This is a genomic window from Flavobacterium sp. ENC (assembly GCF_020991415.1).
Lineage (GTDB): Bacteria > Bacteroidota > Bacteroidia > Flavobacteriales > Flavobacteriaceae > Flavobacterium.
This window is the reverse complement of record NZ_JAJMOY010000004.1, coordinates 519,043-562,299: the sequence shown is the minus strand read 5'-3', so window position 1 is coordinate 562,299 and position 43,257 is coordinate 519,043. Positions and strand designations below refer to the sequence as shown.

35 protein-coding genes (1 of these 35 only partly in view) are annotated in these 43,257 nt (G+C 35.5%); 26 read left to right on the top strand and 9 right to left on the bottom strand.

Annotation, left to right across the window (positions count from 1 at the left end):
- Window positions 1-194: 194 nt before the first annotated feature.
- Both LPB89_RS13935 and LPB89_RS13930 read left to right on the top strand, forming a co-directional pair.
- A complete protein-coding gene (locus tag LPB89_RS13935; RefSeq protein WP_127337240.1) occupies window positions 195-587 on the top strand; it encodes an SRPBCC family protein in 393 nt (130 codons plus the stop codon).
- A 299-nt stretch (window positions 588-886) separates the two neighbouring features.
- Window positions 887-1,543 carry a hypothetical protein gene (locus tag LPB89_RS13930; RefSeq protein ID WP_230702368.1) on the top strand — a complete coding sequence of 219 codons (657 nt, stop codon included), beginning with the start codon at window positions 887-889 and terminating at the stop codon, window positions 1,541-1,543.
- A gap of 138 nt (window positions 1,544-1,681) precedes the next feature.
- Here LPB89_RS13930 and LPB89_RS13925 read toward each other — a convergent pair whose 3' ends face one another.
- Window positions 1,682-2,422, bottom strand: a complete 741-nt coding sequence (locus LPB89_RS13925) for a biotin--[acetyl-CoA-carboxylase] ligase (protein ID WP_230702367.1) — start codon at window positions 2,420-2,422, stop codon at window positions 1,682-1,684.
- A gap of 94 nt (window positions 2,423-2,516) precedes the next feature.
- On the opposite strand from LPB89_RS13925, the gene rsfS reads away from it, so the two are divergent.
- The 7 genes from rsfS to LPB89_RS13890 all read left to right on the top strand — a co-directional run bounded on the left by rsfS (window position 2,517) and on the right by LPB89_RS13890 (window position 8,144).
- A complete protein-coding gene (gene rsfS, locus LPB89_RS13920; protein WP_007809313.1) occupies window positions 2,517-2,888 on the top strand; it encodes a ribosome silencing factor in 372 nt (123 codons plus the stop codon).
- 15 nt (window positions 2,889-2,903) lie between these two features.
- On the top strand, window positions 2,904-4,829 hold the full coding sequence (ftsH, locus tag LPB89_RS13915; protein WP_230702366.1) for an ATP-dependent zinc metalloprotease FtsH: 1,926 nt from the start codon (window positions 2,904-2,906) through the stop codon (window positions 4,827-4,829).
- A 113-nt stretch (window positions 4,830-4,942) separates the two neighbouring features.
- On the top strand, window positions 4,943-5,551 hold the full coding sequence (locus LPB89_RS13910) for a lactate utilization protein B/C (RefSeq protein ID WP_127337237.1): 609 nt from the start codon (window positions 4,943-4,945) through the stop codon (window positions 5,549-5,551).
- Between the two features lies 1 nt (window position 5,552).
- Complete coding sequence (locus LPB89_RS13905) at window positions 5,553-6,443, top strand: phosphatidate cytidylyltransferase (RefSeq protein WP_230702365.1); 891 nt, start codon at window positions 5,553-5,555, stop codon at window positions 6,441-6,443.
- Window positions 6,433-7,086, top strand: coding sequence for a phosphatidylserine decarboxylase family protein (locus tag LPB89_RS13900; protein ID WP_230702364.1), 654 nt, complete (start codon window positions 6,433-6,435; stop codon window positions 7,084-7,086). Before LPB89_RS13905 ends, LPB89_RS13900 begins: the two co-directional genes overlap by 11 nt.
- Entirely contained in the window at window positions 7,087-7,356 is a 270-nt protein-coding gene (locus LPB89_RS13895; protein WP_127337234.1) for an acyl-CoA-binding protein, read from the top strand.
- Window positions 7,357-7,364: 8 nt separating this feature from the next.
- The gene (locus tag LPB89_RS13890; protein ID WP_230702363.1) at window positions 7,365-8,144 is read left to right on the top strand and encodes a superoxide dismutase; all 780 of its coding nucleotides are present in this window, start codon (window positions 7,365-7,367) and stop codon (window positions 8,142-8,144) included.
- A 61-nt stretch (window positions 8,145-8,205) separates the two neighbouring features.
- Here LPB89_RS13890 and LPB89_RS13885 read toward each other — a convergent pair whose 3' ends face one another.
- Complete coding sequence (locus LPB89_RS13885) at window positions 8,206-10,074, bottom strand: alpha-amylase family glycosyl hydrolase (RefSeq protein ID WP_230702362.1); 1,869 nt, start codon at window positions 10,072-10,074, stop codon at window positions 8,206-8,208.
- Window positions 10,075-10,536: 462 nt separating this feature from the next.
- Here LPB89_RS13885 and LPB89_RS13880 point away from each other — a divergent pair, with 462 nt between their 5' ends.
- The 6 genes from LPB89_RS13880 to LPB89_RS13855 all read left to right on the top strand — a co-directional run bounded on the left by LPB89_RS13880 (window position 10,537) and on the right by LPB89_RS13855 (window position 19,210).
- Complete coding sequence (locus tag LPB89_RS13880) at window positions 10,537-12,216, top strand: OstA-like protein (RefSeq protein WP_230702361.1); 1,680 nt, start codon at window positions 10,537-10,539, stop codon at window positions 12,214-12,216.
- Between the two features lie 308 nt (window positions 12,217-12,524).
- On the top strand, window positions 12,525-13,715 hold the full coding sequence (locus LPB89_RS13875) for an aspartate aminotransferase family protein (protein ID WP_230702360.1): 1,191 nt from the start codon (window positions 12,525-12,527) through the stop codon (window positions 13,713-13,715).
- A 161-nt stretch (window positions 13,716-13,876) separates the two neighbouring features.
- On the top strand, window positions 13,877-15,274 hold the full coding sequence (locus tag LPB89_RS13870) for a tetratricopeptide repeat protein (protein ID WP_230702359.1): 1,398 nt from the start codon (window positions 13,877-13,879) through the stop codon (window positions 15,272-15,274).
- Window positions 15,274-16,023 carry a shikimate dehydrogenase gene (locus LPB89_RS13865; RefSeq protein WP_230702358.1) on the top strand — a complete coding sequence of 250 codons (750 nt, stop codon included), beginning with the start codon at window positions 15,274-15,276 and terminating at the stop codon, window positions 16,021-16,023. The genes LPB89_RS13870 and LPB89_RS13865 overlap by 1 nt, the downstream gene beginning before the upstream one ends.
- Window positions 16,024-16,453: 430 nt before the next feature.
- The gene (locus LPB89_RS13860) at window positions 16,454-18,445 is read left to right on the top strand and encodes a DUF349 domain-containing protein (protein ID WP_230702357.1); all 1,992 of its coding nucleotides are present in this window, start codon (window positions 16,454-16,456) and stop codon (window positions 18,443-18,445) included.
- Window positions 18,446-18,790: 345 nt separating this feature from the next.
- Window positions 18,791-19,210, top strand: coding sequence for an OsmC family protein (locus LPB89_RS13855; RefSeq protein ID WP_230702356.1), 420 nt, complete (start codon window positions 18,791-18,793; stop codon window positions 19,208-19,210).
- Window positions 19,211-19,457: 247 nt separating this feature from the next.
- On the opposite strand, the gene LPB89_RS13850 is transcribed toward LPB89_RS13855, so the two are convergent.
- Complete coding sequence (locus LPB89_RS13850) at window positions 19,458-20,726, bottom strand: lipopolysaccharide assembly protein LapB (protein WP_230702355.1); 1,269 nt, start codon at window positions 20,724-20,726, stop codon at window positions 19,458-19,460.
- 45 nt (window positions 20,727-20,771) lie between these two features.
- On the bottom strand, window positions 20,772-23,411 hold the full coding sequence (gene gyrA, locus LPB89_RS13845; RefSeq protein ID WP_230702354.1) for a DNA gyrase subunit A: 2,640 nt from the start codon (window positions 23,409-23,411) through the stop codon (window positions 20,772-20,774).
- Window positions 23,412-23,668: 257 nt separating this feature from the next.
- Between gyrA and LPB89_RS13840 the strand changes: the two genes are divergently transcribed.
- The 3 genes from LPB89_RS13840 (at window position 23,669) to LPB89_RS13830 (ending at window position 28,249) form a co-directional block, all read left to right on the top strand.
- A complete protein-coding gene (locus LPB89_RS13840; protein WP_230702353.1) occupies window positions 23,669-26,215 on the top strand; it encodes an ATP-dependent Clp protease ATP-binding subunit in 2,547 nt (848 codons plus the stop codon).
- 143 nt (window positions 26,216-26,358) lie between these two features.
- Window positions 26,359-27,726, top strand: a complete 1,368-nt coding sequence (gene rimK / locus LPB89_RS13835; protein WP_127337223.1) for a 30S ribosomal protein S6--L-glutamate ligase — start codon at window positions 26,359-26,361, stop codon at window positions 27,724-27,726.
- A 4-nt stretch (window positions 27,727-27,730) separates the two neighbouring features.
- Complete coding sequence (locus LPB89_RS13830) at window positions 27,731-28,249, top strand: DUF421 domain-containing protein (protein ID WP_230702352.1); 519 nt, start codon at window positions 27,731-27,733, stop codon at window positions 28,247-28,249.
- Between the two features lie 74 nt (window positions 28,250-28,323).
- Here the strand turns inward: LPB89_RS13830 and LPB89_RS13825 are convergent, their stop codons facing one another.
- From LPB89_RS13825 to hutH, 4 genes are all read right to left on the bottom strand, one after another.
- Entirely contained in the window at window positions 28,324-29,718 is a 1,395-nt protein-coding gene (locus tag LPB89_RS13825; protein ID WP_230702351.1) for an SMI1/KNR4 family protein, read from the bottom strand.
- A gap of 152 nt (window positions 29,719-29,870) precedes the next feature.
- Window positions 29,871-31,214: an inorganic phosphate transporter gene (locus LPB89_RS13820; RefSeq protein ID WP_230702350.1), complete on the bottom strand. Its 1,344-nt coding sequence runs from the start codon at window positions 31,212-31,214 to the stop codon at window positions 29,871-29,873.
- Window positions 31,215-31,246: 32 nt separating this feature from the next.
- Window positions 31,247-31,891 carry a DUF47 domain-containing protein gene (locus LPB89_RS13815; protein WP_056250900.1) on the bottom strand — a complete coding sequence of 215 codons (645 nt, stop codon included), beginning with the start codon at window positions 31,889-31,891 and terminating at the stop codon, window positions 31,247-31,249.
- Between the two features lie 48 nt (window positions 31,892-31,939).
- Entirely contained in the window at window positions 31,940-33,454 is a 1,515-nt protein-coding gene (gene hutH / locus LPB89_RS13810) for a histidine ammonia-lyase (RefSeq protein WP_230702349.1), read from the bottom strand.
- A gap of 631 nt (window positions 33,455-34,085) precedes the next feature.
- Between hutH and thrA the strand changes: the two genes are divergently transcribed.
- From thrA to LPB89_RS13785, 5 genes are all read left to right on the top strand, one after another.
- Window positions 34,086-36,533 (top strand): bifunctional aspartate kinase/homoserine dehydrogenase I, encoded by a 2,448-nt coding sequence (gene thrA / locus LPB89_RS13805; protein ID WP_230702348.1) that lies wholly within the window; start codon window positions 34,086-34,088, stop codon window positions 36,531-36,533.
- A 140-nt stretch (window positions 36,534-36,673) separates the two neighbouring features.
- Window positions 36,674-37,609 carry a homoserine kinase gene (locus tag LPB89_RS13800; protein WP_230702347.1) on the top strand — a complete coding sequence of 312 codons (936 nt, stop codon included), beginning with the start codon at window positions 36,674-36,676 and terminating at the stop codon, window positions 37,607-37,609.
- Window positions 37,610-37,896: 287 nt separating this feature from the next.
- Window positions 37,897-39,186, top strand: a complete 1,290-nt coding sequence (gene thrC / locus LPB89_RS13795) for a threonine synthase (protein ID WP_230702346.1) — start codon at window positions 37,897-37,899, stop codon at window positions 39,184-39,186.
- A gap of 131 nt (window positions 39,187-39,317) precedes the next feature.
- Complete coding sequence (locus tag LPB89_RS13790; RefSeq protein WP_230702345.1) at window positions 39,318-40,322, top strand: SIR2 family protein; 1,005 nt, start codon at window positions 39,318-39,320, stop codon at window positions 40,320-40,322.
- Window position 40,323: 1 nt separating this feature from the next.
- Window positions 40,324-41,376 (top strand): DUF262 domain-containing protein, encoded by a 1,053-nt coding sequence (locus tag LPB89_RS13785; protein WP_230702344.1) that lies wholly within the window; start codon window positions 40,324-40,326, stop codon window positions 41,374-41,376.
- A 387-nt stretch (window positions 41,377-41,763) separates the two neighbouring features.
- Here LPB89_RS13785 and LPB89_RS13780 read toward each other — a convergent pair whose 3' ends face one another.
- Entirely contained in the window at window positions 41,764-41,964 is a 201-nt protein-coding gene (locus LPB89_RS13780) for a hypothetical protein (RefSeq protein ID WP_230702343.1), read from the bottom strand.
- A gap of 146 nt (window positions 41,965-42,110) precedes the next feature.
- Between LPB89_RS13780 and LPB89_RS13775 the strand changes: the two genes are divergently transcribed.
- The 3 genes from LPB89_RS13775 to LPB89_RS13765 form a co-directional block, all read left to right on the top strand.
- Window positions 42,111-42,317 (top strand): helix-turn-helix transcriptional regulator, encoded by a 207-nt coding sequence (locus LPB89_RS13775; protein ID WP_370455648.1) that lies wholly within the window; start codon window positions 42,111-42,113, stop codon window positions 42,315-42,317.
- 100 nt (window positions 42,318-42,417) lie between these two features.
- Complete coding sequence (locus LPB89_RS13770) at window positions 42,418-42,675, top strand: HutD family protein (protein ID WP_230702342.1); 258 nt, start codon at window positions 42,418-42,420, stop codon at window positions 42,673-42,675.
- Window positions 42,676-43,068: 393 nt separating this feature from the next.
- A protein-coding gene (locus LPB89_RS13765) for a GNAT family N-acetyltransferase (RefSeq protein ID WP_230702341.1) crosses the window boundary here: on the top strand, window positions 43,069-43,257 show its beginning. The gene runs 318 nt beyond the window's last position; 189 of the gene's 507 nt are visible here — the first part of the coding sequence; its start codon is at window positions 43,069-43,071; its stop codon lies beyond the right edge, outside the window.

Here is a 43,257-nt window from a genome sequence, read left to right as displayed (position 1 = left end):
TTTTAGATTTTAGATTTTAGATTTTAGATTTTAGATTTTAGATTTTAGATTTTATACAAAAAATCGCTTCGCTCTTTTTTGTAATTGTGATTTAATTTACATCTAGCTTTGCGAACATAGCTTTTAGTGTCGTTTTACAATAAAAAAAACCTTGCGCCCTTTGCGGTGAAAAAAAATTATAAAAAAAGAAAAATATGAACTTAGAAAGTCCAAAAGTTACTGTTCAGAAATCAGCACAGGATTTATTCGATTTGTTGACTGATGTTAAGAATTTCGAAAAATTGATGCCGGATAATATTGCTAAATTTGAAGTAACAGGCGAAGATGCTTTTATTTTTGGATTGAAAGGGATGCCGGAAATAAAACTTAAAATGAAGGAAAAAGTAGCTCCAAACAAAATTGTTCTGGGTGCTGCAAGCGATAAACTTCCGTTTACACTGGTTTCTAACATTGATAGTATTTCTGCTACCGAAAGTGCCGTACAATTGCAATTTGAAGGAGAATTTAATGCTATGATGGCCATGATGATCAAAGGCCCTATCAGCAAGTTTATCGAAACTCTGGCAAACAATATGACAAAGCTTTAAGTATCAATACGCTTAAAATTTAAAGTCCGATTTTACGATCGGGCTTTTTTTTTGTTTCAGGTTCAGGTTTAAATTCCAAGTTTGAAAAATTTCAAATTCCACGTTTCAAGTTTCAGGTTTCAAGTTTCAGGTTTCAGGTTTCAGATTTCAGGTTCAAAACCTCAGAACCTTAGTCCCTCAACGCCTCAGCACCTCAAAAAAACCCAATTCATCCTCAAAATACAACAGTTCAGAATTATAAATTATAACAAACTAAATTATTGATCGAAGTTTGGACAATTAAACTAAAACAAACCAAAATGGAACCAGCTATTAAGATTTTAATTTACATTCATGCCTTCTTCGGAGGAATCGGGCTAATTACAGGAATTGGAAGTATTGTCGTTAAAAAAGGCGGAAAACTGCACAAAAGAATGGGGAAATTATTCTCTGTTGGAATGATCACCAGTTCCCTTATTTCGATTCCGGTTTGCTGGATGCCCAATCATCAGAATATCTTTTTATTTTTAATTGGTTTGTTTACCATTTATCTTGTCGTTGCAGGAAACAGAGCCTTAAATTTTAAAACCAAAACAAAAGCTGATTTAACCGATTATATAATTTCAGGAAGCATGCTTTTCTTCTCGGTAATCATGATTTCCATTGGAATTTATTGTCAACTGCTGCATATCGCAAATGGTATATTGTTCACCTTCTTTGGTGGTTTTGGACTTTATATGACGGTTAAAGATTTTATATTCTACAAAAACGTTTCGGAAATAAAGAAAGAATGGCTGTCCAAACACATCGGAAAAATGATTGGGGCTTTAATCGCTTCCATCACCGCTTTTATAGTAGCCGGAATCGGACTGGGAAATATAATCGCGTGGATGACACCTTCTATTCTCGGAACACTTTACATCATCTACTGGAATAGAAAAATAGCTCCAAAAGCTGTGAAACTAGTAGAGATTTGATTTGAATCAATGGCAACAGGACACAGATTTGACGGATTAAACAGATTAACACAGATTTTTTTAACCTCTGTACCTTTGCAACTTTGCAACTTTGAGCCTAAAACCTTAGCAGCTCAGAACCTCAGTCCCTCAGAACCTTTAATAAAGCATCTGAACTTCTTTAATATCAAATTCAGAAACCGAATCATCTTCAAGCAATATCCTGATTTTTCCAACAGGGGAAACGCCCTGAATGATCCCCATGAAGTTTTGCCCCGAAGTTTCGGGATGTAGATTTTTAAAAGGCATTGGAACCCCTTTTCTAAACAGCGAATTAAAATAGTCCTCCCAAAAAACTGCTGAATTTGTCTGCCAGGATTCGATTTTTTGGCCAATTTTTTCGGTAATTAAAAAGGGCAAAACATCCTTGTCAAAAGTTTTTCCTGAAAGCACTGCCAAAGACGACGCATTGGGGAGTTCATCAAAATTCGTCTGGTTGACATTGAGGCCTAATCCGACAACTGACACGATTCTGCCATCACTTTTGAGGGTATTTTCGATTAGTATGCCACCAATCTTTTTATTGTATGACATAATGTCGTTTGGCCATTTTATACTTAAATTCGAAATATCCAACGATTTTAACGTCTCGATAACCGCCAATGAAACTATTAGGCTTAAATTAAATACCTGTTCATTATCAAACAAAAAATCCTTCACCAAGACACTCATAATTAAGTTTTTACCGGATTCAGACTGCCATTTGGCCCCCATCTGCCCCTTGCCTTTTGTCTGATTTTCAGCTGTTACCACCGTAAAATTATCAAGCTCTTCCTTACTGGCCAGCGCCTTGAGAAAATCGTTTGTAGAATCTATGGCATCGAGTTTGATTAGTTTCATTCAAATAATTTATTTATACTTAATTTAATATTTTGTTAAGGTTCAAAATTAATCACAAAAATTGGTAACTTTACAAAATCATATAAAATAATTCATGGCGAAAAAGACTATTAATAACGATGTTCTGTTGGCGAACATAATCAAAGGGATCGAAGAAGTAAAAGGAAATGATATAGATATTCTTGACTTAAGAGAAATAGACACGGCTGTTTGTGACTATTTTGTAATTTGTAACGGAAGTTCAAATACTCAGGTTAATGCCATTGTAAACTCAATTCAAAAAACAGTATCAAAAGACTTAAAAGACAAACCTTGGCACGTAGAAGGAACCGATAATGCAGAATGGGTCCTGATGGATTATGTGCATATCGTAGTACATGTTTTCCAGAAACACATTCGTGAATACTATAATATCGAAAGCCTTTGGGGTGACGCCAAAATAACTACAATCGAAAACAAATACTAAAGAAAATTTTTTCTAATGGCTAAAGATAATAATCCAAACCCGAGTAAATTTAAAATAAGTCCCTGGTTAATATATACTGCAATACTTCTAGTTTTTTTATTTATAAGTTTTGCAACCGGTGGATCTAACTTAAGCGAACCTGCTCAATTGACTTCTTCTAAATTCAATGTATTATTAGAAAAAGGACAAATTGAAAAAGTGATCGTATACAATAAAGCAGAAGCTGAAGTATATCTGACAGCTGCAGCATTAAAAGATGCAGCAAATAAAAAAGTAGCAAAAGATATTTTTGAAAGACCTAACAAAGGTCCTCACTATACTTTGGAAATTGGTAACGACCAGATTTTTCAAACGAAATTAGAAAAAGCAGTGGGCGAAGGCAAACTGAAAGATTTTAATTTTTTACAGAAAAACAACTGGAGCGATATTCTGATCAGTCTCCTTCCTATCATCATCATTATTGGTGTATGGATTTTCATTATGCGTAAAATGTCAGGCGGAGCCGGTGGCGGTGGCGGACAAATTTTCAACATCGGAAAATCTAAAGCAAAATTATTTGATGAAAAAACAGATATCAAAACAACATTTAAGGATGTTGCCGGTTTAGAAGGTGCAAAAGAAGAAATACAGGAAATCGTTGAATTCCTGAAAAATCCGGAAAAATACACCAACCTGGGAGGTAAAATTCCAAAAGGAGCCTTATTGGTAGGACCTCCTGGAACGGGTAAAACCTTATTGGCTAAGGCTGTTGCAGGCGAAGCTCAGGTTCCCTTCTTCTCTTTATCAGGTTCTGATTTCGTAGAAATGTTTGTGGGTGTGGGTGCTTCACGTGTACGTGACTTATTCAAACAGGCAAAAGAAAAATCCCCTGCTATTATCTTCATCGATGAAATTGATGCTGTGGGTAGAGCAAGAGGAAAAAGCAATATGTCAGGCGGAAACGACGAAAGAGAAAATACACTGAACCAGTTATTGACAGAAATGGATGGTTTTGGTACAAACTCTAATGTAATCGTTCTGGCTGCTACAAACAGAGCTGATGTCCTTGATAAAGCTTTAATGCGTGCCGGTCGTTTTGACAGACAAATTTTTGTTGACTTACCGGACATTCGCGAAAGAGCTGAAATCTTTAAAGTTCACTTAGCCCCTATCAAAAAAGTAGAAGGTCTTGATCTTGATTTCTTAGCAAAACAAACTCCTGGATTCTCCGGTGCTGATATTGCCAACGTTTGTAATGAAGCTGCCTTGATTGCTGCACGTTACAACAAAACGGCTGTAGACAGACAGGATTTCCTTGATGCTGTAGACAGAATCATTGGTGGTCTTGAAAAGAAAAACAAAATTATTACTCCTGAAGAGAAAAGAGCCATCGCTATTCACGAAGCAGGTCACGCAACCGTAAGCTGGATGTTAGAGCATGCTGCACCACTTATTAAAGTAACAATCGTTCCTCGTGGACAAAGTTTAGGAGCTGCATGGTACCTTCCGGAAGAAAGACAAATCGTAAGAACAGATCAGATGTTAGACGAAATGTGTGCTACTATGGGCGGAAGAGCTGCTGAAAAGGTAACTTTCGACAGAATTTCTACCGGAGCATTAAGCGATTTGGAAAAAGTAACCCGTCAGGCCCGTGCAATGGTAACGATTTATGGTCTGAATGATAAAATAGGAAATGTTACCTATTATGATTCAACCGGTCAAAGCGAATACAATTTCTCAAAACCGTATTCTGATGAAACGGCAAAAGTGATTGACAAAGAAATTTCAGAATTAATTGAAGGTCAATACCAAAGAGCTATTCAGATTTTAGAAGAGAACAAAGACAAACTAAATCAGCTTGCCGATATTCTAATTGAAAAAGAAGTTATTTTTAAAGATGACTTAGAAACAATTTTCGGAAAACGTACTTTTGACAAAAATCTGGAAGAAGTAGTTTCTTAAATTATTCGGAAATATTTAATATTTTTTAAAATCTTAATTCAAAATAGCCTTTTGAATTAAGATTTTTTTATCTTTGAACGTTTTCAATTAACATGTAAAGTATTTCATATAAAATGAATTTTTTCAAAAAAATATTTGGTTCGAGCGATGCCGCTTCTGATGAAGAAACTGAAAGCGAATATGGAGGGAATCCAACAACTCCTGATAGTCATTTATCTATTGACGAAAGATTCATTTTTAATTTTAAGAAAAACGGAGGTAAATTTTTGTATTGTGAAAACAAACAGGAAGTAGCCGAACAATTTGAAAATATTTTAGAAGAAAACGACTGGTTCGAGAATGAAGTTTTATGCTATGAACCGGGTCTGTTTAGCTTACTGGAAGAAAATAAATTAATTTATATTTCGCCAAGAAATCCTAAATTCCTTCTTGCCTCTTGTGAAAACCTTATTGCTGACGAAGGCTCTATCTTGTTTTCATCCAAACAAATCAGACAGGACAAACCAAACGAATTACCTCCTAACATTGTTATAATAGCTACAACCAGCCAGATTCTTGCTATAAAAAGTGATGGACTGAGCGCTATTAAACGCAAATACGAAAGAGACTATCCTACCAATATTACCACAATAAAATATTTCGAAAAAGCAAAAGAAGAAGATTTTACACAATACGGAAGTGTTGCCAAAAATCTGTACTTACTGCTTTTAGAAGATCTTTAAGATGAACGAAACACTCAAGAGAACCATTTCTGGTGCTGTTTATATCGCTTTGTTACTAACTTCGATCTTGTTTTCTACCGAAAGCTTTATTTTCCTTTTTGGTATATTTCTCGTTATTACTATTTATGAATTTTCCAATCTGGTAACCCTTAATAAAATCTTTTCGATTCTATTTGGAACCTTATTGTATTCGCTTATCGTATTGGCAAGCCACTACAATAAAGAAAGTACGCTGTTCCTTAATAACCTGTTTCAGGAAAACTTTGATTTCGAGATCAATATTCAACAGTTAGACCTGGTACTACTTGCCGTTACTATAGTTGTAGCCATTAAATGTATTTTATTCCTGTTTTACGACTCTGTTCAGAAAATAAGTATTTCCTCTAAGTATTTGTATCTCTTAGGTTATATTACATTACCCTTTGTTTTTATTGTGAAAATTTCTTTCGGTACGAACGATTACAATCCAAAAATTATCATTGGATTATTTATCCTGATCTGGACCAATGACACTTTTGCTTATCTGGTAGGCAAATCAATAGGTAAACATAAATTATTTGAACGTGTTTCTCCCAAAAAAACCATAGAAGGTTTCTTAGGAGGAGCTGTTTTTGCTGCTTTTGCAGGCTTTTTGATTTCAAAATTTTACATCCAGCCCAATCCTGCTTTTAGCAGCAAGTCTATCCTTATATGGACCATAATTGCGTTAATTGTAAGCATTTTTGGAACAATCGGTGATTTGATCGAATCAAAATTCAAAAGAATTGCCGGTGTAAAAGACAGCGGTTCGATAATGCCCGGACACGGAGGCATCTTAGATCGATTAGATAGTGTTATATTTGTAGCACCAATTATATATTTATTTTACCAAATTTTATATTATGTTTCATAAAGAAGGAGCCCCGTCCATTTTATTAGGTACTGTTTTTACTGTTGCCGTACTTTTGATCGCTGATCGGTTTATTGATATCAGCTGGTTGAGAATGCTTGTTCAGATCGCAGGTGTTTTGATTTTGATTATTATTTTGCAGTTTTTCAGAAATCCTAAAAGAATTGCGATCAGGGAAGACAATCATATCCTGGCTCCGGTTGATGGAAAAGTAGTGGTAATTGAAGAAGTTTACGAAGGCGAGTACTTTAAGGACAAACGTTTACAGGTTTCTATCTTCATGTCACCAATAAATGTGCACGTAACACGTTATGCTATGGATGGTGTTATCAAATTCAGCAAATACCACCCTGGTAAATTTTTGGTTGCCTGGCATCCAAAAGCAAGTGAAGAAAACGAAAGAACAACTGTTGTTATCGAAAACGAAACTTTCGGACAAATCCTTTACAGACAAATTGCAGGTGCTTTGGCACGAAGAATTGTAAATTACGCAGAAGAAGGAATGCAGGTTGTTCAGGGAACAGATGCAGGTTTCATTAAATTTGGTTCAAGAGTAGATTTATTTTTACCTTTAGGTACACCAATTAATGTAGAATTAAACCAAAAAGCAATTGGAGGAAAAACCATTATTGCTACAAAAGCTTAAATGACGATCAAAGATTTAGATACTCGTTTCTCAGAGGCTGTAGAAACCGCCTTACAAATGACACAGGCTTCCTTGCCGCAAGATGTGCAGTTAAGGCTGTATGCTTATTACAAACAGGCTACCTTTGGCACTGCCGTGTACAATCAATCTGAAAATTTTGATTTACGTGATGCATTCAAAACAAATGCCTGGATGCAAATAAGCCATATATCCGTTGACGAAGCAAAAGAACACTATATCGAAATCATAAATTCACTAACAGCAAAATAATTTCCATTATGAAGAAAAACATTGTTCGTTTCAGTATTTTAACTTCATTCTTAGCATTATTTTCTTGTAATGACAATAAGCTAACCGAAGTTGTAGAAGTTCCTTTACCAACAAAAGAGGAGAAAATAACCATAGGGACTCCAGAGGAAGTAAAGGCGGATCCGGGATCTTTTGCACTTACAAAACTGGCTTTCCCTTATGATGGATTAGCACCCGGTATAAGATCCTTTACTTTAGAAACACATTATTCCAAGCATTATTTAACGTACACCAATACCTTAAACAAGGAAATTGTTTCTACTGAATTTGAGAATATGTCAATTGAAGATATTCTTAAAAAGCTAGATCTTAATAATGCCAAACTTCGTCAGAATGCCGGCGGATATTACAATCACACACTTTATTTTGATATTCTGACACCAAAACAACAAACTCCTAAAGATACCCTTTCAGGTGCAATTGATAAGGAATTTGGTTCTTTCAATAATCTTACCAATCAGTTTAAAGGACAGGCCACAAAGCAATTTGGTTCGGGCTGGGTCTGGCTGGTTGTCGATAAATTGGGAAAACTGCAGGTAACGACCACCGACAATCAGGATAATCCTTTAATGAAAAATGCTTTGGTTCCAGGAACACCAATAATGGGAATTGATCTTTGGGAACATGCTTACTATCTGGATTATCAAAACAGAAAAGGAACCTATATCGATGCCTTTTACGAACATATTAACTGGGAGAAAGTAAACGAAAATTACATCGAAGCCTTAAAGAAAGTCAAGAAGGTCTAAAAACATAAAAAAAGCTGATACGATAACGTATCAGCTTTTTTATTTTTAGTTCGATATGTTGTTATTCTACTTCATAAATAAAAGATTCTGAAGGGCCTATTTTAACTCTTGCCACTCCTTCTCCGTTCTTTACTGTAAAATAGGTTTTATTCTTTACATACAACTGGTCTAAAAGTACGTATGAACCGTCTTTTAATTTCCATTTTGAAATAATATCAGAAGGTATTTTCAATTCAAACTCACTTGTTTTCTCCGAAGAAAAATTGGCTACAACAATTAGTTTCTGTTTGTCGGACCAGCGAACATACGAATAGATTAAGTCATTATAACCCGGGCTGTTAAGGTTTACCGATTGAACTTCCTGAAAACTCCCCATCAAAGCGGAACTTTTAATCGAGAAATTCAGCAGTCGTTTATAAAAGTCGCGAAGACTTTTTCCTGATTCAGAAAGTTGCCCTCCGTCAAATTTTCCGTCGTTCATCCAGCGCTGATGATTCGGAACACCGATATAATCAAAAATTGAAGTTCTCGAATGTGTTCCAAAACCAGCATTTTCATTTCCGGCCTCTCCTACTTCCTGTCCAAAATAAACCATTGTTGGCGATGTACTTATGGTTGTAGAAACCACCATTAGAGGCTTTCCTCTTTCCGGAGTTCCTGCAAATTCAGGACTGGCCAGACGCTGTTCATCATGATTATCCAGAAAATGGAGCATATGGTGTTCGATATCCTGCATTCCCGCCTGAATTTCAGACAAACCACTTGCTGAAGATTTTCCACGAATGATATCTTTCAGTTTGTCGTAGGTTTCTACTTTATCATACAGATAGTCCATTTTTCCTAAACGGATATAATTGCGGTATTCATTCGGATTATATACTTCCGCCAGTAAAAAAGCATTCGGGTTTTTCATTTTGATAGCTGAATTCATATAACTCCAGAATTCATACGGAACCATCTCGGCCATATCATACCGAAAGCCATCGACTCCTTTTGCTGTCCAGTACAAAGCGATTGCTTTAAATTTTTTCCAGGAATCCGGAACGTCTTTATTCTGCCAGAAAGCAAAATGTTCGGCAGAGGATTTTTGGTCAAAACCAGCCGGAAGCTCCGGGAAGTCCTTTGAACCATCCGGACGGATTCCGTAATTTACTTTTACTGTTTCATACCAGTCATTCTGATCCGGCTTTACTTTACGAGATCCGTTTCCGGTCCATTTTGCCGGATTTTCATCGAAAGTGCCATCAACAAGTGGATTTTTTTCTCCATTTAACGGAAGGTCTCCGTCTGGAATCTGAAAATGCTCATTCGGAATATAATAGAAATTATTATTTCTGCTGTATTCTACACTCACATCATCATCAGCACCAAAATCACGAACACCTTCCGGATTATTTTTCCCTTCGTATTTACGCGCAATATGATTGGGTACAATATCAATAATTACTTTCAGGCCGGCTTTGTGGGTGCGCGCAATCAAATCTTCAAATTCCTGCAGACGATTGGCAGGATTGACCGCCAGATCAGGATTTACATTGTAATAATCTTTAACGGCATATGGAGAACCTGCCCTGCCTTTTACTACTTCGGGATCATCATCGGAGATTCCGTAAGCCGTATAATCCCGAACCAAAGCATGGTGCGGAACACCGGTATACCAAATGTAGGTAACACCCAGATCCTTAATTTCATGTAATGCTTTGTCTGTAAAATCATTAAATTTTCCGACACCGTTTTCTTCAATGGTTCCCCACGGTTTGTTGGTTGTATTTTTATTTCCGAATAAACGTGTAAAAACCTGATACACGACAATTTTCTTATCGGCAAGAACTTCTTCCTTAGCTGCATTCATTTTCAAATCTTTTGTTTTACATGCCGCAAACAGCATCGCTACAGCTATTCCTGCAACCCAAATTCTTTTATTTTTCATAATTATTTTTAAACTGTTTCATAGAAAAGAAATTCCAATAGTTAAATCCCAAATTACAATCGTATTAAAATTGAAATTTGTTTTTTAGGGGTTTAGCTCTTCAAATCGGTAGAAACGATTTTTTAAATTTAAACTAATTTTTAAAATTCAAAAGAAATTGATTTTCATTTTATTGCAAAAAGCAAAACTACAACGAAATAGTTTTATGTTTTGTTGGTAACTTAAAAATAAGGTTCAAAGTTGCAGAGGTACAAAGGTTCAAAGGTTTTACTGATCATCTATATTAGAAGTACTGATGTGTGTCTCTACCAGATGCCTAATACCTTTAAACCTTTGTCACTTTGAGCCTTTGCCACTTTGAACCTCTGCAACTTTGAACCTCTGTACCTAAAAAATATAAATTAATCCTAATATCAATAAAGGTTGTAACCTTTTTCATAAATTTGACAAAAAATTAATCCATTGAAGAAATTACTCTTTTTCATATCTTATTGTTTGTTGCTGTTAAGTGTTCAAAGCATATTGGCACAAGCACCCAAAAAAATCATTATTGAGAATGCAGACAATTCGTTTGTAGATCAAGTCGCAGTACCCGATGCCCTTTTATTGGCTGGCAATGTAAAAATCAATCATGATGGTGTTGTGCTTACCTGCAACAAAGCTTATTTTTTTCAAAAAGAGAATTATTTAAAAGCGTTTGGAAATGTACAGTTGGTACAGGGCGATACCTTATATCTCAACAGTAAATATGCCGAATATAATGGTAATATGAAGAAAGCGTTTGCTACCGGAGATGCTGTTATGACTTCACCGGATGCCACTTTGCAAACCGACACGATCAACTTTGACCGAAATGTTCAGGAAGTTTTTTATAATTCAAAAGGAACAATCGTCAATAAAGACAATACCTTAGTCAGTAAATCAGGCCGTTATTATGTCGCCCAGAAAAAATTTCAATTCTTAACCGAAGTTGTCCTTACGAATCCAAAATACGTCATCAAATCAAACCACCTGGACTATTACAGCAATTCGGGACACAGTTATTTGTTTGGCCCCTCAACGATTACCAGTAAAGCCAATTATATTTATACCGAAAAAGGATTTTACGACACCAAGAAAAACCTGGCCCATTTACTTCGAAAATCATACATAAAATACGACGACAGGCGTATCGAGGGAGATAGCTTGTTTTACAATAGAAATACCGAATTTGCATCGGCAACGCGGAATGTGAAAATTACCGATTCTGTAAATCGCGGAATCGTAAAAGGACATTATGCCGAAGTTTATAAACTGAAAGATTCCATGTTTGTAACCAAAAGAGCTGTTGCCGTAAACTTTGTAGATAATGATTCTGTTTACATTCACGGAAAAAAACTAATGGTTACCGGAAAAACGGGCGAACGAATCCTGAGAGCTTTCAACAATGTTCGTTTTTATAAAACGGATATGAGTGGAAAATGCGATTCGATTCATTCCAATTCGAAAACCGCTTTGACAAAACTGATCGGAAATCCAATCCTTTGGAACGGTGAAAGTCAGATAACCGGAGACGTTATGCATTTAATCGGAGATAACAAAACCCGGAAAATAGATTCTTTAAAAGTACTTAACAACACCTTTATTGTCTCGCGGGATACACTCGGAACCGGATTTAATCAGGTCAAAGGCCTCAATTTATTCGGAAAATTCAGGGAAGGCAAATTACACGACGTCGATGTGATCAAAAATACCGAAGTCATTTATTACATGAGGAATGATACGAATGAACTCATCGGTATCAATAAAAATGTCAGCAGTAAAATCAATATGATTTTAGAGAATAATGCAATAGAAACGATTACATTTTTCAATAAAGTCGACGGAGATATCTATCCCGAAGCCGATTTACCCGAAAATGCCCGTAAATTAAGAGGCCTGGTCTGGCGCGGTGATGAAAGGATAAAGTCTAAAGATGATATTTTCACCGCGGAAGAAAACGAACTCAATGACAAATTAATCAAAGAAGGAAAAGACGAAGACGCCAAAGAAAACGTCCCGATGAAAGTCAGGAAAGAAACATTGGATTACGATAAAAAGAAACCGGCTGTGAAAACAAGTACAACTCAGCCAGCGACTACCAAAGGTACTTCTAGGAAATAGTCGCGGTTTTTAGTCGCAGTCACTTTTAGTCGCAGTTTCAAAGTCTCAGTCGCAGTTTTCAGTTTTCAGTTTATAAAGCTCGCTTTGCATTTTAATAATCTAAACTTGATTTCAAAATTTGCGAACATTGCGCAAACTTTGCGATCTTTGCGGTTAAATTTAGTCGCAGTTAGACAGTCGCAGTTAGACAGTCGCAGTTAGACAGTCACGGTTTTCAGTTTTCACTGAGACTGCAAACTGAGACTGAAAACTGAAACTAAAAAAACTCAGAACCTTATCCTCTCAGCCACTTAGACCCTTAAGAAAAAATGAATCCAGATTTTATAAAATACCAGGCGCAAACTTCTCCATACCCTTTAGGAATGGAAGTTTCACATGCTATTGGTTCTTACATATACGATACCACCGATAAAAAATATCTAGACTTTGTCGCAGGCGTTTCCGCTTGTACCTTAGGCCATCAGCACCCGAGAGTCAATCAGGCCATAAAAGACCAGTTAGACAAATACTCGCACGTCATGGTGTATGGTGAATATTCACAAAGTCCGGCCGTTCAGTATTGCAAATTACTGGCTTCACTCCTTCCCGAATCCCTGAATAAAACCTATCTGGTCAATTCAGGTACAGAAGCGATCGAAGGAGCGCTAAAACTTGCGAAGCGAACCACAGGCCGCAGTCAGCTTATTTCGTGTCATAATGCGTATCATGGCAATACAATGGGCTCCATGAGTGTAATGGGTTTCGAAGAACGCAAACGGGCTTTTAGACCATTGCTTCCTGACGTAGATTTTATTACTTTTAACAACGAAGAAGATTTACAGAAAATAACAACCCGAACCGCAGCGATTCTTCTGGAAACTATCCAGGGAGGCGCCGGATTTATTCAGCCCCACGATAATTTTCTTCAGAAAGTACGCCAACGCTGCGATGAAGTGGGTGCGATGATGATTGTTGATGAAATTCAGCCCGGCTTTGGAAGAACCGGAAAACTTTTCGGCTTTCAGAATTACGATGTTTTTCCTGATATTGTCGTAATGGGAAAAGGCATGGGAGGCGGAATGCCGGTGGGAGCTTTTACGGCTTCGGCTGAAAAAATGGACCTTTTAACCGAAAATCCTAAACTAGGCCATATCACCACTTTTGGTGGTCATCCTGTCATTGCGTCAGCTTGTTTAGCCACTTTGCAGGAATTAACTGAGACAAACTTAATGCAGGAAGCTTTAGAGAAGGAAAAACTGTTCAGATCGCTTTTGGTACATCCTTTGATAAAGGAAGTTAGAGGAAAAGGATTAATGCTTGCCGCAATGACCGAAACTGCTGAAATAACCAATCAGGTTATTTTAAATTGTCAGGACAGAGGGCTTATATTATTCTGGCTGCTTTTTGAAGGATGTGCCATAAGAATAACACCGCCATTAACCATTTCAGAAGAGGAAATCAAAGAAGGTTGTGCCATAATTTTAAACGTTATGGATGAAATTATGAAAAAAGAATCATAATCAAATTAATCTCTTTTATAATCAAAGATTAAAAACTTAAAACAGAACGAAAATTCTGTCCATATTGTTAATTAAATTGTTCAAAACAATTGATTCCCGTTCCTCTCAACACTAATATGGTTGCCTAATTTTATAACAGGCTAATTTCAAATAAACAAAGTATGCAATTAAGCAACGAAGAAGAAGATTATAACCTATCCTTATCCAAATTTGAGTCGATGTTAAAAACGAACAAAGTACTCTTTTTTGATTCTGAAGAATTTGAAGAAATTATTCTTCACTATTTAGATATAGGCAAGGCTAATTTAGCAAAAAAGGCCTTAAAACTTGCATTAGACCAACATCCGAAATCTACGGGCTTAAAATTAGTACAAGTAGAAATGCTGGTTTACGACGACAAACTCGATATTGCTGAAAAGCTTTTAAACGAGTTGTATGCAATTGAACCTAACAACGAGGAAATTTACATCCAGAAAGCCAATATCTGTTCCAAGAGAGATCAGCACGAAAAAGCGGTAGAATTACTTAAAATCGCCCTGCAATATACAGACGATTACGCTGACGTGTACAACTTAATCGGAATGGAATATCTCTTTATGGACAACCTCGAGATGGCAAAAGACAGTTTTATCAAATGTCTTGAAGAAGATTTAGAAGATCAGTCTGCCCTTTATAATGTAGTTTACTGTTTTGAATTTTTAGATCAAAATCAGGAAGCTATTTTATACCTTAACGATTACATCAATAAAAACCCTTACAGCGAGATTGCCTGGCATCAGCTTGGACGCCTGCATTATGGCGTAAAAGAATATGAAAATGCCATTCGTGCTTTTGATTATGCTACCCTGATTGACGACGAATTCCTGGGTGCTTTCATGGAAAAAGCAAAAGCTTACGAACGCCTGAAAAATTACACTAAGGCAATTGAAAGCTACAACCGCACCATCGAGTTAGACGATGCGACTTCTTATGCTTTATTGCGTATTGGAAAATGCTACGAAAAATTAGGCAATTCCGCCAAAGCCCTGCAATATTACAATCAGACGGTCCATGAAGATCCGCTTTTGGACAAAGGATGGATTGCCATAACTGATTTTCACGTTCGCCAGAAAAACTTTCAAAAAGCCTTATTCTTTGTCAACAAAGCATTGGCAATCGATAATCAGAATCGCTTGTACTGGAAACGTTACGCCACGATAAACAAACAAATGAACTTCTTTGAGGAAGCCGAATTCGGATACAGAAAGGCAGTTGAATTTGGCGATTACGCTTTGGATACCTGGTTATTCTGGGTAGATATCCTGCAATTTTTAGGTGAATTTGACAGTGCTATTCAGACTTTATTACAGGCATCCGAATATTTCCCTGAAGAAAACGAAATCGAATATCGTCTGGCAGGACTGTATTTCATGATTCAGGACAATACAAAAGCAAAATTTCATTTAAGCAATGGCTTACGTTTAAATTTTGACAATTATATTCTAATCGAAGATTTGTTTCCTGTCGTGTGGTCAAAAAAGATGGTAAAAAATTATATTGAAAAACACAGAAAAGAATAATGATTGATATTTTAAAAAGACGTTTTGGCTTACTCGGCCGTAATATTAGCTACTCTTTTTCGAAAGGATATTTTACAGAAAAATTTAAGGATGAAGTTTTTGCAGGCAACACCTATGAAAATTTTGATATTTCTGAAATTAATCATTTCTCCGGACTGATTAAAAATAACCCCGATTTAAAAGGCCTGAATGTTACGATTCCATACAAAGAACAAGTCATTCCCTTTTTAGATAAACTTTCAAAAAAAGCTACTTTAATCGGTGCTGTCAATACCATTAAATTTACCAAAAACGGAAAATTAAAAGGCTATAATACGGATTATTACGGTTTCAAAAAATCACTGAAACCACTCTTAGAGCCACATCATAAAAAAGCACTTATTTTAGGTACCGGCGGTGCCTCAAAAGGAGTTGCTTTTGCCCTTGACGAACTTGACATTCTCTATACTTTTGTGTCAAGGGAAGCTAAGGAAAACATTATTGATTATGACTTAATCAATGCCACTACTTTTGATAATTTTCAAATTATTATCAACTGTACCCCGGTAGGAACGAGCCCAAATATTGAAGCCTGTCCCAATCTTCCTTATGAATTTTTCACCAATAAGCATATTGCTTACGACTTAATTTACAATCCGGAAGAAACGCAATTTCTAAAAAATGCAAAAGAACGCGGAGCTGTTATAAAAAATGGATATGACATGCTGATTTTTCAGGCCGAAAAAGCCTGGAAAATCTGGAACAAATAAACTTCCTCCACCACGATACACTTACGAATCTTAGAATCTTCCGTGATTTTAAGATTCGTCCTTTTCTTATACGTTACAGAACACATTCTGCAGGCAAGCTTTTCAGTTACTGCTGTGCCTTTTGGTACTGTTCTTTTTTTTTTGAATTAGAAATAAAAAGTATTTTAATTCAAAAGTGATTTCTAAATAAAATCAGAATCTAAAGATTAAAAACGATCGTTTAATATGATTTTATTTAAAATTCTTCAAATTCAAATTTTATATTAACTTCAAAAAAAAGGATAAAAAAATCAATATCATATTTGCAAAACAGGGCAATAAATAAGATTTTCACTCTAAAATAGCGTATAAACAAACGATTTATTTTGTATTTAGAAACACCTTTACTATCTTTCGCACTGTTTAAAACAATAAACCTTATACATTTAAAATGTTAGAAGAAAAGAATGATAACCTGCAGGAAGCAGATGGAAAATCAGGAATCGAATTAAGCGATTCTGTACAGAATGATGCAACTGAAACATCAGATACTGAAATCACAGCTGAAGATTCTGTTTCAAATACTGAAACTGAACCTGAAAATACTGCTGAAGCCACAGAAACTGACCATCAGGAAGCACTGGATGCCATAACAAATTCAAATGCGGAAGAGAGTGAAGATGAAACGCTGAAAGAGCGCCATGATATTCCTATGCAGGATTACGATACTTTTTCGTTAGATGCACTTGTTGACGAGTTGAAAAAGCTCGTGCACTTAGATAAAGCAATGTCTGTAAAAGATCATATCGAAGAAATCAAAAAAGCATTTTTATTACAATACAACCATCTGATTGAGGAGAAAAAAGAAGAATTTAATGCTTCCAGACAAGATCCGAATGAAGAATTTGAATACCATTCTCCGTTAAAATCTAAATTTGATGAATACTATAATGTTTTCAGAGAAAAGAGAAACGTTCATTTTAAACACTTACAAACCAATTTAAAATCAAATTTAGACAATCGACTTGCTATTGTCGAAGAGCTAAAAGAACTTATAAACCCGCAGGAAAACATTAAAGATACGCTTAAGCATTTTAATGATTTAAGAGAAAGATGGAAAAATGCAGGCCCAATTCCAAAAGACAAATACAATCACGTCTGGAATAATTACCACTTTCATGTAGAAAATTTCTATGATTATCTGCATTTGGACCGTGAAGCCAGGGATTTGGATTTCAAATACAACCTGGAGCAAAAGCAAAAAATCATTACCCGCGTTGAGGAATTAGTAAATGAAACGGATATTAGCAAAGCTTTCCGTGAACTACAGGATTTACACCGAATCTGGAAAGAAGATATCGGACCTGTTTCCAAAGAACACCGCGATACCATCTGGAATAAATTTAGTGAACTGACTAAAAAAATCCACGATAAAAGAGAGGTTTTATTTGAAAGTCAGCGCGCAAACGAGCAGCAAAATCTTGATCTTAAAAAAGAAATTATTGCTAAAATAGAAGTTTTAGGTACTGAAAAAGTAAACTCCCATTCGCAGTGGCTGGTTCAGATTCAAAAAGTAGAAGCTTTACGAAATGAGTTCTTTGCAGCTGGAAAAGTGCCATCGGAAGTAAATGAGGAAACATGGGCTTCTTTTAAAACTGCCGTTAGAAATTTTAATTCTTTCAAAAATTCATTTTACAAAGACATTAAGAAAGACCAAAACGATAATTTAAACAAAAAAATGGCGCTTGTAGCCAAAGCCAAAGAACTACAGGAAAGTACTGATTTTGCTGCCACTACTCCAATCATGAAGCAAATTCAGGATGAATGGAAACAGATTGGCCACGTTCCCAAAAAATATTCAGATAAAATCTGGAAGGAATTTAAAGATGCCTGCAATCATTATTTCGATAAATTAAAAGAACACAAATCCGAAGAAAATGTTGACGAGGTAGCTGCTTTTGATCATAAAAAAGCCTATCTGGATATCCTTAGAGCGTATCAGCTTACCGGAGACCACAAAACAGATTTGGATGCCATAAAATTGCATATTGAAACCTGGAAGGGATTTGGAAAAGTACCATTCGCAAGACGTCATATTGAAGGTAAATTCAATAAAATTTTAGATGCCCTTTTTGAAAAATTAAGTTTGAGTAAAAAAGAAACGGAAATGATGCGTTTCTCTAACCGAATTGATTCCTTGTCAGAAAGCAATGATACGAGAAAACTGGACAACGAAAAAATCTTCCTGATGCGTAAGATTGAAGAAGTTCAAAACGAAATTTTCCAATTAGAAAATAACATTCAGTTTTTTACGAATACTAAAAATGCTAAAAAAGAGAATTCAATTGTTCTTGAAGTCCGCAAAAACATTGCTATTCACAAAGAAAGCCTTGAGGTTTGGAAAGATAAACTAAAACAATTACGTAATTTAGGTCAGGAATAACATGAAACATCAGGCTTAGCAACAATTGTCAGGTTGAGCAGAGTCGAAACCCACGCAACGTTAAGCCGTCCTTAATAAATAAAAGCTGCAATGAAAAATCTTCATTGCAGCTTTTATATTTATATCGTGTTTTAAACGCAGACAATGCAAAGCTCTTTTTAAATATCTTTCAATAGCAACGAGGCTTCGACTCCGCTCAGCCTGACAAACGCTGAAACTTTAAACCTGAAACAAAAGAAACATCAACCCCAAACTTAACATTCTAATTAAATTTCATAAAACTATTCTTTAAAATATTGATTATATTTGAGAATCAAAAGATTATAAACCTTAAAATATTATACAATGAAATTTACAAGAAAAGCAAATGCCAACTGGAAAGGAACGGGCATGGAAGGAACAGGAACAATCAGCACACAAAGTACAACTCTTGATAATGCTCAATTATCCTTTAAAACAAGATTTGCAGACGGAGTCGGAACAAATCCTGAAGAACTGGTTGCTGCAGCGCATTCAGGCTGTTTTACGATGCAATTAAGCTTTTTGCTAAACGAAGGTGGCTTTACTGCAGATGATTTGGCTACGGAAGCGACAGTAACTTTTGAAGACGGAACCATAACTTTGATTCATTTGGACCTTAAAGGAAAAGTACCTTCCATTTCAGCGGAAGAGTTTGAAAAAACAGCCCTTAAAGCAAAAGAAATTTGTCCGATTTCCAAACTTTTAAATACTACTATTACACTTTCTGCTACCTTAGTCAGTTAAGGAACATATTTAAAAAAAACAATAAAAAAAATCCAAATTCCAATCATGCTCAGCATCTTTGGAATTTGGATTTTTAAATATTGCAACTTTTATAAATTGTTTGCAGTAACAGCTAATCTTCCTAAGCAACAAATTTTGAGAATCATAGTGGAAAATCCCAATAAAAAAATTCCAAATCCCAAAAAATGCTGAGCATATTTGGAATTTGGAATTTTTAAATATTGGAATTTTTAAACTGTAGTCAAAACTACATTGTAGCCTTCAAAGCTTTTGCTTCAGCTGTCATTTCCAATGCTTTATAAACACCTAATAATGTTTTAGCAACATCTTCATTTTTAGGATCTAATTCGTTTGCTTTTTTAAGGTAAGGAATCACTCCTTTAAAAACAGACTCTCTTTGTGCTTTCAATACATCGTAACGCTTCATATCTTTTGCAGAATTACCCAATTTATTCATTTCATCGATAATTGGTTTTTCAGCTTCTAATTTTAATGCTGCAAGGTTAAGGTAAGCATTTGTATAGCCTGGATTGATTTCAATTGCTTTCAGATAGTATTTTTCAGCGTCAGCAGGATTTTTTGCATTTCCGCTAATTACCCCTAGGTTGAATAAAAGATCAGCATTGTTCGGATCTTTTTGCAAAGCTTCGCCCACTAATTTTTTGTAGGTATCAAAATCTTTGGTTTCAAGATACAGGTTGGCTTCTGTAAGTAACAAAGAAGAATCTTCCGGGTTTGTTTTTCTTGCATCAGCAATTGCTTTTTTAGCGTCTTCGATACGGCCTTTCTGAACTAAAATCAAAGCAAGGTTTTTGTAAATCTCTCCTCTTTTAGAAGGAATACTTTCTGTTTTAGGCTTTTCGTGAGTTCCTAATTTTACAGCCAAATCTCTTTCGTTAGCGGTATTAAATCCGTCTTCATTTCCGGAAGCTTTATTTAAAGCCGTATAACTAGTCCCTTTTCCGGAATAGTTAAGTTTTTTCAGTTCTTCGTACATTGGTAAAGCTGAATCATAATCCTGAGCATTTACTGATGTTGAAGCTGCATAATACAAGTTAATTGTATCTTTTTTATCTAACAAATAAGCATCGTATAATTTTTTTGCTCCCTCAGCATTTTTGTTTGCCTGAGTATCTGCAATAGCCGAATTAATTAAATTTCCTTTAATCTGAGCAATTGAAGTAGCTGCCTGAGTAGAATATTTTAGTTTCCCGGACTCTTTTTCAAGGTCAATTAGTTTTTTATAACTTTCAGCGGCAAGAGATAAACTTTTACTTTCATCTACTTTTTTGGTAGCCAAATCAAGGTAAGCATTCCCTTTTACAAAATAGTATTGTGCCTGTTCAACATCTTTGGCATTTACAACCAAATTTTCAGCATCTTTCAATATAGAAATTGCTCCTTGAGCATCTCCGCTTTTTAATGCTTTCTCTGCACTTTTAATCTGATCTTTTTGAGCAAAAGTAGCTACTGAAATCAGTAATGCTGACGCAAGTATTACATATTTACTTTTCATAGTATTCAATTTGTATATTTAATTTTCTTTTTTGTGACTTTTTTTTTATTCTTCGGATTCTTCTTCTTCAGAATCATCTTCCTCTTCTGTTTCTTCGTCAGAATCGTCGTCGTCATCTTCTACGACAGTATCATCTTCAAGAACTTCAAGATCCGGTTTTACTCGCTCTATAGCTGATTCTATAACGTTTCCGTCTTCATCAACAATAACTTCTGCTACATCATCTTTCATAACTTTTGTTACGGCAGCAATAGAATCTTTACCTTTTAAGTTAATCAGTCGAACTCCCTGAGTAGCACGACCCATTACACGTAAATCTTCGATAGCCATTCTGATGGTCAATCCTGATTTATTGATAATCATCAGATCATCAGCATCGGTTACCGCATTAATCGAGATAAGTTTTCCAGTTTTCTCCGTGATGTTAAGTGTTTTAACTCCTTTTCCTCCACGATTTGTAATTCTGTACACATCTTCTCCGTCGTCATCCACTAATTTGGTACGTTTACCGTATCCGTTTTCGGTTACCACTAAAATTTGGGAATCGTTCACATTTTCTTTATCAACAGTAACCATACCAATTACTTCATCGGTATCGTCTTTTAGCGTAATTCCGCGGACTCCGGAAGCTGTTCTTCCCATTGGACGTGTTTTAGTTTCTTCAAAACGAACTAATTTACCCGATTTAACAGCCAAAATAATCTGGCTTTCCCCGTTTGTTAATTTCGCTTCCAGCAACTCATCACCTTCCTTAATAGTAATGGCAGCAACACCATTAACCCTTGGCTTAGAATATTTCTCTAAAGAAGTTTTCTTCACCTGACCTTGTTTTGTTACCATTACAAGGTTATGACTGTTGATATACTCTTTGTCTTTTAAATCCTGAGTACAGATGAAAGCTTTTACTTTATCATCGCTTTCAATATTTACCAGGTTCTGAATCGCTCTTCCTTTTGCTGTTTTGCTTCCTTCCGGAATTTCATAAACACGCATCCAGAAACATTTTCCTTTTTGTGTAAAGAACATCATGTATTGGTGATTGGTTGCCACGAACATATGCTCAAGGAAATCCTGATCTCTTGTTCCTGCGCTTTTTTGACCCACTCCACCTCTGTTCTGTGTTTTGTACTCTGTTAAGTTGGTACGTTTGATATAACCCGCATGAGAAATGGTAATCACGACATTTTCATCGGCAATTAAATCTTCTATACTTACATCTCCACCGGAATATTCAATTTGGGAACGACGGGCATCTCCGTATTTTTCACGGATTTCTTCCAGTTCTTCTTTGATTAAAGCAGTTCTTAAATTAACATCTTCCAATAAAGCTTTCAAGTGCTCGATTAACTTCATTAACTCTTCAAACTCCGCTCTTAACTTGTCCTGCTCCAGACCTGTTAACTGACGTAAACGCATCTCAACAATGGCACGGGCCTGAATATCGGATAAATTGAATCTTTCGATTAATTTCTCACGGGCTTCTTCTGTATTTTTCGAACCTCTGATGATTGCAATTACTTCATCGATATTATCAGATGCTATAATTAACCCTTCTAAAATGTGTGCTCTTTCCTCTGCTTTACGCAATTCAAAACGAGTTCTTCGCACGACAACATCATGGCGGTGCTCAATAAAGTAGTGAATCATGTCTTTCAGATTCAGCATTTGAGGACGCCCTTTTACTAATGCAATATTATTTACACTAAAAGAAGATTGTAAGGATGTAAATTTATATAAGGTATTCAAAACTACGTTTGGCGTAGCATCACGTTTCAGGATATAAACGATACGCATACCGTTTCTGTCCGATTCGTCACGAATATTCGCAATACCTTCAATTTTTTTGTCGTTAACCAAATCAGCCGTACGTTTGATCATTTCGGCTTTGTTCACCTGATATGGAATCTCGGTAACAATGATACATTCTCTTCCGTCAACTTCTTCAAAACCAACTTTGGCACGCATGACAATACGTCCTCTACCGGTTTTAAAAGCTTCACGAACACCTTCATAACCATATATTATACCTCCTGTTGGAAAATCCGGAGCTTTAATATGTGTCATTAATTCGTCAACTTCAATATCGTTATTATCAAGATAAGCTAAAGTACCATTGATAACCTCTGTTAAATTGTGTGGCGGCATATTGGTTGCCATACCAACTGCAATACCTGTTGCTCCGTTTACTAATAAAGTAGGAACCCTTGTTGGCATTACTTTTGGCTCATATAATGTATCGTCAAAGTTCAATTGAAAATCAACTGTTTCTTTTTCGATATCTGCCATGATGTCTTCTGAAATCTTGCGCATTCTGGCCTCCGTGTAACGCATTGCTGCCGGACTGTCACCATCGACAGATCCAAAGTTACCCTGACCGTCTACTAATAAATAACGCATGCTCCATTCCTGAGCCATACGAACCATTGCATCATACACAGAGGTATCTCCGTGCGGGTGATACTTACCCAAAACCTCCCCTACGATTCTTGCAGATTTTTTGTGGGCAGATCTTGAAGTTACTCCTAAGTCATACATTCCATAAAGAACTCTTCGATGTACCGGTTTCAGACCATCTCTGACATCAGGAAGTGCTCTCGATACAATAACCGACATCGAATAGTCGATGTAAGCTGATTTCATTTCATCTTCTATGTTAATAGGAATTAACTTTTCTCCTTCAGACATAAGTTGTTATATTAAATAATTATATTAGTTTCAAAACGTGCCAATATACGCTTTTTTGAATTTTTTTCAGCTATTTCCTTACACTTATTTCAATGATTTATTAACAACTTTATTTTAGCTTTTAGTTAATAAATTAAGCGTTTTTTAACGCTTTTATTGTCTTTTTTTTTGTCTCTTAGCTGTCATGAGATTCTGAAGGGTATGGTTTTTGTTTTTCATACAGTAATTCACTAAATTTACAATACAATTAATATATTATGGATGATAATTTTTCACCAAGAGTAAAAGATGTTATTACCTACAGTAAAGAGGAAGCCTTACGTTTGGGCCACGACTTTATTGGTACTGAACATCTAATGCTGGGCATTTTGAGGGATGGAAACGGTAAAGCCATTCATATCCTTAATAACCTTGCTGTTGATTTAGATCATTTACGCAGAAAAGTAGAAGTACTCAGCCCAGCGAATCAAAGCGTTGAAATCAATGCTGAAAAGAAGAATCTTCATCTTACCCGTCAGGCGGAAAGGGCACTGAAGACCACTTTCCTTGAAGCAAAGGTATTCCAGAGCTCATCGATTAGCACGGCGCATTTGCTGTTATGTATCTTACGAAACGAAAACGATCCAACAACCAAGCTGTTGAATAAACTGAAAATAGATTATGACATAGCTAAAGAACAATATTTAAATATGACTCCAAGCGAAGAAGAATTCTTAGAAAACTTGCCAAGAAACGAATCGTATAATGACGATTCAGGACAAGATGACAGTCTTAAAGAAAGTAGTTTTAATAATCCGGCCAATAAGTCAAACAAAAAATCCAAGACTCCGGTTTTAGATAATTTTGGGAGAGATTTAACAGAAATGGCCGAAGAAGGAAAACTAGACCCTGTAGTAGGACGTGAAAAAGAAATTGAACGTGTTTCTCAAATCCTGAGCCGTAGAAAAAAGAACAACCCGCTTCTTATTGGAGAACCCGGAGTTGGTAAATCTGCTATTGCAGAAGGACTTGCACTACGTATCATTCAGAAAAAAGTATCGCGTATTCTTTTCAACAAACGTGTAGTAACCCTTGATCTGGCAAGTTTAGTAGCCGGAACAAAATACCGCGGTCAGTTTGAAGAAAGAATGAAAGCCGTTATGAACGAGCTTGAAAAAAACGACGATATCATTCTTTTTATTGATGAAATTCACACCATTGTAGGTGCCGGAGGAGCAACTGGTTCTCTTGATGCTTCCAACATGTTCAAACCTGCTTTGGCAAGAGGGGAAATCCAATGTATCGGAGCTACAACTCTTGACGAATACAGACAATATATTGAGAAAGACGGTGCTTTAGAAAGACGTTTCCAGAAAGTAATTGTGGAACCGACTTCTGTTGAGGAAACGATTGCTATCCTAAACAATATTAAAGACAAATACGAGGATCACCATAATGTTACCTATACCCAGGAAGCCATTGAAGCTTGTGTTAAATTAACAAACAGATATATGTCTGAGCGTTTTTTACCGGACAAAGCTATTGATGCCCTTGATGAGGCTGGTTCCCGTGTACACATTACCAATATTGATGTTCCGAAACAAATTTTAGATTTGGAACGTCAGTTAGAAGAAGTGCGTGAGCTTAAAAATATGGTTGTTAAAAAACAAAAATATGAAGAGGCTGCCAAACTTCGAGATGATGAAAAACGCATCGAAAAAGATTTAGCTGTCGCGCAGGAACAATGGGAAGAAGATTCTAAAAATAACCGTATTGAAGTTACAGAAGACAATGTAGCTGATGTTGTTTCTATGATGACCGGAATTCCGGTAAACAGAATTGCACAGACAGAGAGCAACAAACTGGCTAAATTACCTGAATTAATTCAGAACAAAGTAATTGGTCAAAACGAAGCTGTTCTTAAAATTGCACGTTCTATTCAGCGTAACAGAGCCGGACTTAAAGATCCTAACAAACCAATTGGTTCGTTTATTTTCTTAGGTCAGACCGGAGTTGGTAAAACGCAGTTAGCGAAAGTTTTAGCCAAAGAATTATTCGATTCTGAAGATGCGTTAGTTCGTATCGACATGAGTGAATACATGGAGAAATTTGCGATCTCCCGTTTAGTGGGAGCGCCTCCGGGATATGTTGGTTACGAAGAAGGTGGTCAGCTGACTGAAAAAGTCCGCAGAAAACCATATTGTGTGGTACTTTTAGATGAGATCGAAAAAGCACATCCGGATGTATTCAACATGATGCTTCAGGTTTTAGATGACGGATACCTTACAGACAGTTTAGGCCGCAAAATCGACTTCAAAAACACAATCATCATTATGACCTCTAACGTTGGTGCACGCCAATTGAAAGATTTCGGACAAGGTGTTGGATTCGGAACTGCTGCTAAAGTAGCTCAGGCTGATGATAATTCAAAAAGCATTATTGAAAATGCATTGAAAAAAACTTTTGCTCCTGAATTCCTAAACAGAATTGATGATGTTATCGTTTTCAATGCCTTAGAAAAAGCAGACATTGATTTGATTATCGAAATTGAGCTTAAAAAACTATATTCCCGTATTGCTGAATTAGGATACAACTTAAGTCTTACTGATAAAGCGAAAGCATTTATCGCTGAGAAAGGTTTTGACAGACAATTTGGTGCAAGACCGCTAAAAAGAGCTATTCAGAAATACGTTGAAGATTTACTGGCAGAGGAGATTATCACATCGAAAATACATTCCGGTGATGAAATCTTAATGGATCTGAAAGATGATTCTCAGGAACTTTCTGTAGAAATACACAAAGCCGAAGAGCCAACTAATCCATAAATTAGTTTAAATTTATAACAAAGTTAATTTACCCGTTACGTTTTCATAACATAACGGGTATTTTTTTTAGATAAATTACTACCTTTAGTAAAAGCAAATAGCTATTTTTGGCTATTAAATTCTATAAAAACAAATCATAATATATGCTTCAAAACAAAGTCATTTTAGGTAGCGAAGAATGGTGCTCATTTCCGGAATTAGGAATTCCAACAATCAAAGCTCGTGTAGATTCCGGTGCCAAGACCTCGGCAATGCACGCTATAAACATAGCTCCCTTTATAAAAAATGATGCCAATTGGGTAAAATTTGATATTAATCCGATCCAGAATAATATCAAAACTATCATACATTGTGAAGCTCCGCTGGTGGACAAAAGAATTGTAAAAAGCTCAAGCGGTTTCAGGGAACACAGGTATGTAATACAGACCAACCTTAAAATTGGTGATGTAAAATGGCCCATCGAAATGACATTGACCAATCGCGATTCAATGGGTTTCAGAATGCTTTTAGGCCGTGAAGCCATGAGCGGGCGCGTACTTGTTGATCCGGAAGAAAAATATTTATTAGGACAGCCGACTACGGAATCATTAAAAGAATTATATCAAAATTCGGAAAAAGCGACTTCCGGTTTACGAATCGGACTTTTAGCCAGTAATCCTGAATTGTACAGCAATAAAAGAATTATGGAGGCCGGTGAAATGCGCGGCCACGAGATGCATTTTCTAAACATTAAGGAATGTTATATGAAACTGGATGCCAAGACTCCTGAAATTCATTACAGAGGCGGAAAAATCCTGAATCAGTTTGATGCTATTATTCCGAGAATCAGACCGAGTATCACCTTTTACGGCTGTGCATTAACGCGTCAGTTTGAAGCTTTGAAGGTTTTCTGTCTGAATTCGGCCACTGCCATAACACAGTCCCGCGATAAATTATATTCGCTGCAATTGTTGTTAAACAGCGGCGTTGACATTCCAACTACCGGTTTTGCCAATTCTCCTTTAGATACAGACAATCTGATCAAAATGGTAGGCGGTTCTCCGCTAATCGTAAAATTACTGGAAGGAACCCAGGGAAAAGGCGTTGTTCTGGCTGAAACCAAAAAAGCGGCGGAAAGTGTTATTAATGCATTCAAAAGTTTAAATGCAAATATTTTAGTTCAGGAATTCATCAAAGAGGCCAACGGAAAGGATATTCGTTGTTTTGTTATCGACGGAAAAGTAGTTGCCGCCATGCAGCGTGAAGCAATGCCCGGCGAATTCAGAGCCAATATACATCTTGGAGGAACAGCATCTGTTATAAAAGTAACTGCTGAAGAGAAAAAAATAGCCATAAAAGCCGCCAAAGCAATGGATTTGAAAGTGGCCGGTGTAGATATTATCCGTTCTTCAAAAGGACCTTTATTGCTTGAAGTAAATTCATCGCCGGGTCTTGAAGGAATCGAAGGTGCAACTAACAAAGATATAGCCGGAGAAATGATCAGAGCGATTGAGAAGAACTTTAAGTTATAATTCAATGACATTATTCCCATATCTTGATATTATTGGCAGAAGTGCGGCAGTCTATTTTTTTATGACCATCGCGCTTCGCATTTTTGGTAAAAAGGAACTCTCCCAGCTCAATACAGCCGATATTATCCTGATTTTACTAATTAGTAATTCGGTTCAGAATGCGATGGTTGGCCCTGACACCAGTCTTTGGGGAGGTTTGGTTGCTGCGCTGGTTTTATTTGTAATCAATTTTATCATCAAAAAACTAACGCACAAATACAAGATCCTGAACAATCTCTTGTTAGACAAACCTGAAATTTTAATTCACGACGGAAAACTAGATTTTAAATCGTTAAGTAAATTAGACATTTCCCACGACGAATTAAAAGAAGCGATGCGTGAGCATGGATTGGAACATTTTACCGATGTAAAGCTTTGTATGCTTGAAATTGACGGTACAATCAGTGTAATTTCTGAAGACAAAAAGAATCTGAAACAAACGCATTATAAAAGAAAGCACAATCATAAGAATTTTAGAAAATAAAATTTTTAAAAATTCCAATAATTTGAAATTCCAAATTCAAAAAAAGTAGGTTTCTTTAGCGAAACCAGCTTTTTTTATTTCCAAAACTCAAACCATTTCTTCTCATTAATTACATCAATGTTAATAGTTTTTATAGTTGTAGTTGACAATCCGAATAACTTAAGATTTTGATTTAAATTGGATAAAATATAATCCTGCTCTTTTGGAAATTTTTCAGCAATCATCTTATAATATACTAAAAGTTTTTTATCCTTTATTCCATTCACGGCCTGCAGCGCTGCATGAATAACCTTATTTGAGCTATCTTGTAAACCTACTATAAAAGTATCGACATAGTCAATTTTATTTTCTAATTGCCCAAGCGAATAATAAGCACTGATTTTTATATTGTCGCTTTTATTTAAAGTAAATGGTATGATAAAATTACCGTAATCAATATTCATTTCTTTCAACAAATAAGTACAAAATCTAAACGTTTCCTCGTTATTTATTTTCTCTGAATTTGCTTCGATTATTTCAAGCCAATCAGAACTTTTATCTTTTGCATACCAAAATACAAATTGAAAAACACTCAATAAACTTTCCTTTGTAAAATCAATCAGATAAGGCTTTGCCCTTTGATAATCAAATTTTGTAAGTATCTGAAGAAGCTTGTCTTTTATTACGCCAGTACTTACTTTATACTGTACCTCTAGTATACCAATATTTTCAGAACTTATTTTTGGCTTGTTTAGAATCCCGTCCAGACATTCTATTTTAGTTTCATTTTCTTTAGCGGAAATATATTTTTCTAAAATTTCTGCTGCTGAACCTCCCATTTTATATCCAAACCAACTTGGTGTATCTATTATTAAATCTCCTGATATTACTTCATCAAGCCATCTTTCATACCAGTCCAAAAAATTCAACTCAAAAGAAAACCTTGGTTTTTGCCTTTCAATATCAACATTCACAACTCTTCCTTTAAATTCTCCGTTTAAAACAAGTGCGTGATAATAAGTACAACCCTGGCTTCCGATAGGTAATAATCCCGAAAATATTTTTCCTAATTCTATTTCAAATTCTTCATCCGAAATAGTATCATTTTCTTCAATATTTTTGTTTAGATCAGACCAATATTCACCTGACATTTTTGGAGAAATTTTACAATCTTCTTTTAAATAGCTTTTGGTATTTTCATAGATAAATTCATCTGTATTTTTCCCTAAAGAATAAATTCCGTAATAAGGTCCGGCTCCTGAATTTGAATGTGAAATTCCACCATTACCAATATGAAGTAAAAATGATTTATAACATTCAGGAAGTTCCAGATCATATTCATTTTCAAAATTTAAGATATCTAGTGGTCTTACAGGATTTCCTAAAATATATTTATGACTACCTGCTCCAAATACCTTTAAATTTCTATCCGTATTTTTAGCACTAAACAGCTTACTTTTGATTCTTTCTATTTGATCCAATTCTTCCATTGTTTCCTATAACTAAACCGTAAAAATAAATACATTAAACCATTAAACAACTAACATACGCAAACAAAAAAGCTGATTTCTTAATTGAAATCAGCTTTTTTATATGTTTTAAAATGTGATTTTACATCTCACATTTCACTAAAATCATTTTACTAAGAAATAAATAAACTTAAAATAAAGTAAACCAATCCAGCTAAAATAGCCGAAATAGGAATTGTTAATATCCAAGCCCATATTAAACTTACTGTTACCCCCCAACGAACAGCAGATACACGTTTTGTTAATCCTACCCCGATGATAGAACCTGTAATGGTATGTGTTGTACTTACCGGAATTTTTAAATGCTCTGTAAAGTAAAGTGTCAAAGCACCGGCAGTTTCAGCAGCTACCCCTTCAAATGAAGTTACTTTTGTGATTTTGGAACCCATCGTTTTTACAATTTTCCATCCACCACTCAAAGTTCCGGCTGCAATGGCAGAATAACACGCTAATGGAATCCATCCCGGCATTACTCCTTTTACACCCAAATCATCGTTTGGCAATACAACATCTAACCAGGATGCCATATGAACACCCGGATTAGTGTGGATATATACCGCTACGGCTGCAGCAATAATTCCCATTACTTTTTGAGAATCATTTCCACCATGTCCTAAACTAAAGGCCGCAGAAGACAATAATTGCATTTTCTTCAAAGCTGCATCCGCCTGATGTAAATTCAGACTACTGAATATCAAACAAAAAGCACTTACGGTTAAGATGATAAAAGCCACCAAAAACCATTTAATATTATGCGGATCGAAAGCTACACTCCAAAAATGAGAATCGAATCTTGGCTTTCCATTCTTAACAATCTCTTCATAAGGAACCATTAGATTGCTAACCACCCAAATCGTTAAAATCATTAAAACAACAGTAAATATTTTAGGATAAATACTTTTACGGGACGCATTTAATAACCATATAGAGATTAAATACGAAGCCAGAGCTCCTAACAAGGGCGCTAAAACAATAAAAGCAATAATGATAATGACTCCTGAAGGCATTCCGCCATCTTTTCCGGCCTTATACCAGCTTACAATCTGGTACCAATAGTGTGTAGTTCCGTCTTCACCAATGTAACCCGAAAAACCGTGTACTGCTATAGCATGAGCCACTGCCGCTCCTGCAAAACCACCAATAAGAGTATGTGAAGAACTGGAAGGAATTCCAAGCCACCAGGTCAATAAATTCCAACAAATTGCTGCAATAACACCGGCCAGAATTACAACCAGGTTAATTTCCATGGTATGCGCTGTTTTTGCAACAGTATCCGCTACACCAAATCCGAAAACCCAATAAGCCAGAAAGTTAAAAAATGCTGCCCAAAGTACGGCCTGAAAAGGCGTCAATACCTTTGTCGCAACAACTGTAGCAATAGCATTTGCCGCATCATGAAAACCATTGATGTAATCAAAAATTAAAGCTAATACTATAATAATTATAAGTAGCGTCATAAATTATAACTTCAGAATGAAATAAATTGAATTTAAGAATGTTTTACAGAGATAGACTCCAGTATGTTCGCAACGCTCTTACACTTGTCTGTAGCTGATTCTAAAACAGATAAAACTTCTTTATATTTAATAATATTTTTAGCGTCTGTTTCGTTTTCAAAAATTTCAAAAACTGCTTTGTTATAAACGTTATCTGACTTGTTTTCCAGTTTATTAATTCTGGCACAAGCATCTTTAATGACTTTAAAATTCTTTAAATTTCTCAATTCTTTTACGGCACTATCAATGTTCTGACAAGCTTCAAGATTGATTTCTGTCATTTTTCTGATAGATTTTGTAATCTTGTCTACCTGATACAGTCTCATTCTGCTCGCAGCACCATGCAAATAATCGGCTACGTTATCTATGGAAGTAATTAATGTGTGAATGTCCTCTCTGTCAAACGGAGTAATAAAATTTCTGCTTAATTCTAAATTGGTCTGACGTGTAATGTCTTCTCCTCTTTGCTCTAATTCATCAATTTTCTGAAAAAGAACTTCTCTTTCTTTTAATGGAAGATTTACAGCTTCGTGTAAATTAGAAGCTAATTCAATTAAATTGCTTGAAGCCTCTTCAAAAAGTGGAAAGAATTTTTTGTCTTTCGGCACTAAAAATTGGAATATACTGTTTATTGACATTTTTTTATTTTTGATAGTGCAAAATTACTTCAATATTATTTTGCAATGTTAAGCCATTGTTAACAAATCATTTTCAATTTGGAAACTATTCAGGAATTCAACGGTTTTCTGAATGTCATAATGCAGGATTCTGTCTTCTTTAACCAAAGGCACTACTTCCCGGTAACTTCCTAAAAACATTTCGATGAATTCACTTGATTTCAAAGGCTCCCTGTAGGCAATAGCCTGAGAAGCATTCATTAATTCGATCGCCAGAATACGCTCCAGATTATCCATCACGCGTAACGCTTTTGTCGCTCCGTTCGCTCCCATACTCACGTGATCTTCCTGACCGTTACTCGATACAATGCTATCTATACTGGCTGGCGTTGCCAACTGTTTGTTCTGACTTGCTATACTTGCTGCGGTATACTGTGGAATCATAAATCCTGAATTTAATCCAGGATTGTCTACCAAAAATGCCGGAAGATTTCGCAATCCTGAAATCAACTGATAAGTTCTTCTTTCAGAAATACTTCCTAATTCCGCCAAAGCAATTGCCATAAAATCCAAGGCCAAAGCCAGAGGCTGACCGTGGAAATTTCCCCCTGAAATAATCTGATCGGCTTCTATAAAAATATTTGGATTATCGGTAACTGAATTAATCTCTGTCTTGAATACTTTTCGAACATAATCAATGGCATCTTTTGAAGCACCGTGAACCTGAGGCATACAACGGAAAGAATACGGGTCCTGAACATGTTTCTTTTCCTGAACAATAATTTCACTTCCTTCCAGAAATTCGTTGATGCGCTGAGCGGTTACAATTTGTCCTTTGTGAGGACGGATAAAGTGAATCAATTCGTTGAAAGGCTCGATTCTTCCGTCAAAACCTTCCAAAGAAATGGTTCCGATTAAATCTGCCAGATACGAATATTTATAAGCTTTGAGTAAAATATGCGCCCCGTAAGCACTCATAAATTGTGTTCCGTTCAACAGAGCCAGACCTTCTTTCGACTGTAAAACAATTGGTTCCCAGTTAAAATGTTTTAGAACTTCGCCGGAATGCACTTTCTTACCTTCAAAAAGGACTTCGCCTTCTCCTAATAGTGGTAAAGATAAGTGAGCCAGCGGAGCCAGATCTCCTGAAGCTCCAAGAGAGCCCTGCGTATATATTACAGGTAAGATATCATTGTTATAAAAATCGACTAAACGATTTAAGGTCTGTAGCTGGATTCCTGAATGTCCGTAGCTTAAGGATTGAATTTTCAGCAACAACATCAATTTTACAATTTCAGCCGGTACCTCTTCCCCGGTTCCGCAAGCATGCGATTTTACCAGGTTTTCCTGAAGTTTGGATAAATTTTCGGTAGAGATTTTCACACTATAAAGCGATCCGAAACCCGTATTGATCCCGTAAATCGGTTCGGAATGTGTCGCCATCTTTTTATCTAAATAGTCACGGCATTTCTGAACATTTACTTTTGCTTCCTCTGATAATTCAAGTGTTTTCTGATTGACGATTATCTCTTGTAAAGCTTCTAAACTTAAGGTTTCCGTACTTATATAATGGATTTCTCTCATGGTGTTTATAATTTAAGACGCCAAAATTCAGCAAATCAATATTAAAAAGCAACATTTGTTCATAATAATTAAAATTTGACCAAAACAAATTCTTCTCTTTTATTTATTTCACAATACGAATTACAGATATAACTGCTTTTTTTAATATAAAAACTGAAATTGCACAAAGATAAAACGACAATTCCTATTAGTCTTATAGACTAAACCTGTCTTATTGTCAAACATTTTTATTAAAAATCAATCGGTTAACTTCTTCAAACGTCAAATAGAACAAGTCTAAATATACGAATCCGTCAATTTATCATATTTAATCCTGACAAAACCTCAATATTAAATTCATGAGATTTGAATTATTAAAATATTCGTAAAAAGAAAATTAAGGTTTTTAACTTTTATAAAAAACTGTACTTTTGAAAAACCAAAATGAAAAGTAACAGCGCAAAATATCAATCTACAATGACAACTCAAACAAGAGTTGCAATTGCTGTTACCACAATTTCTACTACAACTACTACTACCCCTTAGGGGTATACATTTTTACATATAATCCTGGTTATCTATACTTTTTTCTAAAAAGAAGAAAGGTATTGGATACATAAAAATATTTGCATAAAAGAAAAAAAACATCAAAATGAAAGTATTAAAATTTGGCGGAACTTCGGTTGCCAATGCACAAAATATAAAACTCGTTCTCGAAATTATAGACCAGAATTCTAAGCAGGGAAAATTAGTAGTTGTGGTTTCTGCTTTAAGTAAAGTTACTGATTTACTTCAGCTGGCAGCTGCAAAAGCGGCGGCTAATGATGAAAGTTTCCGGGAAATCGTTGCCGAAATCGAAAAAAAGCACCTCGACACCTTAAAAGAATTGATTCCGGTAAGCGAACAAAGCAGTTTGCTGAGCCATGTAAAAAGAATCATTAACCACTTAGAAACATTATTAGACGGCTGCTTTTTATTGGGGGAATTATCTCCAAGAACAGCTGATACTATTTTAAGTTTCGGGGAATTGCTTTCGTCCTATATCATTGCACAGGCGTATCAGCAAATCAATAAAAGTGTGGTGTATAAAGACAGCCGCGAAATCATTAAAACAAATGCTGATTTTGGAAAAGCCGTTGTAAACTTTGAAATTTCAAATCAGCTGATTCAGGAATACTTTGCCGAAAATGAAGCACAAATCAACATTTTACCGGGATTTATCGCTTTAACGCTGGACGGAATTACAACAACTTTGGGCCGTGGCGGTTCTGATTACACTGCTGCTATTATTGCCGGGGCGCTTGATGCCGAACAACTGGAAATCTGGACTGACGTCAACGGAATGTTTACGGCCAACCCGAAAATTGTAAAACAGGCACAGCCTATTGCCACTATTTCCTATCAGGAAGCAATGGAATTGTCACATTTCGGAGCGAAAGTGCTGTATCCGCCAACCATTCAGCCTGTTTTAAGAAAAAACATTCCCATTTTAATCAAAAATACTTTTGAACCGGAAGCCGAAGGAACTTTAATTTCAAGCCAGGTTTCGTCAAAAGATACCGTTGTAAAAGGAATCAGTCATATCGACAATATTTCTTTAGTAACACTGGAAGGCCCCGGAATGATTGGAGTTGCGGGTTCGTCAAGACGTTTATTTGAAGTATTATCACAGGAAAAAATCAATGTTATTTTTATCACTCAGGCGTCTTCCGAGCATTCGATTTGTATCGGAATCTTAAATTCAGATGCTGAAAGTGCCGAAGCAGCCATCAACAGGGCTTTTGAAGTCGAGATTTTACAAAACAAAATTGATCCTGCTATTGTAGAAAAAGACCTTTGCATTATTGCTTTGGTAGGTGAAAACATGAAAAATCACCAGGGATTAAGCGGAAGAATGTTTAGTACTTTAGGTAAAAATAACGTAAATATCCGGGCTATTGCTCAAGGTGCTTCTGAGCGAAATATCTCGACCGTAATCAACGAAAGAGACGTTAAAAAAGCTTTGAATACACTACACGAGAATTTCTTTGAAGAAAACACCAAACAGCTGAATTTATTTGTGATGGGCGTTGGAAATGTAGGGGAGAAATTCATCGAACAAATTCACAACCAGAAAAAATTCCTAAAAGAGAATCTAAAAATTAATGTCCGCGTAATTGCGTTATCCAATTCCAGAAAAATGCTTTTCGATGAAGACGGAATTTCTTTAAAAGAATGGCAGGCGGATTTAGATAATGGTGAACCAGCTAATAAAGAAGCTTTTATCGAGCGCGCCAAAGAACTGAATTTACGTAACAGTATTTTTGTGGATATTACAGCAAATGCAACCGTTTCCGAAACTTACGAACAGTTTCTGAAACAAAGTATTGCGGTGGTAACTTGTAACAAAATTGCCTGTTCTTCGGCCTATGACAATTACAAAAAACTAAAAAACCTATCACGTCAATATAATGCCCCGTTTTTGTTTGAAACGAATGTTGGAGCGGGATTACCTATTATTGATACCGTTAAAAACCTAATCGCTTCGGGTGATAAAGTGCATAAAATACAGGCGGTTTTATCCGGAAGTCTGAACTTCATTTTCAACAATTTCGATAAGGATAATTCTTTTCACGATGTGGTGAAAGAAGCCGGAGTTCAGGGATTTACAGAACCTGATCCGAAAATTGACCTGAGCGGAATCGACGTTGCCCGTAAAATCCTGATCCTTATTCGCGAAAGCGGTTACGAAATGGATATTGATGCCATCGCCAACGAATCCTTTTTGCCGGCAGAATGTTTAGCGACCACAAACAACGAAGACTTTTTTGCTTCCTTAATTAAACACGCTCCACATTTCGCAACTATTTATGAAGAAGCACTAAATAAAGATTCCAGGTTAAAATATGTAGCGAAATTCGAAAACGGAAAGGCAAGCGTTGGCCTGCAATTCATTCCGAAAGATCATCCTTTCTACAATTTAGAAGGAAAAGACAATATCGTGCTTTTTTACACAGATCGTTATGTAGATCAGCCGCTTCTTATAAAAGGAGCCGGAGCCGGCGCTGCTGTTACCGCTTCGGGGATTTTTGCGGATGTAATTCGAATTGGAAATAATTAATTTGAGGTACAAAGATGCAAAGGGACAAAGGGACAAAGTTAAAATCTTTGATCCTATGAAACTTTGCCACTTTGAACCTTTAAATATAGTAGCAAAAACCTCTGAACCTTTGAGCCTTTGCCACTTTGAACCTATAACAAATGACACAAATAAAACTATTTTGCCCGGCGACTATTGCAAATCTCTCCTGCGGATTTGACGTACTTGGACTTTGCTTAGACAATGCCGGGGATGAAATGATTGTTCGAAAAGTAGATCAAAAAGGAATCCGCATCACAAAAATTACAGGTGCCGATTTGCCTTTGGAAACCGAGAAAAACGTTTCGGGTGTTGCCGCTGTTGCCATGCTGGAAGCTTACGAAAGAGATTTCGAACCCATAACCGTTGGATTTGAGATCGAAATCTACAAACATATCAAAGCCGGAAGCGGTATCGGAAGCAGTGCAGCAAGTTCTGCCGGAGCTGTTTTCGGGATTAATGAATTATTAGGAAGACCTTATTCGCGTAAAGATCTGGTGCAATTTGCGATGCAGGGTGAAAAATTAGCCAGTGGAAACGCCCACGCAGACAACGTTGCCCCTGCCCTTTTAGGCGGTTTTACTTTGGTGAGAAGTTACAGTCCGCTGGATATTATCCGGATTGACAGTCCGGAAGAATTGTTTGCTACGGTCGTGCATCCTCAGATTGAATTGAAAACTTCAGATGCACGTTCGGTATTAAAACAAACCGTTTCCCTAAAAAGCGCGATTATGCAATGGGGAAATGTGGGCGGATTAATCGCCGGATTATACACGAAAGATTACGATCTGATCGGAAGATCGCTTCATGACGAAATTGTGGAACCTTTAAGAAGTGTCTTGATTCCGGGTTTTGATTTAATCAAACAAACGGCTCTTGAAAACGGCGCTTTAGGTTCCGGAATTTCCGGTTCAGGTCCGTCGATTTTTGCCTTAAGCCGCGGAAAAGAAACGGCAGATAAAATTGCCAAAGCCATGAGCGAAGTGTATGAAAACATGAGCTTGCCTTATGAAATTCACGTCTCGAAAATTAATCCGGATGGTGTTAGGATTCTTTAAAAAGAATTAAAAATTAAAAATCTAGAATTAAAAATTATGTCCCCGTTTGTCAGACTGAGCGAAGTCGAAGTCCCCGCAAAGTGAGACACAAAGCATAGACATAAAGTTTGTCATTTCGACGAAAGAGAAATCTTCGCAAAATATTTCCATACTGTGAGGAGCTTCTTGTGAAGATTTCTCCTTCGTCGAAATGACACAAAACCGAATACTAATTATTGGAATTTGATCGTAAGAAAAGTCTATTTTCTATACTCTATTCTCTTTCTTCTAAAATCTAAAATAAACCAATGAAATACTACAGTTTAAACCACAACGCACCCGAAGTTTCGTTTAAGGAAGCTGTCATACAAGGATTAGCAAGCGATAAAGGATTGTACTTTCCGCAAATCGTTACGCCTTTAAACCCTGCTTTTTTTAATGTAATCGAGAATCTGACCCATCATAATATTGCTTTTGATGTGATTCAGCAATTTGTAGGCGATGATATCCCCGAGGACCATTTAAGAGAAATCATAGCCGACACTTTATCCTTTGATTTTCCGGTGGTGGAAGTTGAAAAAGACATTTATTCGCTGGAATTATTCCACGGCCCAACTATGGCTTTTAAAGACGTTGGGGCGCGATTTATGTCCCGTTGCCTGGCGTATTTTAACAAAGACAAAAAAAACAGTAAAAACACGGTTCTGGTAGCGACTTCCGGAGATACGGGCGGAGCTGTTGCGAGCGGATTTTTAGGTGTTGCCGGTGTTGATGTCGTGATTTTATATCCATCCGGAAAAGTGAGCGACATTCAGGAAAAACAATTAACGACTTTAGGCAAAAATATTAAAGCGCTTGAAGTTGACGGTGTTTTTGACGATTGCCAGGATATGGTCAAAAAAGCGTTTTTAGACGAGAGTTTAGCGCATAAAAACCTGACTTCGGCAAATTCGATTAATATTGCGCGCTGGCTGCCGCAAATGTTCTATTTCTTCTTTGCCTATAAAGCACTGAAAAGCCAAAACAAACCCTTGGTTTTCTCTTGCCCAAGTGGAAATTTCGGAAACATCTGCGCCGGAATTATGGCGAAGAAATTAGGTTTGCCTATCGAACATTTCGTTGCGTCTACCAACGTAAACGATACCGTACCAAGATTTTTAGAAAGTGGAAAATACGAGCCAAAACCTTCCAAAGCGACTATCTCAAACGCTATGGATGTTGGAAATCCAAGCAACTTTATCAGAATTCAGGAATTGTATAATAATGATTTGAAAGCTTTCGAAAAAGATTTCTCCTCCTACAGTTATACGGATGAAGAAACGCTTGAAGCCCTAAAACAAATTTACAAAACCGATGGTTATATCGCGGAACCGCACGGTGCTGTTGGTTATTTAGGTTTGAAAAAAGAATTGCAAAAACATGAAAATGCGATTGGTGTTTTCTTAGAAACGGCACACCCAATTAAGTTTCTGGATGTGGTGGAGCCTGCTTTGGGCATTACACTGCCGATTCCGGAACAAATTGAAAGCGTTATGAATGAGGAGAAAGTTAGCGTGAAGATTAAGACTTATGAGGAATTGAAGAGTTTCTTAGGGTAAAACTTATCATTTATAAAATTTCAAAGTCACAAATTACAAATAATTTGTGGCTTTTTTTTAATATTTCATTATTTTAGCACATCATATATTTAAAACAACGATCTATCATACTTTTCACTTAAATTCATTGAATGGACAAAAAAAATTACTTTATACTATTAGGCAACGGTTTTACTATAGACCTAATAAACCATTTAAAAAACAAAATTGATTGCGGTATTAATGTTAGTAACTTATTTTCAAATGGCGAACTTGTTCCTTGGCCAGGAAATGACAAACCAGGATTTTTATCATACAGATACTGTCCTAATCTATGGACATTAGGAGCTAGACCTAATATGTCAAACGAGGATGCGATTAACTTAATTGAAGATATTATCACTTGCGCTAACATACTTCATAAAAACAATAAAAAATCTCAAAATATCTATATTAAAGCATATAAAGAATTGGGGACTTACTTGCAGGCTTTATTTGTTTATTACAATAAACAAATAAATATTAATACTGTAGATTTTTCAGATTGGCCTTGGTTTAAATTTTTAAACGATTTATATAACTCAAGTGAAGTAGAGAAAATTCATATTGTAACTCTTAATTACGATATTTGGCTAGAAAGAGTGTTTAAAAAAATTAATATTCATTTTGACATTGCTAGCATTGACGAAAACGACAACAAAATAAAAATATACAAACCTCACGGATCAATAAGTTTTTCACATAGAGTGAAAAAGGAAAAAGAAGCTTTTGAAATCAGATATGACACTGACTCAAACGATGGAGAAATAAGTGAGTTTACTATTGAATATGATAATATTAATGCACTAAATTCCGTAAATGCTATAATTCCTCCTGCAGGAGACTCGAGTAGATTAGATTTCAAATGGGCTAAAGAAATTAGAGATAGTGCTAAAGAAGTTGCAAAATCATTAAATAAAAATGATGAATTAATAATATGTGGCTTGTCTTATTGGCATGTTGATCGATTAGAGATAGACTCAATATTAACTAGTATAAACCCTGAAATAGAAGAAGTTAAAATAATAAATCCATATACTCCAAAAGTGTTCAATGCAATAATAACTACTTTGTTCGATAAAGTAATTTTTTATAATAATTCAAAACCACTCATTTAAGATGAAAATATTAAATAGAAATAGTACCACAATAAATATTGCTAATTTTTGGGAAAACTTTCAATTAAACAAATATAATTTTGACCCAAGCTATCAACGAAAGAGTGATGTTTGGAGTGAAAGTAAAAAATCTTTTCTAATAGATACCATTTTGAAAAATTTTCCAATTCCTCCAATTTTTTTACACCAACATATTGATGAAACGACTGGAAAAACGATGTATGACGTTATTGATGGAAAGCAAAGGCTTACTTCCATTTTAGATTTTATAGCAAATAAAATTAACACACCTGATGATTTTCATTCTGATGGATTTGGTACTGAAGAATTATCAAATATTAATTTTAAAGATCTTGATAAACCCGAACTAAGCGACTGGAAAAAAATATTTTGGAGATATGATATCACTGTCGAATATATTGATACAGATAAGCCCGACATTGTTAATAACATTTTTGATCGACTTAATAGAAATGGAGAACCACTAACTAAGCAAGAACTTCGAAATGCAAAATTTAATGAATCAGAATTTTATAAATTAATAAAAAAGCTAAGTATTAATGATACTCTAAAACCAATTTTAGACAAACTACAGAGAAACAGATTAGAAGATGAAGAGTTTGTTGTCGAATTACTTCTTACTTCAATTGAAGATGAAATAAAAGTAGGTGATAAACCTGAAATTATTGATGAAAGAATTTCTCATTACAGTAAATCTGATTCTAGTGAAATTGCTGATTTTGAAAAAAAATTCATGGATAGTATCTCAATTTTAGCCAAACTAAATCTCGATTATAAAAAGTTAAAAATAGAAGGAGTTAGTCATATTTATGCACTTTGGGGACTAACAGTTGAGTTATTAAAAGAAAATAAAATTGAAGATATTGATTACGATAATTTAGCAATTAAATTAGACAAATTTTATAATGATTATCTATTAAAATCAGAGAATTCAAATGTTAAAATTTACAAAGCATCCATGTCAGCAGGTACTAAAAGTTTTTATAATAGAAATAGGAGAATAAAATCGTTAATAGATTACTTCAAAAGCTAAAATTTTATTAGGCTTTCCCCCTGCTAGGCGAGCGTCCCGCTCGTGAACACAAAGAAATTCAAAAGCCAATTGGAACGTTCACGAGCGAGAAGCTCGCCAGCAATTGGGATTTTTCAATTGCCTCCTGCTTTAGCTGGAGGTCAATAAATAAAAGCTCAAAATGGCTTTAGCCAAAAAACTGGCAATTTCGGCTAAAGTCACTCCTAAATGTCCTAATTTGTCCCTCCAGCTAAAGTAGGAGGCAATTAAATAAATACAGTTCCTCCCCAGCTAACACAATATGTCGCGACCATTTCGCTGTTGAACAGAAAAGAACTAAAAGTTTTTTCAAGGCAATAATCCTAACAATCTATTTTTCAATCACAAATCCATTAATTATTTTAAAAGTTATTTCTGGTTTCGTTTACCCGATTGATATGTAAAACACTTTTCCTTAAATTCAGAAATTTCATCTTTTAATTTTTTATTGGTATTATGCAATAGTTCATTCTGTAATTTCATTATAGACAATAAATCATTCATAGCGTTTAGATTTTCTAATTGCATCATGACTATCTCTTCAAGATTTGCTTTAGTGTATGCCTTCATAAATTTTTATATTAAATTTCAATACAAATATATATTAAATTATAATATTTTACAATATGTTTTTATATTATAATTTAACACATCGAAAAAAGATTATTAATAGATAATAATTTTCTATACTAAATAGCATTATAAAAAGATAATTAATGGCTGATATTCAAATGAACAGGATCAAAGAAGTTCTAAAAGAACAAGGAAGAACACAAACGTGGTTAGCCGAAAAGATTGAAAAAAGTTACGTAGTAGTGACAAATTATTGCAATAATAATGCTCAACCAAGTATTGACATCTTAAGAAAAATTGCTGAAGTATTAGATGTAGATGTTAGAGAATTACTGGTTTCTACAAAATAAAGAGTAAATGAATGAAAATATCCTGTTGGTGCGATTGTCCTGCTCGGAAACGCAGAGAGAAACTTTCAAAATCCCGACATTCATTTCAAAATACTAAAACATGAACCTACGTCTTTTTTCTAAAAAAGAAACTACAGCCTCTGTTTGGAGTGGCGGATTGACATACGAATATATGATCTATCCGGAAACAGCACGCTATAGTGACAGGGATTTTGTATTCAGAGTAAGCAGTGCTGTAATAGAGGAAGTGCCTTCAGCATTTAGCAAATTTAAGGGCTATAACCGATACCTGGTTATGCTTGATAACTCCTTACCTATTGAGATAAACAAAGAGAAAAAAGTATACGAGAAATATTAAATCATAGAATTTAATTCGGATGATGAAGTAACTTCTTATACAAAAGGGATTGATTTTAACTGGATGGTTTCTGAAAAAATAGCCAATCCCAAACTCCAAATAACAGATCGTAATCAGAATTGTAACGCTCAGATCATACTTTTATTTTCTTTGCATAAAACGGTTATTAAAATTAATGAGAAGCCGTATTATCTGGATCCTTATGATTCATTAGCCATTGAAAATCAAAAAAGGGAAAATATTACGATTCAATTTTCTAATCAATGCCTCTTTGGAATATTGGAATCCCTGTAGTTAATTCGAAAATTTCGGCTAAATCCAATCCTAAATATCCTAATTTTGTTCTTCCCGCTAAAGCAAGAACAATTAAATAATTACAGCGTAATAATTACCATGATTTCAAAAGCAACCTTACAAGACATTCCGGCATTATTAACCTTAATCAATTCCGCTTACAGAGGTGAAACTTCCAAAAAAGGCTGGACTACCGAAGCCCATTTATTAGAAGGAAAAAGAACCACTGAAGAAGAGTTAACGGAAATCATTTCTGATCCTAAAAATACATTTCTGAAATATACAGCC

Bases quoted from the DNA above. Each gene is read 5' to 3' on its own strand.
- LPB89_RS13935 (WP_127337240.1), top strand. From the start codon at position 195: ATGAACTTAGAAAGTCCAAAAGTTACTGTTCAGAAATCAGCACAGGAT.
- LPB89_RS13930 (WP_230702368.1), top strand. From the start codon at position 887: ATGGAACCAGCTATTAAGATTTTAATTTACATTCATGCCTTCTTCGGA.
- LPB89_RS13925 (WP_230702367.1), bottom strand. From the start codon at position 2,422: ATGAAACTAATCAAACTCGATGCCATAGATTCTACAAACGATTTTCTC.
- rsfS (WP_007809313.1), top strand. From the start codon at position 2,517: ATGGCGAAAAAGACTATTAATAACGATGTTCTGTTGGCGAACATAATC.
- ftsH (WP_230702366.1), top strand. From the start codon at position 2,904: ATGGCTAAAGATAATAATCCAAACCCGAGTAAATTTAAAATAAGTCCC.
- LPB89_RS13910 (WP_127337237.1), top strand. From the start codon at position 4,943: ATGAATTTTTTCAAAAAAATATTTGGTTCGAGCGATGCCGCTTCTGAT.
- LPB89_RS13905 (WP_230702365.1), top strand. From the start codon at position 5,553: ATGAACGAAACACTCAAGAGAACCATTTCTGGTGCTGTTTATATCGCT.
- LPB89_RS13900 (WP_230702364.1), top strand. From the start codon at position 6,433: ATGTTTCATAAAGAAGGAGCCCCGTCCATTTTATTAGGTACTGTTTTT.
- LPB89_RS13895 (WP_127337234.1), top strand. From the start codon at position 7,087: ATGACGATCAAAGATTTAGATACTCGTTTCTCAGAGGCTGTAGAAACC.
- LPB89_RS13890 (WP_230702363.1), top strand. From the start codon at position 7,365: ATGAAGAAAAACATTGTTCGTTTCAGTATTTTAACTTCATTCTTAGCA.
- LPB89_RS13885 (WP_230702362.1), bottom strand. From the start codon at position 10,074: ATGAAAAATAAAAGAATTTGGGTTGCAGGAATAGCTGTAGCGATGCTG.
- LPB89_RS13875 (WP_230702360.1), top strand. From the start codon at position 12,525: ATGAATCCAGATTTTATAAAATACCAGGCGCAAACTTCTCCATACCCT.
- LPB89_RS13870 (WP_230702359.1), top strand. From the start codon at position 13,877: ATGCAATTAAGCAACGAAGAAGAAGATTATAACCTATCCTTATCCAAA.
- LPB89_RS13865 (WP_230702358.1), top strand. From the start codon at position 15,274: ATGATTGATATTTTAAAAAGACGTTTTGGCTTACTCGGCCGTAATATT.
- LPB89_RS13860 (WP_230702357.1), top strand. From the start codon at position 16,454: ATGTTAGAAGAAAAGAATGATAACCTGCAGGAAGCAGATGGAAAATCA.
- LPB89_RS13855 (WP_230702356.1), top strand. From the start codon at position 18,791: ATGAAATTTACAAGAAAAGCAAATGCCAACTGGAAAGGAACGGGCATG.
- LPB89_RS13850 (WP_230702355.1), bottom strand. From the start codon at position 20,726: ATGAAAAGTAAATATGTAATACTTGCGTCAGCATTACTGATTTCAGTA.
- gyrA (WP_230702354.1), bottom strand. From the start codon at position 23,411: ATGTCTGAAGGAGAAAAGTTAATTCCTATTAACATAGAAGATGAAATG.
- LPB89_RS13840 (WP_230702353.1), top strand. From the start codon at position 23,669: ATGGATGATAATTTTTCACCAAGAGTAAAAGATGTTATTACCTACAGT.
- rimK (WP_127337223.1), top strand. From the start codon at position 26,359: ATGCTTCAAAACAAAGTCATTTTAGGTAGCGAAGAATGGTGCTCATTT.
- LPB89_RS13830 (WP_230702352.1), top strand. From the start codon at position 27,731: ATGACATTATTCCCATATCTTGATATTATTGGCAGAAGTGCGGCAGTC.
- LPB89_RS13825 (WP_230702351.1), bottom strand. From the start codon at position 29,718: ATGGAAGAATTGGATCAAATAGAAAGAATCAAAAGTAAGCTGTTTAGT.
- LPB89_RS13820 (WP_230702350.1), bottom strand. From the start codon at position 31,214: ATGACGCTACTTATAATTATTATAGTATTAGCTTTAATTTTTGATTAC.
- LPB89_RS13815 (WP_056250900.1), bottom strand. From the start codon at position 31,891: ATGTCAATAAACAGTATATTCCAATTTTTAGTGCCGAAAGACAAAAAA.
- hutH (WP_230702349.1), bottom strand. From the start codon at position 33,454: ATGAGAGAAATCCATTATATAAGTACGGAAACCTTAAGTTTAGAAGCT.
- thrA (WP_230702348.1), top strand. From the start codon at position 34,086: ATGAAAGTATTAAAATTTGGCGGAACTTCGGTTGCCAATGCACAAAAT.
- LPB89_RS13800 (WP_230702347.1), top strand. From the start codon at position 36,674: ATGACACAAATAAAACTATTTTGCCCGGCGACTATTGCAAATCTCTCC.
- thrC (WP_230702346.1), top strand. From the start codon at position 37,897: ATGAAATACTACAGTTTAAACCACAACGCACCCGAAGTTTCGTTTAAG.
- LPB89_RS13790 (WP_230702345.1), top strand. From the start codon at position 39,318: ATGGACAAAAAAAATTACTTTATACTATTAGGCAACGGTTTTACTATA.
- LPB89_RS13785 (WP_230702344.1), top strand. From the start codon at position 40,324: ATGAAAATATTAAATAGAAATAGTACCACAATAAATATTGCTAATTTT.
- LPB89_RS13780 (WP_230702343.1), bottom strand. From the start codon at position 41,964: ATGAAGGCATACACTAAAGCAAATCTTGAAGAGATAGTCATGATGCAA.
- LPB89_RS13775 (WP_370455648.1), top strand. From the start codon at position 42,111: ATGGCTGATATTCAAATGAACAGGATCAAAGAAGTTCTAAAAGAACAA.
- LPB89_RS13770 (WP_230702342.1), top strand. From the start codon at position 42,418: ATGAACCTACGTCTTTTTTCTAAAAAAGAAACTACAGCCTCTGTTTGG.